Consider the following 40,878-nt stretch of genomic DNA (forward strand, 5'->3'; position numbering starts at 1 on the left):
CGAACCTCGATCACGCCAGCCCGCCCCACCTGCAGCTCGTCGGTGGATCGAGGCTAAGACCAGCGCTTCTGCTCCGGCGTGGATCGTGGCCTTCATCCATTCCATCCGGGAGGCTGGTTCTCTGTCCCGGCTGCTGCTCGTCGTGAAAACAGCCCTCGCGGTCGGTGCGGCGTGGGTGATTGCACCGCACATGCCGGGTGTCACCGATGACTACCCCTACTACGCACCACTCGGTGCGCTCATCAGCATGTACCCGACGCTGGTGCACTCCGCGCGGTCGGGTCTGCAGACGCTGTTTGGCGCAGCCACCGGCGCCGCACTCGCGACACTGGTGGTTGTCACGGTCGGTCCGAACTGGTGGACCATCCCCGCGGTCGTCGGCCTCGGTGTGCTGCTGTCCGGGACGGGCTGGTTCGGAGTCGGACGCGAGTATGTGCCGATCGCTGCGCTGTTCGTCCTCATCATCGGCGGGCAGGATGCTGACGCATACTCTCTCGGTTACCTCACGCAGATGGGCGTCGGCGTCATGGTTGGGCTCGCTGTCAACCTTCTGATTCCTCCCGCGACGTTCAACGCCTATGCAGTGGGGCGCGTGGATGCCTTTCAACAGCAACTTGCTGCGCATCTGAACGACATCGGGCAGGCGGTCGCCGAATCGTTGCCGCCCACGAACGAGAAGTGGGCACGCGACGCGGAATCGCTTGCTGACACAGCCCGGGCGGTGCGGCTTGCTCTCGGCGACGCGGATGAAAGCAATCGTGGAAACCCGCGCGCATGGTGGGGCCGCCGAAACACCCAAGAGGTTCATGAGCGACTCGATGAACTCGACATGATCGCGCACCACATCCGGGACATTTCGGGGTGTCTCGCAGACACGACCTGGGAGCGCTCCGCGGGGCTGGCTCTCGATCCTGCCCCTGGTCGCACCCCTGTCTACGGCGTGCCAAGCCGTAGCGAAAGTGATCGAGCATCCCGAAACCCGCGCGGGTGACGAGCGCCGTGTGCGTGGAGAAGCGATCCGGGCGGTGCGGATGCTGCTGGAAGCAGTCGATGCCCGCACGCTAGAAGCTCGCAGCGCGATGGGTCCAGGCGTGTTGAGCACGATGCATCTGCGTCGCATCCTCATGCTGGCGTTGGGCGACTCCGCCAGTTAGAGGCACATCGTGCTTTTGTGAGGAGAGCGCCCTCGACGCGCGCACCAGACCCATCCGTCAGCGGGCTCCCGAAGATCAGCCGGTCCCTTCAGCCCCAGTGATCGTCATCCCTTGCATCGCTGCGCAGATGAGCAACCCTACGATCGTCAGGGCGACCATCGCGATGAAGAACCCGGCCATCAGCTGCAGTCGTCGTCGACCCTGCGGCACCGTGAAGCGCATGATGACCACCAGAACATAGAGCACGACGGTCACGATCGCGGTGACAACCGCTGCCGGAAAAGCTGCGCCCCGCTCAAAGACGAGCAAAGCGCTCAGCGGGTAGGCAGAGATCAGGACGAACACGGCTCCCATGACGATCCAGATTGTTCCCGACGACGTCGTGAGGGCCGGTTGGTTGGCCATCCGGGTGGGGTCGCGCCGCTTCTCCGGCAACGACCGCGGATCCGTCATGATTTGCTCCTTCGTCGATCCCACACCCACTATCGGGCGGATCTCGCTGCGGCAAAAGGGGGTGGACTGCGCCGTGCGTCGGGCCTAGCATCCGCCCGCTTCGTGAACGTTCTCGTGGGTGGCAGCACAGGATGCTGACGATCCTGAGCCCTGCCGTACGGATGCCGTTTGCGCAACCCCCGTTTGCGATCGGCGATGGCGCCGTATCGTGAGCGGCATTAGCCACCGCGCATGCATTCCGCACGGTGTGGCAACCTGCCGAGCTCGCGCCCGCCTACGTGTTCCTTGCTTCGGCGGAATCCAGCTATGTGGCGAGCGAAACACTGAACGTCAACGGTGGGATACCCACCCCTTGATATCTCGAGGAAGGAAAACTCCATGAACAGCACCCCTGAACAAGACCCTGCACAGGCCGAATGGGATCGCACCACCGCACTTGACGCCGGTGTCGACCCCGATGATCTGGACCCCGCGACAGCGAGTGCGGGCGATTCGACGCCGGTTCCCGTCGACGATGACGAGATCCCTGCGGCCGATCTGCCGCCTGCAGACGCGCAACCCGAGACGGAAGGGCATACACCTGTCGTCGCGGAACTCGGCGAAGACGGCGAGGGAGATCTCGCTCCCGAAGACATATAGGTCCGTCGGCAGATCCGGCGTGAAGATCGGCATCCGCAAGCGATCTCGACACCGGCGAATGCCGTGACCTCACTTCGTGAACGTGAAGGCCCGGCGCAAGTCCTGGACGCCGAACCACAATCTGGCAGATCATGAAAGTATGCCGTTGCGTCTGACACCTCTTGCCGATTCCCGATTCGACGAGTGGCTCGCAGCCACGCGTAACCGGCTCATCCGGCTCGGTCAGGATTCGGGGATGCGCCCGGGCGAGGATGCGGTGCAGCACGCCGATGCCTTCCTCGCTGAGCTCCTGCCCGCCGGCCTGGCGACGGCATCCGCTCGCATCCTGACCATCGACGACGGCGGAACCGAGATCGGCGTCCTGTGGCTGGGCCTCGGCCACACGCGGCTGTTCGTCGTCAACCTGTCCTTCTCGGTCGAGCCGACCGATGCGCAGCTGCAAGACCTCTTCGACCAGGTTCGCGACATCGCCCGTGCCGAGAATGCAGCCGCGCTGACCGTCTCGCTGTTCTGGCAGGATGCTGCCGGCTGGGGGTTTGTCGCGGGTCACGGGTTCGAGCCGTCGTCTATTCAGATGGTCTTGGATCCGCTGCCCGATCGCCACGACCCAAGCCCGCTCACACTGGAGCCGATGAGCGAAGAGCGCTTCGCGCGATTCATCGCAGCATCCGAGGCCGACTTCGCGCAAGAGCTCGCCGCATCCGGCCGGATGTCTCTCGAAGACGCGACGACGGAATCGCGCCGACTGGTGGCCAAAGAACTGCCGGACGGACTCGCGACAGCCGATCAGCTGCTCTATGTCGCACTGGTGGATGGTGCCGAGGTCGGCATCCTCTGGATCGCGATCCGGCGGCGTGGTGGACGAGACCACGCATTCATCTTGAACGTCGAAGTGGATGCTGCGCATCACCGAAAGGGATACGGACGCGCGATCATGCATGCCGCCGAGGAGGCCATGCGCAAGCTCGAGGTCTCGTCGATCGGGCTGCATGTCTTCGGCGCGAACCACGGCGCCGTCGCCCTGTACGAACAACTCGGGTACCGCCGCCTGGAAGAACTCCTCGTCCTCCCGCTGTGAGCAGGGGAGCACACGAGCGTTCTCATTAGGGTTGAGGCGTATCCGCAGTCAATGGGCACCGATAACAGGGAGATTTCATGAATGATTCGACCGCATCAAACAGCCGGTCAGCAGAGACTTTCTTGAGCCATGTGCATGTGCGCGTCGAAAACGGCGATGGACGAATGAAGCTCGTGCAATTGCCGCTTCAAGACGAACCGGTGCCCATGGGGGTCCGCGACGAAGTGGCCGCGCACTACCGGTTGGCCGACGGCGACTACATTCCTGCGACCACAACGCTCGACTACCTTGTCGGCGCAATCGCGGGGTGTCTGGCCGGAACCTTCGGCGGCCGTCTCGCAGCGCTCGGGCAGAGCGCTTCTGATGGCGCGCTGGTCACCGAGGCCACCGGCGAACTGGTGGTCGCAGATGGCGTGATCCGGGTGCGCTCGGTCGATCTGCGATACGAGCTGAAGATCGCTGATGGAATCGACGCCGCGAAAGTGCGGCGCGCTCACGAGACGCACGCGCGCTTCTGCCCAGTGGCGCAAAGCGTCAAGGACAGCATCGAGATCAACACCCACCTCGAGATCGTGACACCGAAGGCGTGACCACCAGTTGCCGACGCATCCGACCCGCGGGAATACTCTGCCATCCGGCGGGTTGCCACGAATATGACAACTATCGGAATCATCGGCGCAGGTCACATCGGCAGTCAGATCGCGCGGGCCGCGATCACAGCGGGTTACGACGTGGTGATCGCGAACTCCCGCGATCCCGAAACCCTCAGTGACCTCGTCGCAGAACTCGGCGAGAACGCCCGTGCGGCGACGGCAGCGGATGCCGGTGCCGCCGGCGATGTCGTCGTCGTGACCGTGCCCCTGAATGCGCTCGACCAGATTCCGGTCGAGCCGCTCGCCGGAAAGATCGTCCTCGACACGAACAACTACTACTTCGAGCGCGACGGACACATCGAGGCGCTCGACAAGGGCGAGACCACGACATCGCAGATGCTGCAGGAGCACCTGCCGACGTCACGCGTCGCAAAGGCGTTCAACCACATCCGCTCGGAGCAGATCACCACAGACGGCACTCCTGCCGGCACCCCGGACCGCCGCGCGCTGGCAACAGCGAGCGACCACGCGGATGCGGTCGAGTTCGTCACTCATCTCTATGACGAGCTCGGTTTCGACACGGTCAACGTCGGTCCGCTGAGTGAGTCGTGGCGCGTCGAGCGCGACCGCCCCGCCTACGTCGTGCGACAGAACGCGGAAGAGCTGACGGCGAACCTCGCCATTGCCAACAGGATCGCCTGACCGCACAGGTCAGATCTTGTCTGGATGTGACATCGATTCCAAGGCGCCATGGTGAATGTCGGTCCTGGATGGTTGAATCCGAATATGGTGTTCGAGCGGGTGGCCGAGCTGGAGTCGGAGCGGGTAGCCAATGTGCTGCGCGATGACATCATGCTGGGTCACCGAGAACCCGGTTCACGGCTGATCGAACGAGACATCGCCGCCGAACTCAACGTCTCCCGGCTGCCCGTGCGAGAAGCCATCAAGGTGCTGGTTTCAGAGGGCATCGTCGTGGCACGACCACGTACCTGGGCGGTCGTGCGGGAGTTCTCGATCCGTGACCTGCAGGATTTCGCCGAGGTGCGGCAGGCGATGGAGACCCTGGCTTTCGTGCTGGCCACGAAACGGCTCGATGACGCCGGCATCGAGCGTCTGGAAGAGCTCGTCCGCGCAGAGGATGCTGCGGCTGCAGCCGGAGACGCCGTCGGAGCCCGCATCGCGTCATCGACATTCCATATGACGGCTGTGATGCTGGCAGGAAACGCCATGCTCACCGAACTCGCCGAATCGCTCATCACCCGGCTGCGCTGGCTGTTCGGCCAGCATGAAGAGCTGCGTGTCATGGCCGGCGAACACCGTGAGATCGTCGATGCGATGAAGGCAGGAGATGTCGAGAAGCTGCAGCAGCTGATTCCGACCCATCTTGCGCGCGGGCATGACGCGGCGGAGCGTCGTCTGCTCGCGCGTCAGAAAGGCGCAGACTGACCCCTGCGCCAGGTCGGTCGCTGCCGGTACGCTCGGTGTGGGAGGTTCTCGTGGGACGAACAGCGGATGCGATCGCCGAAGGCGTGGCGATTGCCACGGCGGCCGCTCGACTGACCGTGAAGAACCAGATCCTGGTGGGCACGATCGCCCGCGGAGGTGTCTTCGAGATCGAGCATTACGCCGATGTGGCACGCAAGGCTCTGCTCGCGATGGCGCAAGAGTCCGAAGACGCGGCCGAGCTGTTGACGCGCTTGCGCAAGCGCGCCCGGGGGCGTCACTCCGACCCGCACGGCACCCACGACTACCGCGACCGCGACGTGCGCAACCTTCGACGCAGGGTGAAGCAGTCCACGGGCGTTGCACACGACCTTCGCAAGATGACAGAAGACGCCGACGCGCTGCATGCTCTTGTCGAGGAGGCCCGCGCCGCAGCCTGGGGTGATGTGCGCAGCAACCTCGATCGGCGGCTGCAGGTCGAGGGGATGCGCCCCGACCAAGACCCCGATTACGACCGCATGCGCGAAGCGCGGATGCAGGCGCTCAAGCTCGTTGACCTGCAAGCCCTCTCGTCCGAACAGCGGGCGCGAAAGAAGCGCGAGAAGGCCGCTGAGAAAGAAGCTGGGAAGGCGCTCGGAAAAGAGTCTGCGAAGCGTGAGCGCGCGCCAAAGCGTGACGCTCGGAGCGTCAAGGGCTGACGGTGCGTGGCGCTGAATCACCGATTTCGCGCGCCGGTAGATCGTGTTGTAGGCTGTTCCCTGGCCCGCTGAGCGGGTGCTGCGCCACTAGCTCAACGGATAGAGCATCTGACTACGGATCAGAAGGTTGGGGGTTCGAATCCCTCGTGGCGCACAGATGTGCGAAACCCTCGTCGCGAAAGCGGTGGGGGTTTTCTCGTACCCGGAGGCTTCATCTCTGACCCCGCGGGGCGAACCAGCGCCGTGTGAGTCCTTTGTGAGCGGACCCTGCTTGCCTCGAACGACGGCACCTTTCGTAGTGCCCCGAAAACGTGAAAGGCAACCTCCTCTATGCGTGCAGTCAAACGGACAGGTCTCGCCGTCCTGGCATCCGCCGCCCTCGGCTTGGGGGCGCTGGTCGCGACTCCGGCTTACGCGGCGACGGTCGACGACGTCATCGACGGGATCATCTACGAAGCGGACGACGCAGACGTCGCTGCCGGCGCGACGGTGACGGGCTTCGATGGCACCCTCACAACCGTGAACATCCCCGACACCGTCGCGATCGAAGGCACAGAGTACGACGTCGTCGCGATCGGAAACTCCGCTTTCGTGACGTACCGTTCCGGCGGAGTGATCACACAGGGGGACATCACCGAAGTGGTGATCGGCGACAATGTCCGAACGATTGGGCTGCAGGCCTTCATGAGCAACCGCATTGACAGCCTCACCCTGGGGTCATCGGTGACGTCGATCAAGGGGTCCGCTTTCATGGGCAACTCGCTGACTCACATCACGATTCCTTCCGCGGTGACGAGCATCGGGGGAGCCGCATTCGCCGAGAATGACGACCTCGTCTCGGTCGTGTTCACCGGTCCAGCTCCGACGGTCAGAGAAGCTGATGCCGGCTATTCCAGCGCCTCGTTCAGCACCAGGGATACAGAGTTCGTGCTCCGCTTCCCTGAGCAGTACAGCGCCGATAATGTCGCGGGCGGTTACACGACACCGTTGTGGTTCGGCTACACCACCGAGGCGATCGGCGATGATGAGCCCGATGCTTCTCTGAGCATTACCAAGACGGTCGATGCGTCATTCGTGCGGGTCTACGACTGGGACTTCGAGAAGACCGGAACAGTCGGCGCGATCACAGTGGATGGTGACGAGGCATCAGCAGACGTTGATTTCACTGTCACCGCCACGCCGAACGGCTACGTCGATTCTTACTACGTGCTCGAGGGCACGATTACGGTCTTGAATGAAGGAACTGAAGCACAGACCGTCGACGTCGTCGACGTGCCGGATGTCGCTGCCAGTGCTTCATGCAGCGTCTACGATTCGAGCTTCCAGCCGGCCGAAGGCGTAGAGATCGCGGCATCCGAATCGGCGGAGTTCGAGTACTCCTGCTACTTCGACGGCACGCCCGAAGACGGCACCAACACCGCGACGGTCACCTGGGGCGACGACCAATCGGCGAGCGCAACCGCCGACGTCGTCTTCACCCAGCGCGACACGAGCTTCCAGACCATCACCATCGGCGACGACCACGCCGACCCGGATGGTCCGTTCGAAGAGCTCGGCACCGCTGAATGGAACAGCGACCACCTGCCGATCGAGTTCACCTACACCCTGACGGCAGACGGGCTCACGGTCGGCGAATGCACCACGCTGACGAACACCGCCGCGATCTACGAGATGGAGCGCGCAACGCAGGCCTCAGTCGAGATCTGCCCCGAGCCAGCCGTCGTGATCCCCGACCCCGAGCCGACACCCGACCCCGAGCCCACGCCGGACCCGGAGCCCTCGCCCGCACCCGTCGTTGACCCCGAGCCCGCCGGACTCGCAACGACAGGCACAGATTTCGACGGTGGCCCACTCGCCATCGCCGGGATTCTGCTGCTCGTCGGAGTCGCGCTGCTGAGTATTGGACGCAGATACCGACCGAACGGTCTGCTGCGGCCATAGGCTGGAGGGGTGACTGCGTACGTCTCGGCATTTGACCTCTTCTCCATCGGTGTGGGGCCATCGAGCTCCCACACCGTGGGCCCGATGCGTGCGGGCGTCGATTTCGCTGCCCGCCTGACCGCGGAAGGGCTGCTTGACCGGGTGGCGCGCGTGACCTGCGAACTGTTTGGTTCGCTGGGCGCCACCGGTCTCGGCCACGGCACACCGGATGCTGTGGTCGCAGGGCTCCAGGGCCTCCGCCCGGAGTCCTGCGACCCCAGCGAGGTGCGCGCGGCCTGGGTGGAGTGGCCCGATGGCGGGCACCTGAACCTGGCGGGCAATCATCCCGTCGCTTTCGCAAAAGATGATGTCGCCTTCGTTCCCCGCACGCGGCTGCCAGGGCATCCGAACGCCATGACGCTGCACGCGTGGGATGCTGACGGCTCAGCCGTTCTGGAAGAGACCTATTACTCGGTCGGCGGCGGCTTCATCCGTCGCGATGGCGAGGAAGCCCGAGTGACCAGCGCCGAGCAGCCCTACCCGTACAGCAACGCCGCCGAACTGCTGGAGCTCTGCGACGAGAACGGCCTGACGATCGCCGAGGTCGCGCGCGCCAATGAGATGGCATACCGGAGTGAAGAGGATGTCGCTGCGGGCCTCGACGCCATCTGGGACGCCATGTTCGCCTGTGTCGATGCTGGCCTGCACACGGGCGGCACGCTGCCCGGCATCCTCAAGGTCAAGCGTCGGGCCTCCGATATCCGTGAGCAGCTGGACGCCTCCGAATCGGACGGGCACCGCGAACAGCCCGGGGAGTGGCTGGGAGCTTTCGCGCTCGCCGTCAACGAAGAGAATGCGGCCGGCGGTCGCGTCGTCACCGCTCCGACGAACGGGGCTGCCGGCATCCTGCCCGCCGTCGCCATGTACTGGTGGCGCTTCCTCGCCGACTCGGGCCTCGGTGCCGGCAATGCCGTCACCCCGTACGGGGAGCTCGTCGGCAGCGCGCTGCTCGGATTCAACTCCGACAGCAGCTCCACCACGTGCTCGACGAACGACGGTCTCGATGAGGTGCAGATCACGGAGGCGAATCGGCGCCGCGGCATCCGCCGATTCCTGCTCACCGCCACAGCCCTCGGGTCGCTGTTCAAAGCGAACGCGTCGATCTCGGGGGCCGAGGGCGGATGCCAGGCAGAAGTCGGCTCGGCGTGCGCGATGGCAGCGGGCGGCCTCACTGCCGTGATGGGCGGCACGGTCCGTCAGGTTGAGAACGCCGCCGAGATCGCGATGGAGCATCACCTCGGACTCACCTGCGATCCGATCGGCGGTCTGGTGCAGATCCCCTGCATCGAGCGCAACGCGATCGCGGCCTCGACCGCCGTCACCGCCGCGCGTCTCGCCCTGCGCGGCGACGGCCACCATTACGTCTCGCTGGATGCCGTCGTCGAGACGATGCGGCAGACGGGCCTCGACATGTCGACGAAGTACAAGGAGACCAGCGAGGGCGGCCTCGCGGTCAACGTGATCGAGTGCTGAGTATCCTGTCTCGCCAGGAGGGCCTGTCTGGAAGGACGATCAATATCGGCTCTGTCCCGCCGCGGGGCGATCGCTAAGCTGAAACAATGAGCCTGCCCGTGAAAGCGACGTTGCTGTCGGGAATCCCGTTGCTGATCATGACCGCGATCGGTATCGCGCTCATCGCTCAGGGAAAGTCCGCAGACGGACGCTCGACCCTCGCGGTCGGAGTGATCATCGCTGCCGTTGCTGGCTCGTCCGTGATCTACCAGATCGGCGGATGGGATCTGCGGAGACAATCCCTCGCGCACTTCGCGATCATGCTGGTGACGGTTCTGCCCGCGTTGCTGCTCAGCGGATGGTTTCCCCTCGACAGCATCTCGGGCTATTTTGTGGTCATCGCCGCGTTTCTCGCTGCCGGTCTCGTCCTGTGGATCAGCTTCTATCTCATCTTCACCAAAGTCGTCCCTCGCAAGGCTGATTCCTCAGACGCCGTCCGGATGCCATAAGCGCGCGGCACGGTTCTTCGTATGGCGCGTGGGAGCCGCCTGCCAGGGATCTTCGGGCCACGGATGCTTCGGATACCGCCCGCGCATCTCGGCACGCACCTCCGCGTAAGGCCCCGACCAGAATGACGCGAGATCGTCGGTGACCGCCAATGGGTGACCGGCCGGAGAGAGCAGGTGAAACAGCACCGGCACCCGACCGCTCGCCAGCCGCGGCGTCTCTGCCCAGCCGAAGCACTCCTGCAGCTTCACCGCGACGACCGGCCGAGCACCCGGGTCATCCACAGGCGGATACGTGATGCGCACGCGACTGCCGCTCGGCACCTCCAACCGCTCGGGTGCCAACTTGTCAAAACCCGCCGCGGCAGGCCACGGCAGCAGTCGTCGCAGAGCGGATGCCAGGTCCAGCCGCCCCGCGGGAGTGCCGGATGCCAGAGCATCGATCTCCGGTGCGAGCCAGCCATCGAGATCGGCGAGCAGTGCAGCATCCGACACGTCCGGCCATGGCGCTCCCAGCTCGCGGTGCAGCAGGGCGAGCCGACGATGCAGGTCGACGGCAGCATCCGACCAGGTGAAGACATCCAGCCCCTGCGCGAGCAGCGCGCGTCGCACGGCACCGCGGCCCTCCTCCGACGTCGCGCGCGTCGGTGCCGACGACAGCACGATGGCTCCGAGTCGACGCTCGCGACGTGCGGTCACTCGGCCACCGACGAACTCGGCTTCGACCCGGTCGGCCAGCAGATGGTCGCCCGCGCGCGCGGCCTGGCTCTCAGTGATGGCTGCGGCTGCCCGGATCACCGCGCCGGATCCTGCCGCCGCTCGTCCGGATGCCCGCGCGACATCGGCGACGGCAAGCCATTCCGCACCCGTCAGAGAACCGCGCACGGCGGCACGGGTTCCGGATGCGAGTAGGAAGGTTGCGCCGTCCGCGGAGCGATCCACGCGCCGCGCAATCCGCTCGGGGAACGCGAGTGCGATCACCAGCCCGACGTCGTCGAGGCTCGTGCGCGTGCGGGTCTGGTCAGGGGTGAAGCGCAGCATCCGATCGACTTCACGCGCCCAACGGGAGGCATCCGGGCCACGCCGGTTCCGGAGCCCGGCGACCGCGGCGGCCACGTCCGCGTCGCCGACGCGCAAATCGCCGCCGATGAGCGCGACGACCTCAGCGGCGAGTCGCGAACCGACCAGCGGGGCCCCATCGACGAGCGCTCTCGCGAGTCGCGGGTCAGTGGGAATGCGCGCGAGCGCACGGCCCTCAGGCGTCGCTCGGCCATCGTCGTCGATGGCACCGATGCTGCGCAGCACCTCCAGCGCATCGGTCAGACTGTCGGCGGGCAGCGGATCGATCAAGCGCAGGCCGGCGCCGCCGGGCGCTCCCCAGCAGGCGAGCAGCAGGGCGGCATCGGCGAGGTCGGTTGTGGCGACCTCGGGCGTCGGCCTCGCCGGGGCCGCCGCGTACGTGCGCTCGTCGACGCAGCGGATGACGGTGCCCGCGCCTTGACGGGTGGCACGACCGGCGCGCTGGATCGCCGACGACCGTGGTGTGCTCGTGGTGACGAGTCCGGTCATGCCGCGGGACGCATCGCGCTGCGGGTGGCGAGACAGGCAGCTGTCGACGACCAGGCGCACGCCGGGAACGGTCAGCGACGACTCGGCCAGCGACGTGGTGACGATGATGCGCGGCGGATCGTCCGCTCGACGACCGCGGATGACAGCATCCTGCCCTGCCGGGGGGATCTGCCCGTGCAGCTCGCGCACGTCGAACCCGCCCGCAGCATCCCGCACGCGGCGCGCGATCTCCGAGACCTCGCGTGCTCCGGGGGCGAAGACGAGCACATCGGCCGCAGGATCGTCGTGGTGCAGGTCTTGCGCGGCGGATGCTGTGACCCGCGCGACATGGTCGAGGAAGGCCCAGGTGACACCGCGCTCGTCGAGCCTGGGTTGAGTGCTGGGCGCCCAGCGCTCGGTGAGTGGGAACGCTGGAACGGTGTGATCGACGATGGGTGCGGGGTCGGCCTCTGTGCCGATGACTGTCGCGAGGGCGTCGGCGTCGAGCGTGGCGGACATGGCGATGAGCACCAGGTCGTCGCGCAGCTGACGCACCTCGCCGAGCAACCCGATCAGCAAGTCTGTCTCGAGTGCGCGCTCGTGCACTTCGTCGATGATGACCGCGTCCACCCCGTCGAGGCCGGGGTCGCTCAGCAGCCGCCGCAGCAGCACTCCCGCCGTCACGAACTCGACGCGGGTCTGCGGGCTGACGGAGCGCTCGCCGCGGACGGTGAAGCCGACGCGGTGACCGACCGGTGAGCCGTCGAGTTGGGCAAGCCTGGGGGCGGCGGCGCGGGCGGCGACGCGGCGCGGCTGGGTGACGATGATTCGTCCCGAGGTGCGCGATGCGAGCAACGGCGGCACGAGCGTGGTCTTGCCGGTTCCCGGCGGGGCCGAGACGATGGCGGAGGTGCTCGAATCAAGCGCAGTTGCGAGTTCGTCGAGGGCGTCGGCGAAGCTCAGACCGTCACCGATCCGTGCCAGGTCGAAAGCCGCTCGCGTCACCCCTCCAGTCTGCCGTGCCGGCGGCCCTACAGTATGGGGGCCGACACGCCAGATGTCGGACCGACCCGTTGAAAGGGACCGACACGTGGCGTGTCGGCCCCCAAAGTGTGGGTTGCCGTGACGGGCGACGGCGGATGCACAAGGAGCCGCCCCGAACGGGACGGCTCCTTGTGATCACGCGGTGGTTAGTCCGCTGCGGGAGGTGTCACCGGCGGAGGCGTGGTCGGCTGCGGCTGGCGCTTCGCAGGGGCTTCGGGCGCAGCATCCGTCGCCTGTGCGGTACCGGCACCGAACCCGCGGCCGACGGCCTGCCCCTGAATGATCGCCGCGAGGTCGAGGCCCGTGGCTGCGCTGACGCTGTCGAACACCGAGCGCATGGCCTTGGCGTTGTCGCCGCCGACGACGCTGGAGGCGCCGTCTTCGCCGGAGCCGCCGATGATCGAGACATTGCCGATGGCGGAGTAGCCCTTGGCGAACTCGGCCATGATCGACGGCAGCACGTCGAGCACGCGCTGCGAGAGGAATGCCTCCTGGTTGGACGCGATGGCTTTGGCCTCCGCCTCGACGGCGGCTGCACGCGCCTCACCTTCGGCGCGGATCGCGTCGGCTTCGGCATTGGCGCGCAGGCGACGAGCCTGTGCTTCTGCGTCGGCCTGCGCACGCAGGGCGTTGGCCTCACCAGCGGCTTTGGCCTCGGCCGCGGCAGCCTCACCGCCGGCACGGGCCTTGTCTGCCTCTGCCTGCTGCTCGGCGATGCGGGTGCGTGCCTCGGCCTGCTTGACCTGCTCGATGGCGGCAGCTTCTGCGGCCTTCTCGCGGGTGAAGAGCTCTGCCTGGGCGCGGGTCTCCGCTTCGTAGCGCTGCGCGTCGGCGACGCGCTTGACGTCGGCATCCAGCTGGGCCTGACGGTTTTCGGCCTGCTGCTGCAGCACGGCCTGCTCGGCCTGGGCGCGAGCGAGGTGCTCGGCCTGCTCGGCCTCGGCGCGGGCGCGACCGATGCCGGCGTTGGCGTTCGCCGTGTTCGTGTCGAGGGCGGTCTGCTCAACCAGGTTCGATTCCTGGTTGGCGATGACCTTCTGGTTGATGGCACGGTCGGCGTTGGTCTGCGAGATCTCGGCAGACTGGCGCTTCGACTGGATCTCGGGGGCACCGAGCGACTGGATGTATCCGACGGCGTCGGTGATGCCCTTGATCTGGAAGGAGTCGAGGATCAAACCCTGATCGGCCAGCTCGTTCGACACGTCAGCGGCGATCTGGTCGGAGAACTTCTTGCGCTCGCGCATGAGCTCGGTGACCGAAAGCGTCGCGACGATGCCGCGCAGCGCACCCTCGAGCTGCTCGGTAGTGAACTGCTCGATGGCCTTGTCCTGCGAGGCGAAGCGCTCAGCCGCACGGCGCACGTACAGCGGGTCGGAGCCGATCTTCACGATGGCGACGCCATCGACGTTCAGCGTCACGCTGTCGAGCGACTGCGCCTCGGCGTTCAGCAGCACCTGACGCGAGCGCAGCGAGATGATCTCGTGGCGCTGGGTGATCGGGTTGACGAGCGACTTGCCATTGACGATCACCGTCACCGGCGATTCGGCCATCTCTGAACTCGAGGTGCCATCAGCGTTGAGGACTGCCCGCTGCACCTTCTGTTTGCGACCCGAGATGACGAGCGCCTCGTCGGCCCGTGCGACCTTGATCCAGCTGCGTGCGAACAGCAGCAGGATCAGCCCGACGATGACGACCGCGACGACCGCGATTCCGATGATGACAAGGATGCCGATTGCTCCGGCGATCTCCATAACGAACTCCCTAACTTCCCCCCGGGGGGTCTCACGTATACCCTGCCAGATTCCCCGACATGCGTTGGATCAATGCGAGCGCAGTTTCTCCGTCAATGCGTGCAGTGCGCGCAGCTCGTCGTCGTCGAGGCGCGACATCCGCTCGGCGATCGACCGGCCGTGCACCGTGGCGATTCTGCGAAAAGCGCTGGCTCCGGCATCCGTCGCGGTGATCACGGCACCGCGACCATCTTCGGGATCAACCGCCTTGGTCACGAGCCCTCGTGCGACCATCCGGTCGATGAGGCGGGAGACGCTCGGCTGGCTGATGAGCATGTTCGTGGTGATCTCACGCAGGCGCGTCGACATCTCGGGGGCGCGGACGACGGTGAGCAGCACGTCGTACTCGGCCTGTGTGATCGCGGCGTCTTCGAAGTCGGCCGACATCTCGGCGAAGAGCTCGTGCTGAGCGCGAAAGAGGCTCTCCCATGCGCGCAGGGCGAGCTGGCGATCTGTCATGGTGCTCAGCGTAGCGGGGGAGTGCGACGAGCGGCCTGGCGCGCAGTAAGGGCCGGTCGGAGAGGCTTCCGACCGGCCCTTGTCCCTTGCACCAAGAGTGTCCTGCAATCACATGCGGTGTATGCCACAGCAAACATTCACCGTGTGATGAGCATATAACGGCCGGGTAACGAATGTAAAGGTTTGGTTACGGAAACTTGCTTTGGATGGTTTGTTGTCCTGTCTCACTCGAGTTGGCTAAATCTCATTCGAGTTGACAGTCGTCTCATTCGACCTGGCACATCTCACTCGAGTTGGCACGACGCGGCGTGTCTACAGCGGACGGCATCTCACGCAGGCGTAGCTTTCCTTGCAAGTCGGGACCGCTCCACGGAACCCCCGCGGAACACCGGGCCCCGGTTGGGAGCTCCGCCGTGACTCTGACCACTGATTGGCTTGCCGCCCTCGACGGCACGAACGCCCTTGACGGCGCGATCAAGTATTCGTTGCACGGATTCGAACACGAGGTCGACTCTTCGGATGCCGCGGGAATCTCTTTCGAGGATGCGGATCAGGTGCGAGCGTTTGTCTCGTACCCGCAAAAGCGGAATTTCGAGGGCAGGTTCTGGCTTTCCTCGACCGAAGAGCATGTCCCGTTCGAGTCGTTTTGGGAGCGCGCCTTCTTGGCCACTCTGGATCGGACGGGCACTGCGCGAAGCGTGACTGCCCAACCGATGTGGATCGATTGGCGTAACCCACGACGATCCCACGCCCCGGACTACTTCGTACGTCGCGACGACGGAAGTGCTCTCTTGGTTGACGTGCGGGAACAATCGAGGATTAAACCGCCGGATGCCGCCAAATTCGAGCTCACTCGTCGGTTGGCGGCGGCGCTCGGGTGGGACTACCTCGTGTTCGACTCCCTCCCGGGCGCCACGCAGGACAACCTTCGATTCCTCCTCCGCTACCGGGACCCGATCTGGATGGATGGCATAGACCTCACGACATTGCCGTCGAGCGGTTCGATGTCTCTCGCTGCACTCGTCAGGACACTCGGCGACGCCACCCATTCGGCCAGGGGCGCCGCATATGCGCTTATCTGGCTCAACCGCGCCAGAGCGGACCTGAGCCGCCCTCTGTCCATGGTTTCGACCGTGCACTTCGGGTCTGAGCGATGATTGTCCACCCCGGGGATCTCCTCCGATGGCGCGGTGAGGATCACCACGTGGTGCTCGTGAGGCCGTCATACCTGACCCTTCGCCCAGTGGACGGCGACGAAGACGTCGAGGTTCTCGCCGCCGACCTGCAAGTCGAGGCAGAGCCGGCGACAGCACGATCAGTCGCCGAGGTCTTGGACCTTCGCATTCTTGATGAACTTGACCCACCCGACCGCAAAGTCGTCGACGTCTGGCTCGACGAGCTTGATCGGTATGCCGACCTTATAGACAAGGGCACTCTGCAGGCTGACGCCGCGAAGATCATCATCGAGAACGTCAACCGCCGACTTGGCACCGACTATTCGCCTCGCAAGGTTCAACGTCAACGCGCGGCGCTGGAAGCCTCCGGGGTTGGCGGCCTACTCGATGGGCGACGCTTCGGGCTCGCTAACACGCCGCCCCGTGCCTACGATGCTCGCCTCGTAGAAGCGTTCGCACATGTAGTCAGTGACCAAACTCGAAAATCCACCGGCACCGGAACACGGGTGATCTGGCTGGCACTGCGGGAACTCGAACAACGCCACGGCCCCGGTATCGTCCCAGTGCCAAGCCGAGCCACACTCTTTCGACTCTTGGGAGAGATAGAGGGAGGCAGACACACCTTCGGGAGCGCGCGAACCCGACGCACCAAAGCGAACCAACCGTCGCATATGTTCGGGAACCGAGTCGGAGTCAGGCCAGGCGAGCAGGTACTGATCGACACCACGCCAATGGAAATCATGGTCGAATGTGACGGCCAGTCTGTGCGCCCTGACCTGACGATCCTCCTCGACGAGGCGTCCCGCAGCGTGCTATCGGCCATCGTGACTGTCGGCACCCGAAGCATCGACCTGGTGGTCGTGCTCGCTCGTGCCCTCGTTCCCTACGCATTCCGCCCCGAGGGAGTCCGCGCAAACCGCCGCGCCACGTCGGAGGCCTGGATAGGAGACGACGAGCTCCTAGCTCAACGGTTCGAACACGCCAGGGACGCGCAGGCGTATATATTCCCGGAAACCATTACAACCGACCACGGATCCGCCTATGTCTCACGCCACTTCACTGACGCCTGCCAATCCCTCGGCATCTCTCTCACGTTGGCCGCAAAGTACACGCCGACGCACAAGGCGAAGGTCGAGAAGATGTTCGACACGATCAAGGTCCTATTCACTCAATACGCCATCAGCTTCCTCGGCGAAAGCCCCGACATGCGAGGGGACGAGTCGATCTCGACCGGTGAACTTCTCACCCTGGAACAGTTGCAGGAACTACTCGAAGACTGGATCGCAGTCGCTTGGCAAAACCGTCCTCACAGTGCGCTTCGAGACCCGCGGAACCCGAGACTGAAGTTAACCCCCAACCAGATGGTTGACGCTTTTCGAGAAATCGCGCCTGAGTTCCACGTACCTCTGGACGCAGACCGCTACCTGGCCTTGCTGCCCACGAGGTGGCGCACAGTGCTGCCATACGGTATCAACCTCGATCTCCGGATCTACGACTCCGAGGCCCTCAGCGCAATCCGCAACGTACGCTCTCGACACCGCAACCACGGCGGCAAGTGGCCGATCCACGTTGACCCTTACAACCCCATGACAGTTTGGATAGAAATCGGAGACTCCTTCGTTCCGCTCACCTGGCGTTCGCCGCACAACGGTGCGCCCATGGCAAACGAGGTCTGGCGCGTGGCCCGGGCGCAGGCGGCCGCCCGGGGCGAGGAACCGAGTCAGGACGACCTCAATGAAGTCATGCGTCGCTTCATGAACACCGGCAACAAGCCGCTCACCGCACGCGAAAAGAAGCGCGAGAAATCAAACGCGTCCGACCTGCTCGGGATCACAAACCAGATCGCGAAAACCAACTTTCAAGAGGCGACCGTTGAGGACGCGACCTCCGCAGATAGCGGTATCGCCCCGACGGCTGTCCACGACGACAAGAAGCCCATCTGGCCTGTGGCCCCGCCCTTCGGCTTCACTCGACAAACAGAAGGCGGATAGCCATGTTTGAGGACCTGCTGAGCGACTTCGACTTCGATGCCCCCACCGTCAACTTCGAATACACGACGAAGGAGGGTTGGCGAGAGTTCGTTGAGTTCGAGGCGGATCAACCGGTTCCTTGCAGCACGCGAGAGTACGAGGCGATGGCCTCGTCTGACCGCGCGCTCTACAACATCGCCCGGGAAAGATTCATGTCCGTCGGCGCGCGAATCTCCACCCCCTCGCTACGTAGCTTCGCTGCCGCAGCTCGTAACGCCATGGCCGACAACCGTTCACCGGACGCCAGCAAGTCCGGAGTGATTATCTCTGGTCGCCCCAGCATGGGCAAGACCACCGCGGTCCAGGAGTTCGGCCGCGCATTCGAGCGGGCACGCCGCGCCAGAAGTACCCAAAAGAAGCGAGATCTGATTCCCGTCGCCTTCGCCCAGGTGCCGACCCACGCGACAGAGAAGACAATGATGAAGAAGCTCGCTGACTTCTATGCACTTCCCTACTCGCAGACGGCCTCCTACGAGACTCTGCTGGCTCGCGTCTGCAACGTGATGCGGGAATGCGCGACGGAGATCGTCATCATCGATGACATCCATCGACTCGATCTGCGGTATCACGCGAACGAGGGAGCGGCCGACGCCCTGAAGGAGTTGTCTGAACGGTTCCCTGGCACGATGATCTATGCCGGAGTAGACGTCGCACGCAACGGGCTGTTCTGGGGTTCACGCGGAGAACAGATCATGGCGCGATTCGAGACCGTGCAGTTCGACGAGTACGACATTGCGACCAACGAAGGCGCCGCCGTGTGGGGCAGGATCCTCACTGAACTGGAAACGTCACTCTGCCTCATCGATCAACCCGAGGGCGACATCTTGCGGATCGCGGCCGAACTCCGCGACATCTCACGCGGATCGCTGGGGCGCATGGCCAAAGCAATCCGCCGCTGCGCCCGGGATGCGATACACGACGGATCAGAACGACTGGATCTGGACAACCTCCTGGTTGTGCTCGCGACCATCCGAAAACTAGAAGACCGCGCCGCCGACGAGGCCGGAACAGGGGTGAAACGCCGCAGAGGTCGGCGGGAAAGAGTCCGGCAATGAGGGCACTGCCCGCGCCCGTGCGAGCATTCCGGGGCGAAACAGTCGCGAGCATCTATGCCCGTCTTGTCACCCGCAACGCACTGACACCCGGAGAACTCTGGACCGCCATCCGGAAGTCGCAGCAGGGGCTTCCGTTGCGGACAACACCGGAGGCCGTGCCTCGAGTGGTCGCACAGCTCGCCGGATTGCCCGCGAACTGGTTCGACGAGGACGACACCCGGAGCCGACTTTTCACTCGTTGCATGCACAGCGGATGGGCGCACTCGCAATGCGCAACCTGTGCTGCGCTCCCCAAGCCGCTCACGATGTGTCGACGCTGCGCGGGTGGCGCGCACGTCGAAGTCCAGTCCCGGGCTGGCGCCTTCTGCGCACGCCACGGACGTTGGCACTATGACGGACGCGACGACGGCATTGGGACCCGAGCCGCATATGAACGCGCGGAAAGATGCCTGACAGGAACTCTATGGGCGCGCGGGATCGGCCTCGACACGGGTGAGCTCGAGCTCGCTTGCCAACTCATCTCGACCTACCGCGGACTCGTCGACCGCGATAGCTTCGACCGCAGCGCAGACCAGCGCCTGCGCGACTTCTATCCTGACGCCATCGAACTGACCGCATTCCTCACGGCGCCATGGGCACAGGCGTTCCTTCGCAACAGACAGATCGGGCACCTGCCCGTCGCCGCAATGGTCGAGGCAAGTGCGGCGGCAGTCGCGTCAAGATCTCGAAGCAGACTCAGTTCCGTGCGTGAGACGTTCCTGGCGTCCGGTCGCGAACTGCGACTGGGGGAATCAGCGACGAGGCCCCTGCGGCACGGCCGTTCCGTTGAAATGGGGTCGCTTGGCATCCTGGTCCGTGACAGTGTTCCGCGCATTCGAGCTGTCTTTCTGCGCCATGACGACGCCCGTCGTCCACTGACGACGCGGCGCGGCCGACCTCCACGCCGTCAATAGATGCGATGCGCACCCTGCCGATCTACGTCGAACCGGTGCCCGCCGAGACCATCAGCGGGTATATCGGACGCCTCGCCGAGAGCCATTGTCTGGAAGTCGGCGAAATCCGTCGCGCGCTGATCCGGGAGGCGGGACGGTCAACGTGGAGCGACATTGATCCACGTGTCGCGGTCGCGCTAGCCCGGCTCTGCGGCTTGCCGGATGATGCCTTCGAGGTGTCGTTCGAAGAGCACGGGATGTGGACTCGCTGCGGTCATCCGCGCTGGCTGCCACAGAAGTGCTTGCGGTGCCGCACGCTTGCCGAACCACACGCTGCTTGCCCAGAATGCGCCGGCGGATTCACAACCACTACCAGAGCGAGAACCGGACCTCTCTGCCTGATGCACAGTCGCTGGACCCTACGGGGACTGGCCGTCAAGCTCCCCGTCGGGACGTACGTGAGTCAGGCGGAACGGACCCTGCGTGGACCCCTGTGGGAACGTGGCATCGCAATACATACCGGCGAGTTCAACCTCGCGGCCGCAGCGTTACTCGCATGGGCCCAAGGAAACGATGGTGGCACGTTCCTCGAGGAGCGCGCCCAACGGCTCGGCCTGTCTTGCCCCGCCAGCTTCGAGGAAGTGATGCTGTGCGGCTATCCCGAAGTAGTGAGAATCGTCGAGGTCGCCATGAGCCCACGGATACTTCGCGGCGTCCTCCAGGTGTCGCGATCGGCGCTGCCACAGATCGACGGCTTCGCAAATGTCATCGCAAACACGCTGGGTGCAACCGTAAACGAGAGTCTTCACGACTGGGCTGGCGCGGTCATCGGTCACGCCCACCGTGCGGTTCTCTACGCTGCTGGGCTCAGACGAACCAAGAGCGCCAAGAACGCGCTATGCCCGCAAGATCGCGCGCTGATCGTTGCGTCGGGCACGAAACGGGCATGCCTGCTGCGGCACGTCTCGCCACGAATACTGGACGGACTCAGGCGAGGCCATACTGAGGGCACGTCTCGACTGAGCGTGACCCGAAGATTTCCTCTGGAACCAGATGAGTTGGCGCTGCAGTGACTTAGCGGCTTCGAAGATCGGGTGCGTCTCCCGGAACCAGATCCGCCAGTGAAATCTCAAGCACCTGCGAGAGAGCGAGGACGGTGCGAAGCGTCGGATTCGCCGGAGATCCGGGGCGAGACTCGCCCTTTTCGTACTTCTGGTACGTGTAGCGCGTGAGGCCCGCGCGGTAAGCGACATCCTCTTGACTCAGTCCGGCGCGCTGGCGCGCGGAACGAAGCGATGTCGCGAAGCGTTGCGAATATACGCTCCACTCCGCTTCAATCTTGTCGTTCCGTCGAGGCACCTACCCAGCGTCGCGAGTAGGAGCAAGTGGTATGGCCTAATCGGTATGGCATAATTTGGAAGGCCATACGAAACAATCTCGTCCTCGTCGGATCGCTCCGCCATTCCCTGCACGTGTGCCGCCCATCCCGATAAAAAGCGGTCGCATCCCGGGGTGGGCCCGTGCATGCGACCGCGAATGCGATGGTTGAGATGGGCGAGTCCTATCCAGTCTGGTGGCAGGGCACAACCGCGCCTCCACCCGCCGAATGGGTTTACGTTTTCGAGGAATTCACCGGTCAAGACACCGCCGAACAATGGGCGCTTGCAGCCGCGATCTTCGTCGCTCAGACGCGCCGGCGTACTGCTGCTGGCCCAACTTACGCGGAGCTATTCACACATCTGCTCCCAGACACTGCCGGTCTCCCTGGCCCGTTGCCGCGGAACCTTGATTTCATCGAGCGTAGGCGAGCAGTCGCGGGGTTCCGTGGCCACGCCGCGATCGAATGGCGGCGACGAGGAATGATCAGCTTCGACAAGGGAGTCATGCGCAGCCTTCGTGTCGGGCGTGAGTTTCGCGAACGATCTCGGCGACGGCAGCAGACTCGCGCGGGGGCGATCGCGGGAAACAAGATTGACGCATCCCCAATGTCGGTGCTCACCGATATTGATGAAGGTGTGAGATGAAGGGAGAGGCGAGATGCTCGGATATTCAGCGACCGTGTACCAAATAGCACCAGACGTTGCTGATGCGAATTTCGATCGTATACGCGAGGTTCCGTATCGGCAGGTGACGACATACTTTCAGACGCTGGTCGCCGGGACGCTCGCCGACGTCCCCTATCGAACGTGGGTCGATCATCTCCTCAAAGCTTCCGAGGAAGGACGAGCGAGAATGCTGCACGGCGGCGGATATCCGTTCCTCTTCCACGCGCAGGGGCGAGACATCAAGAATGACTTCGCGGCCTCGGGCGTCGAAGCCATCGCCGACCTCTATGACGAAAAGTGGTATCTCGTCGAGGCGTGGGATCAGAGCTGACATGGAGGAGAACTACCCGCCAGAGATCCGACGGATCGTCGCTCGCATCGAGCTCAGCTGGCTCGCAGCCGTTGACGTAGGCCCGGGCTGGTACCCACTCCTTGGACGTCTCGATGAGCGGCTGTCGTCGATCGCGCCGGCGTACGTCGTGCAGCAGGTCAAGTCGAAGTTCGGGTCGCTGAGCTTCTACGCCAGAGCTTCTGAGGACCCGTACGACTACAACGAAGAGTTTCACGAGGCGATCCGAGCCGCGGAATGGGAGAGCATCGAGACTTGCGAAGAATGCGGCGCGCCAGCACGGACCTACACAATCCGAATGTGGGTGTGGACTCTTTGTGCCGATCACGCCAGGGAGAGGACCGCCTCGCAGGCGTGATCTTCGACAGTGCTGAGCGCAACGTCAGGATCGGTGCTCCAGATGTTCGTCTAGGAAGTGCTGGATGCCGTCGATATCGGCGATCGTGAGTCCGACGAACTTGTCAGGCACCACAAGGAATGACGGAACTTCCGTCATTCTGGTCAGTCGGCTCGCCGCATCGCCTGGCGCCCGATCGTCAGCCCATGCGACCGCGCCGGTGTTTGCCCTTCGGACGTAGGAGATCAGGCTTTGCATCCGCCATCCCTCGTGAGGCCAGTTTTGCCACGGTACGTACGCGCCGTCGAGTTTGCCCCGCAACGGTCCTTGGATCAGCCACTTGACCTGATCGTGCGGCCAGGTCGTCAACCAGGCGATCTGAACGCCGGGGCGCCGGGTGAGCGCCTCCAGAGCATCGATGACCTCATCGCTGACCGACATCCACGAGTGCCAACCAGGTGCGGTGCGGTGGGCCTTTTGCTCGTGTTCGTGGTAGATCCGTGCGATCGTGCCGTCGACATCCAGGACGATGAGGGCTTCCTGCGCTGCGTCGGAGGCTTGCAACATAGAGGGTGCTTCCAATCGCCGCGACGGACTAGACCTACGTTGAAGATACCGGCCTGGTACGCGGGGTGTGCCCGAAGTGAGTTTCACGGGCGCCGTACCGGCCATGGCCCACCTTCGCCGAATTCTTCACATACCTAGGCGGGTCTGTCAATGTCCCGCGCTCGAGCCCCGTCGGTCTGCCTTCCACTGTGGAGCTCACGCATGAGTGCGAGCTGCAGTCGATTCATCTCCATCAGCTCCTCGAGTTCCTGTTTCGTGGCGATGTTCGTTTCGAAGTCGTGCTGTGCGAGCGCGGCAGAGATGCCATCCTGACGCTTCGCTGAGATGAGCAGGATTGCCCCCTGCAGCCCAGCCAGCATGCTGAGGAACAGGTTCAGAAGAATGAATGGGTACGGATCCCAGGCAAACGACATCGCGTTCATGGCGGCCCAGACGACCATGAATAGCAGGAAGCCGCCAATGAACAACCACGAACCCATCCAGTTGCGCAACCGGTCCGCAGCACGCTGCCCTGGTGTCAGGGTCTCGTGGTGCTTCGAATGCCAGTTTGTCAGGGGGTGAGCAGCGCGGTCGGACTTCGCGGCGGCGGTATCGGGGCGGACCGCCCGCGGATCATTCAGCGAGATCGAAGACATGCTGCCTTCTTCACGTGCTCCGCCCTCGCCTCCGGCGGCTTCGGTCAGAAGCCGGGCGGTTGGGGGCGTCATTCGCGCGACGTCGCCAAGGTGAAGATTCGACCGCTGACTAGCTTCGGCGTGAGCCTCACCCAACGATCCTTTTCCTCGGGAGCCCAAGGACGGAGTTCGAGCTTGTCGAGTGCTTCGATTTGAGCGGCGTTGGTGACTTCCTCCGCGTAACCCTTAGCGATCACGCTGAAAGCTACGTGCTCGTCGTACCCGTCAATTTGGAAAACGATCGATCTGTGAATTGTGAGCTCAATGAGTTTCGTACCGGGAGCGGTGCGGAAGACGATGCATCCATTGTCGATCGCATGGTTGACCGGGAAGATATCGATCTCCTCGGCGGCCCTCGCCGCGATCCGGCCGTAGGGTGCGTTGGCAATGCGTTCCCAACATTCGGTTTCGGACATCGAACGCGACGGTGGCCGATCTTCCCAGGACGAATCAGCGGTGCTCGGGTACATGGCATCAACCTTTCTGCCTCGCTTCAGGCGAGGGACGGGTGCGCGCCGGCTGGCGATCACGAGAGCCGGGCGACGCCTAACAAGAACGCTATGCTGACGCCCTTAGTAGTCCAAAGGACTTACGTCCCACGATCCGTAGCCAACCGGGCAGATCGGGCGGAGTAGCCACACGCCGGGACCTTCGGCCCTAACAGGACGTGCGCTCACGCCAGATGGTGGGAGTATCCGCCGAGGCATTTCGTCTGCGGCACTACGTGAAGGATTCCCATGACTGCTCTGCAGACACCACTGTCGCGCTCGACGGAGTTAGCGAAAGCCGCGAAGGGTGATGAGACGCGCATAGTGACCATTGCCAGCGGGCGGCGCTGGCTCGCCATCATGAGACTAGCGATCGGCTTTATCTTTTTTTGGGCCTTCCTGGACAAGACGTTCGGCCTCGGCTATTCGACGCCGCTGGAACGAGCATGGATCTCCGGCGGTACACCGAGCCAGGGGTTTCTCAACAGTGACTCGGTCATCGGTCCCTTGAAGCCGTTCTTTGCCGCGATCGCCAGCCCAGTGAGCGATGTGCTCTTCATGGTCGCGATGCTCGCGATCGGACTGGCAGTGCTACTTGGCGTGGGGCTTCGCGTCAGCGCCGTCGTTGGGACGATCCTCATGCTCGCGATGTACCTCGCTGAGTGGCCTTTCGGCGCCAACGCGGCCTCGACCAATCCGTTGGTCGATTACCACATCATCTACGCCCTTGCCCTCATCGTCACGGCCGCTCTCGCGGCCGGGGACACCTGGGGTTTCGGCCGGCAATGGAAGGCGCTCCCTCTCGTTCGGCGCAACCGCTGGCTCGTCTGACGAAATGGGAGGGCCGCGAGGCTACAGGGGAAGGCCGTGCGATATGAAGACCATAGTCGTGGGTTTCGATGGGACCAATGCGTCCCTCGTGGCCGTGGACTGGGCGGCTGAACGAGCCATCCATGGCGGGACTCGGATTGAGATCGTGACGATCGGAGGCACGATCCTCTCGGACGAGAGTCAGACCGGCGCATCTCTCCGCGCGGCCGAACTCCGTGTGCTCGACAGCGCACCGGAATGCGAAGTTACCTCTCGGCGTGTGTCAGGCACGATGCCGGGGGCGCTGTTCGAGCAGGCCACTGCAGCGGATCTGTTGGTTGTTGGTGCACACCGCGACGGGGCGGCGAGTTCGATGATGTCCGGTCGGTTCCTGCGACTCGCCACGGGGTCTGCCGTCCCGATCGTCGTGGTGCCGGCTCACTGGTCGCCTTCCGATGCCGCGGTCGTTGTCGGCTTCTCCGGACACGAAGCGAACTCGCGAGCCGTCGAGGTGGCCGCGAGCGAAGCGGACGCCGCCGGCGCATCGCTCGTGATCGTGCACGCCTGGCAGATGCCCGTTCCGCGCGTCGAAGGGGCGATCTCTCTCCGGGCGTCACCAATCCAGGTGAGAGCCGAGCACTCGAGAGTGCTGCGCAGCGCCGCCCTGCGAACGAGCGCTGCGCGTCCCAACCTGGCTGTGGAGCAAATCTTGTCCCACGGAGACACGGCAGGAGTGCTCCTTGAGCGTGCACGGGATGCCTCCCTGTTGGTTATAGGGATGTCGCATCGGCGCTTCCTCCCTGACGCGCTGCTTGGATCGGTCGCTCGCGAGCTGCTCACTCAATCTGTGGTTCCTGTGTGCATCGCGCCGAACACCACCCTGGACATGTGATCGCTCGATAGACTCGCCGCGACGGGAGGCAGCGATGTCCGAACGTTCAAGGCTGCCCGATGAGGCGGCAAACGCAGCACTTGCGCAGCGCAGGCTCCGAGACCTGCTCGAGGCGAACGCTTCCATAGTCGAGCGTCTGGATCTCGAGGTGGTGCTTCGACGAATCGTCGAGGCGGCGATGAGGTTGGTCGATGCCCCTTATGGTGCTCTCGGAGTCACTACACGCGATGGTCATATGGAGCGATTCATCCACGTCGGTATGGACGCTGTCACCGTCGAGCAGATCGGCCAACCACCCACGGGGAAGGGGCTGCTCGGGGCCGTGATCACCGATCGCATGCCAATTCGGATCCCGCGCCTTGCGTCCGACCCACGATCGGCTGGCTTTCCGGAGCATCATCCACCGATGGATGCTTTTCTTGGTGTCCCGGTGAGAGTCGGCGACCGCATCTATGGCAACCTCTATCTGACATCGGGAGACAAGGGTCCGTTCACTGATGAGGACGAGAAGCTGGTCATCGCTCTAGCAGCCACGGCAGGAATCGCGATCGAGAACGCGCACTTGTACGACGTTGCGAAGACACGCGAGATCTGGAGCGACACGACCGCTGACGTGATGGCCGCGATGCTCGAGGTCGCTGACGAGAGCGTGCTGGATGTCATCGCGGAGCACGTCGGTGCCTTGATCGACGTCGATCTGGTTGTGGTAGCTGTGCCGCACGGCGACGACGATTTCCGAGTCACTACGGTCCATGGTCACGATGCGGCTTCACTGCGGGGTCGCATCTTCCCCGCAGCCGGAACACTGGCGGCCCGCGCACTGGCCACGCAGCGGGCGGCGAGCGTCGTCGGTGATGCCGACGCGGACCAGGCGCCGGTCGACTGGCAGCCGGGGTCGGGACCCACAGTCGCCATTCCGCTCTACAGCGGTACCGAGCCGCTGGGTGTTCTCACGCTCGCACGGCGTCTGGGAGCTTCTGCATTCACCGACGAGGACCTGGATCTCGCATTCACATTCGCCGCTCAGGCGAGCGTCGCCATCGAAGTGGTCCGAGCTAGCGAGGACCGACGACGCCTCGAAACGAATCGCGATCGTGCTCGGATCGCGCGCGACCTGCATGACCACGTCATCCAACGCCTTTTCGGCGCCGGACTGTCACTGCAGGCGGTGTCGGGGACGGTCGATGCCGCGACATCCGCGGTGCTCGAGTCACAAGTGGACGCGATAGACGCCGCGATCAAGGACATCAGAACGGTCGTATTCGCGCTCGGTGCGGGCGAGCGCGGAAAGCAGAAGCGGACTCGCGATCGCCTGTTGGATACCATCTCCGAGGTCTTCGCCGGGCTCTCGTCCACACCCCGCATCACCTTCTCGGGGCCACTTGACTCTCTCATTCACGCGCCGCTCGCAACGGAACTCGTCGCGGTGTTGCGCGAGTGCCTGACCAACGCAGTCAAACATGCACATGCCCGTCGCATCGAAGTCGCCGTCGAGATCACAGGCGGAGCGGTCGTTCTCACGGTATTCGACGACGGCCGCGGCATCCCGGACGGAGCGCGCTTGAGCGGCCTGGCAAATATCACCGAACGTGCCCTGCTTCATAGTGGCCTATGCACGATCACCTCTGACTCGGCATCGGGAACGCGCATCGAATGGTCAGCGCCAGTAACGAACAGTAGCCAATCAGGAGAATCATGACCCGCGTCTTTCTGGTGGACGATCACGAGATCGTGCGGCGTGGGATCGCACAGCTGATCGACGCGGAGGCCGACCTCTCCGTGATCGGTGAAGCAGGCACGTTTCGCGAGGCAGTCCGGCGGATCGATGCCACGCTGCCCGACGTCGCCGTCCTCGACGTCCGCCTCCCTGACGGTGACGGGGTCAGCCTGTGCCGCGACATCCGATCCGCGCACCCGGAGATCGCCTGCCTCATCCTCACGGCCTACGACGACGACGACGCCCTGCGTTCAGCGATTCTGGCCGGCGCCAACGGGTACGTCCTCAAAGACATCCGCAGTGGGGCACTCATCGACGCAATTCGACGCGCCGCTGCAGGAAGTTCAATTCAGTCCACCGACGTGCTGCGTCGTGGGGCGACCGCGATCCGCCCCAACCCGCAGAACCTCGACGAACCCGCCGACCTCGACCTCTCGATGCGCGAGAACCAAGTCCTCGACCTGATCACCGGCGGTCTGACCAATCGTGAGATTGGAGAGAGACTTGGTCTCGCCGAGAAGACTGTGAAGAACTACGTGAGCGGGCTGCTCGCCAAGCTCGGCATGGAACGTCGCACTCAGGCGGCGGTCTACGGGGCTGAGCGGAAACACAAAGGAGACTGAGCCGCTCCGGCGAGTCACGGATTCACGGTGTGCGCAAAGTCGGAGCTGCGATGGTGGGAATCGCAGGTCCCGCGGTGGCAAGGCGACGACGGAGAATGAGGATGTAGGGGATCATCACGATCGCGATGATCCCGACCGCGATCGTGTCGCCAACAGCGGAGTGCGCCGAGAGCGTTCCGCTGAGGTTGAACAGCGCATGGAAGACAACACCAAGCAGGATACTTCCGGTCAGCACCACGCAATACGCCAGCGCGATACCGATCAGGATTGCCCCAGCCAGCTGCAGAGCTTGATCGGTCAGGGAGTAGCCGCGTAACAGATTCACGATGTGCCCTACGCCGAAGGTGACGCCGGAGATGACTATCGCGCGAGTGAGATTGCCGCGCGTCCGCAGTGCTTGGAGCAGGAATCCGCGGAAGAGAAGCTCCTCGATGAACCCGACAGCGGCGACAAGGATGATCGCGAAAATCACTGTCTGCCAGTTGAGGTTCGCGGCGAATCCCTTGCCGTACTGGAGAAACGCGATCGCGAACAACGGAATGTAGAAAACAGTCAGCGGGAGAGTTTTCGGCTGCACTGGCCGAATGCCGTAAAAAGCGAGCCGTCGACCGGCCCGCAGGTAGACGAGTAGGGCGATCGAAAGCCCGACGAGGACAACACTCGTCATCCCGGGAAATCCCAGTATCTCGCCCACGTAATCCCCGACGTTGACGGCAACGATGTAGATCACGATCCACACCAGTGCATGCCAAATGGGTTTGGTCTCCTGCAGCTGTCTCATGTGTCGATGCTCGCCCACGCTGCCAGACAGGCGTAAGGCCAAAGGTCCTCCCGTTCACGCCTCGCGAGTCTCCCCGCACAGATTGCATTGACATACCGCCGAGGGACCTTTGGCCCTGTGGCCGATCTCGCGCATCACCCAGACTTTTCGTACGGCAACGGGAAGCAGGGAGCACTCATCGCCCGTCGCCGTCAACCACGTGGCGTAACCGCCCACGGAAGTCGTAGACATCGAGCATGAGCGAAACGAGTAACGAATGAGCGCCAGCGAACCAACGGCATCCATCCCTGATCGCGGAACGGCAGCATTCTCCTATCGTGAAAATCACAGACTCGGGGACGAGACGCTCGCCCAACTCGATGCCTGGTGGCGTGCAGCAAACTACCTCTCTGTCGGGCAGATCTACCTGCTCGACAATCCGCTTCTTCGCGAGCCTCTCACGCGAGAGCACATCAAACCGCGGCTCCTCGGCCACTGGGGTACGACGCCCGGGCTGAACTTCCTCTACGCACACCTGAACCGGGTGATCCGGGAGCGAGAGATCAGCACCATCTACATCACCGGTCCTGGCCATGGCGGGCCCGGCATGGTCGCCAACGCCTACCTGGATGGCACCTACTCCGAGCTTTACTCAGATATTGGCCAGAATGCGGACGGCTTGCAGAAGCTGTGCCGCCAGTTCTCCTTCCCTGGCGGGATCCCCAGCCATGCTTCGGCTGACACGCCCGGTTCGATCCATGAGGGTGGTGAGCTCGGCTATGCGCTTTCCCACGCGTACGGTGCCGCGTTCGACAACCCGGACCTGCTGGTCGCCGCGGTGATCGGGGATGGTGAGGCGGAGACGGGGCCGCTTGCGACGAGCTGGCATTCCAACAAGTTCCTCAACCCGCTGACCGATGGGGTGGTGCTGCCAATCCTGCACTTGAACGGGTACAAGATCGCTAATCCCACGGTGCTGGCGCGGATTCCGGAGGAAGAACTCCTGAGCCTTATGCGCGGCTACGGCCACACGCCCTACCTCGTGTCGGGCGGCTTCGACGGCGAAGACCCGGCGGCCGTGCACCGGCGGCTGGCCGAGACACTCGACACGGTTCTGAATCAGATCGCAGAGATCAAAGCGTCGGCCGCGGCGGGAACATTGCAGAATCGGCCTGCGTGGCCGATGATCATCCTGCGGACGCCGAAGGGTTGGACGTGCCCGAAAGAGATCGACGGCCTGCCCGCTGAGAACAACTGGCGCTCTCACCAGGTGCCGCTCGCCAGCGCCCGCGACACCCCGGAACATCTCGACGTCCTCGACGGGTGGCTCCGGTCCTACCGGCCAGAGGAGCTGTTCGACAACTCGGGCACACCGATACCCCTCATCACAGACCTCGCGCCGAAGGGAGCGCTGCGGATGAGCGCGAACCCCGTCGCGAACGGCGGGGTGCTTAGACGCGATCTGGTGCTTCCCGATTTCCGCGACTATGCGGTGGGCGTCCCGGCCCCCGGGGCGACGGTGAATGAGGCTACCCGTGTGCTGGGCGAGTGGCTCAGGGATGTCATCCGGGCGAACCCCGACAACTTCCGCATCTTCGGCCCAGACGAGACTGTGTCGAACCGTCTTGGCGCCGTGCTTGAGGTCACTGACAAGCAGTGGAACGCGGCCTATCTACCCTCCGACGAACACCTGGCCCCTACCGGCCGCGTCGTCGAGATGCTCAGCGAGCACCAGTGCGAAGGCTGGCTGGAAGGCTATCTGTTGACCGGTCGGCATGGGCTGTTCAACACCTACGAGGCATTCGTGCACATCGTCGACTCGATGTTCAATCAGCACGCCAAATGGTTGAAGACGAGCAAGGAGATCCCGTGGCGCCGCCCGATCGCCTCGCTCAACTATTTGCTGTCGTCTCACGTGTGGCGTCAGGATCACAACGGCTCCTCCCACCAGGACCCCGGTTTCATTGACCACGTGGTGAACAAGAAGGCCGACGTGGTGCGTGTGTACCTTCCGTTTGACGCCAATACGTTGCTGTCCGCGTATGACCACTGCCTGCGCAGTGTCGACTACGTCAATGTCGTGGTGGCGGGCAAGCAGCCCACATTCAACTGGCTCAGCATGGACCGGGCGATCGAACACATGACCCGTGGCGTCGGTATCTTCGAGTGGGCGGGGACCGAAGTGGAGGGGGAGCAGCCGGATGTGGTGCTCGGCTGCGCCGGCGATGTGCCAACGCTCGAAGTTCTGGCGGCGGCATCCCTCCTACGCGAAGCGGTCCCCGAGCTCAAGGTCAGGGTCGTCAATGTCGTCGATCTGATGCGTCTCGTCAGCGAGGGCGAACATCCGCACGGCATGAGCGACCGCGAGTACGACGCTATTTTCACAACCGACCGCCCAGTCATCTTCGCGTACCACGGGTACCCGTGGCTGATCCACCGGCTAACGTACCGGCGCGCGGGACACGCTGATCTGCACGTCCGCGGATATAAGGAGGAGGGCACGACGACAACGCCTTTCGACATGGTCATGCTCAACGACATCGACCGCTATCGTCTCGTCATTGACGTTCTCGACCGCGTTCCGGGGCTCGGCGAGCGATATGCGGGTCTTCGCCAGCGGATGCAGGATGCGCGAGTGCGCGCCCGCGCCTACACCCGGGAACACGGCGAGGACATCCCCGAGGTCGCCGACTGGACCTGGACGGAGGGACCTGAGTCGCAAGCGCGCGAGGTAAACACCGGCGTCGGAAGCTCGAACGTCGGCGGCACGGAAAGCCGCGAAGGGTGAGTAGCAGCACGCTTCACGCTGAGTCGAAGAAGCGGTTCTCCTCGATGCCCCGTTGGACCTCGCGCACTGGGGTGCGTGCGTCGCACTTGCTTCTGTCGTGCTCTGGTATGTCGAAGTTCGGAAGCCCGTGCTGCGGGCATCCGAAAAGTGCCGGAGATAGGCGCTCCACCCGTAGCCACTCTGCCCGCGGCCTGGGTTCCGCGGGTCGACGTCCGTCTTTAGCGCGGAGGAAAGTGCGGGATCCGCAGAGGACGAAGTGCTCTGTTCGAGTTGCGGCGCGAGCGCATTACAGTGTCGTCGACGGACCGCGTCGGCTCCTGAGCGCCCAAAGGATGCTTGACGATCGCGTTTCGCTGGGCGGCTGATATCCCACTAGATCTGTCAAAGAATCGACGTCCCGAGACCGAAGAGGTCTCAATGCAGACGTAGTTGTACTTTGCGGTGGGACTCGAGGAGACCAAGCGTTTCACGCCCGAATCGTGGATCTCCTGGTCAGTTGAGAGACGACGCATGGCGCCTCGCACAACGACACTCCAGTGGAAGCCTGCGTCTTTGCCGTCGATCTCCAACGCGGCGACCGGATGGGTAACTATCGCCGCGAGCTTCGATCCCGGCGCAGACCGGAAATAGATTGATCCGCCATGGACTTTGTAGTTCAGCGGGTAGATATCTGGCGCACCATCTCGGCCAGTGATGGCGAGGCGGCCAAGTGACCCCGCTCTGATAAGCCGCCAGCACTCCTTCATCGTCAAGGTTTCCACGCCACTGGCCTCTGCACCTTTGATCGTGCGCGAGCGTGCCCCGAAACCATCGGTCGCGCTCGTGTCCAATTGGACGTTGCCTCGTGGTGAGTTCATGAATTGCCCCTTTATGTTCCTCTCATTGGACAACTTCCGCTGAGGAACCGACAGGGCCGAAGGTCCCTCGGAACTGGATGGACGACGGCACACAAGCTGCCCTTAATGGCGCGCTCGGTTGCCAACGACACCCGCCAATTTACGGTCGGTCGTGACAAGCCCGGTGGGAGGACCACCGAGCGCTCGGAGGGCGTACAGGATTGTCGCGAGGTCTACGACCTCTTGGATGAGAGCGCCGGCGACCGCTGGGATAAATCCCGTCATCGCGACGACCATAAGCCCGACGCTCAGCCCAATCCCGATCCAGATCGCGGTAAGTGCGACGCGAAGCGTGTGTCGCCCGATCGAGACCGCATCGACGACCTTCGCCAACGAGTCAACGAGGATGACGACGTCAGCAGCGTCGCCCGCCGCAGTCGCGCCTCTCGCGCCCATCGCAACACCGATATCGGCCGCCGCGAGTACGGGGGCGTCGTTGACTCCGTCGCCGACCATCATCATCGGTCTCGGATGAAGCTCGGCAGCGAGTTGAACCTTTTCGGACGGCAGGAGCTCTGCGTGGACATCGTCAATACCGACCGCATGCCCGATGGACTCCGCTGTCGATCGAGCATCACCAGTGAGCATCGTGAGACGCCCGACGCCGTTGGCGCGCAGCCACGAGGTGACTCCTGCCGCTTCAAGTCGCGGCGCGTCGGCGAGGACGAGGACACCTCCGAACCGACCGTCGATCGCCACATAGGCCGCGGCTTCGCCAATTCCGAGAGTTGCGCGCACCGTGTCAGGGGCGAGTGAGGTGACGAAGGCAGGCTTACCCACGACGACAGTCCGGCTGTCGATGACCGCCACGACCCCGTTGGTCGCGACCTCACTCGCATCGTCAGATGCGCGAAGAATGAGGCGGCGTTCGGTAGCGGCACGGCGGATTCCCTCGGCAAGCACGTGCGAAGAGTATTGCTCGGCGGACGCTGCGAGCATCAGGAGCTCGTCCGCGTCGACGCCCGCAACGGGGCGTACATCGACAAGATTCGGTCTACCCTGAGTGAGCGTTCCCGTCTTATCGAAGGCCGCCGAGCGCACCCGAGCCAACTGCTCGATCACCGCGCCACCCTTCATGATCACTCCCGTCTTTGCGGCACGGGAAAGCCCGCCCAGGAACGCAACGGGAGCGGCGATGAGGAGTGGGCACGGGGTTGCCAGCACGAGCACTTCAGCGAATCGGGTCGAGTCTCCCGAGATCGCCCACGCCGTGCCAGCGATCACGAGAGCGACAGCTGTGAACGGAATTGCGAAGCGATCGGCAAGACGCACGACCGGCGCGTGCGATTCTTCGGCGGCGTGAACGAGCGCCACGATCTGCTGATACTGACTGTCGGCGCTGGTGCGTACCGCTTGGATTCGAACAGCCCGCGCCCCGTTAATCGCCCCGGAGAGCACTTCGCCTCCGGCATCGAGGGTCACCGGCATGCTCTCCCCGGTGAGTGACGATTCGTCGAAAGTCCCGGATTCCGTGAGCAGGATGCCGTCAACTGGCACGATTTCCGCCGGTCGCACGAGTAGCGTGTCGCCAATCGAGACGTCGTCGACGGCAATCTCCTGCACCTCATCGGAGTCCGAAACGTGTGGACGGGTGAGAACGTGTGCGATGCGCGGCGACCGATCCAGTAACGCCGACAGATCCCGTTTTGCTCGGCGGCCTGCGAAATCTTCGAGTGCTTCGCCGCCTGAGAGCATCAAGACGATGATGAGCGCCGCGAGATACTCCCCGACGGCAAGCGTCGCGACCATCGCCACCACCGCGAGGATGTCGAGCCCAACATGCCCGCGAAGCACATCCCGCACCATCCCGATGAGCGTCCAGACTACGAATGCCCCGACATAGGCAGTGGCGATCCACCGTCCAACCGAATTCTTATCGAGGGCGTGGAGGGTGAGCACTCCTGCGAGGACTATGGCCGTGAAGACGATCACGGGATACTGCCGGAAGAAACGCATGACCTCAGCCTTTCGCGTGCCTGTCCGTGGCACCAGGGGTTGCGCTCCGCGCGACAGAAGGACGTTATCCGACAGAACCCGTCCGGATCGGGCCCGGCGATCGCCGTGTGACTTTGGTCCCTTACCTCGTGACGCGAATGCCCGCACAGTGGAGGGATGAGAACTGATCAGAAGCTTCGACCGACAGCGACGATTGTCTTCGAGTCGATGTTCGGGAATACGCGCCGAGTTGCCGAAGCGATCGCCGCGGGGATGGGCGACCGCGTTGCCGTCGTTCTAAGTTCCGTTGCCGATGTGCCTACGCAGTCACCATCCGATCTCCTCGTAGTTGGTGCCCCTACACACGCCCACTCACTGAGCCGGCCGGAGTCGCGCGCCGAGGCTGCACGATGGGCCCGCGATTCGGGATCGCGCTTGACGCTTGAGGGCGAGGGGGCTGCCACAGGGGTTCGCGAGTTGCTTGAGGTCGACCTCGCGGCAAGGCTCGGATACGTGGCTTACGACACCCGCGTTGATATGCCGAAGATCTTCACGGGGTCGGCAGCGACCACCATCGCGAAGCGACTGCGAAAGATGGGGCTGAGCGAGCTCGCTGGATCGAAGAGCTTCCTTGTAGACAAAGACAGCCGTCTCCTCGCTGGAGAACTCGAGCGCGCAGAGCAATGGGGCAACGAACTCGCCGATGTCGTAGTGGTTCTGCACGATGCTGAAAGGCAGGAATCGTGACACCTATCTGGGCTCGTCGCGCTGAAGTGGACGCAACGAGGCGGTCCATTCGCCAGCGAATCCGTTACGACGTCAAGAAAGGACGATGGTCATGAAAAATACCATCCTCGTCGGGGTCACTGACACCTCTGCTTCGCGTCGGGCCGTCGACTGGGCATCCGAACGAGCAGAAGCACATCACAGCAGAGTCGAACTCATCTCGGTCATCGGCGGAGCAGTGGGCGCCATCGGTGAGGGAGACGTGGTTAAAGATGCCATCGCTTTAACACAAGCAATGCTGGACGCAGTGGCAGTACGGGTTCGTGAGCGAGGGGTGACCGTTGGCACGCGTCTCACTCGAGGCAACCCCGTCGAGGAACTCAACGACGCTTCGAGGGCGTTCGATCTGCTTGTGATCGGAAGCGACTACCGCGGTCCGAACTCGGGGCCACAGCGCGGGCCGCACGGCATCCGAATCGTAGCGGGCTCCCATTGCCCTGTTGCTGTGGTTCCCGATATCGAACTCACCGACCGTCGCGGAGTGGTTGTCGGCGTCGACGGATCCCCAACCTCGGAACACGCGATCGAATATGCCGCTGCGGAGGCGGACCGTACCGGGGAGCCGCTTACAGCAGTCAACGCCTGGGTCACAATTCCGCTACCGAGGATCATGCATTCCTACCCAGCTGACTACCTCACAAACATGCAGCAACGCGGTGAGGAAACACTCGCGATCTCGCTCGCAGGGATCGCACAGAAGTATCCCGATCTGGACTTGCGTCGAGTCGTAGAACGAGGCTACCCGGAGGTCATCATCAATCGTCTCGCAACCGAGGCCCGCCTCACCGTCATCGGATCTCATGGACGTGGAGCGATCGGTCGCTTCCTCCTCGGATCCACAAGCCAAGAGGTCGTCTCCCGTCTGGTGAGTGCCACGGTGGTCTTACGGTAGTCACCGTTTAGGAGTACGGCAGCGATCGTCTTGGGCGCGTAGGCGCTTTCGCTAGACCCGGTACCCGAACTTGTCCTCGCCTTCCACCCGGAGATCTTCCTCGAATTCTGAGGAGTCGATGGTGTGCACCTCCAAGAAGATGATTCTGGACTTCCGTGGGATGCGACTGTACTGCCGCTCGGCGGCGTTCCTTGTCCGGTGTTCCTGGTGGCTTCCGCCGTCGAGTTCGTGCGCCACGATCCTGATCTCGCCGCGCTGGGAGTCCGCTCGAAGGAGTTCCACCGCTGTGTCGTCCCGACACGGGTGCTTCGGGCGCTCGATCAGTAGTTGTAGAAGCCCTCACCGGTGGCGGTGCCGAGCTTGCCTTTGTCGATGTAGTTGGCTTTGAGGTAGCCCGCCCACGCTTGGGATCCAGGTTCCGGACTCGCCACCGCGACGTTGTACGCCGTTTTCAATCCTATGACGTCGTAGATCTGGAAGGGGCCAGCCGGCGCCCCGGTGGCGATCCGCCAGGTCTTGTCGATGGTCTCCGGGTCGGCGACGCCTTCAAGAAGCAGTTCCGCGGCGGCGTTGAGGAGGGGAACAAGCAACGAATTCAGGACGTAACCTGCCTTCTCCTTCTTCAGTTCGATCGGAACGAGGCCACTGCGGCGGGCGAAGTTCACCACTGCCTGGTAAACGACCGGATCCGTGTCCGTGGTCCCCATGACCTCGGCTGTGTTCTGCCGCCACACGTTGTTGGCATAGTGCAGTGCAAGGAAGCGGTCAGGTCGTCCGGTGAAATTCTTGAGATCGCTGGGAAGGAGCGTTGACGAGTTCGTCGCGAAGATCGTGCCAGCCGGGGCCAGAGTGGCCAGCTTCTCGTAGAGTGCTCGCTTGATCTCAAGACTCTCCGGCACCGCCTCGACGACAAGGTCAGCGCGGGACACAGCATCTGCGAGATCTGTGGAGTAGCGGACGTTGTCGAGGGCGGCTGCCGTTGTCTTGTCCGTCGCACCGGCAACCTCGTCCGCGACATAGACGGTGGCAAGCTTCGCCATGCGCGCTCGAGCACCATCAATAGCATCGTTCGTGAGATCGTACGCAACAACATCGAAGCCGTGGAACGCTGCCTGATACGCGATCTGGGAGCCGAGGACACCCGTTCCGAGAACCGTGAGCTTTTGAATGTCATGCATGAGTGCAACTTTCTGAACGGGTAGTAGTGCTCGAGATGTCGTTAAGCGGTCGTGTCGGGACCTGCGGCCGCATCTGGGGTTATCGACGACGCTAGGCAAACCTCGCGGTGATTTGCAGGGCCAAAGGTCCCGGTGTGCATTGCTGCGCCAAGTACGCGGGGGGACCTTCGGCCCTACACCTTCAGAGAAGCGCGCGCGAGCATCAGAGGTATGAGGAAGCAGCAGGAAGCCAAACACGTCTGGCGTGAACTGCTGCGCGCCGCGGTGGCTCGTACGCTGTGTACGCCGTGAGGGGCTGGGCCCGCAACGTATTGCTTGGGCTTCTCTACTTCGGCGCAATCTCCGCCTTCGCGGGAGGGGTCCTCGGCGTCGCAGCGAATGGCGCCGGCGTTCCATTGGCGTATCTCGATGGGACGCCGTTCACCTCTTACGTAATCCCAGGCCTGATCCTCGGCTTGGTCGTCGGCGGCACGCAGGGGGTGGCTGCTATCGCCACTCACCGTCGACACCCGGGTGGTCTGCTCACTGCAGCCGTCGCCGGGTTTGGAATCACGATCTGGATTTTCGTGGAGATTGCCATCATCGGCTACTCCTGGCTGCAGTCCATCTACCTCACCCTCGGCATAGGCGAAGTGGCTCTAGTCCTGGTGTTGCTCGGGATCCTCCATCCTTCACACACTCGGTCCGACGCTCACCCGGCCGACCATGCCATAAGAAAGGTGCCCCAATGAATTCCCTGCCACGCACTGTCCGCTATATGTCCGCCGCTCTTGCCGTCGGCTTCCTGGTTCTCAGCTCAGGTGCGGTAGCGTCCGCCTCGACCTCAGCTCCGTCACCCGCTGCCCCCTTCTCCGTTACAGACGCTCGTGAGGGACCACAGTTCTATGCCGATGCGATCGTCAATGTGTCGGGGGATATCGACGGCGATGTGTATGCGGCGGGCCAGTCGGTAACCGTCAGCGGAAACGTGACCGGCGACGTCATCGCGGCTGCGCAGACGATCACAATCACTGGCACTGTGGATGGCAACGTGCGCCTGTCCGCGCAGTCCATCACAATCAACGGGAAAGTCACTCACAGCGGCACAATCTTCGCCGCAGACATCAACATCGCCGAAACTGCGTCATTGGGTGATGACCTGGTTGGGGCGGCGAGCACCGTCGCCATCGCTGGCGAAGTGGGCCGTGACGTTCTCGTTAGTGTCGACCGCCTTACCATCGGGGGGTCAGTCGGTGGTGACGTCTCATACGTCAGCGACAGCAAGGCTCACATCGCGGACGGGGCAGTTGATGGCTCCGTCGAGCGTGTGGCGACCCCACAGTCACCCAAGGTCGAGGTGTCACCGTGGGCGGCGATCGTCGCTTGGTTTGTCGGTTTGCTGTATGCGCTGGTCGCGTTCAGTTTGGTGACGTTGCTTGCTGGGCTGCTTATTCCCCGCTGGCTGCAGCGAGTGACGGATCAGCTTGTTCCGTCCCCCTGGAAAGCGCTGCTGGTCGGGTTCGTTGGATCTTTCGCTATCCCGATCGGGCTGCTGGTCCTTCTAGTTACCGTCGTCGGCGCGCCGTTGGCGTTTGCAGGACTGCTGGTGTGGGTCGTGCTCACGCTGTCCACGTTCGTGTTCGCGTCCTTTTACATTGGTCGACTACTGCTGCGGGGCGGTCAGCATCCGGTGGTCAAGTCGCTGGTCGGCGGTCTGATCCTCATCGTCGCACTCCAGATCCCGTGGCTGAACATCCTGGTGTGGTGCGCGATGGTGTTCATCGGTCTCGGCGCTCAGCTACTGAAATTCCATGGCGAGCGACCCTGGCGGTATCGCTCCGGCACGGAATCCGCGCCCTCGCCGCTCCCTGCGGGAATGGTCAACGAGCAGGCACCTCCGGCGCTATGAGCCGCGCTACGGATGCAAAGAAGCAATCACCTCAGCCCGCCTCCGGCGCTCATCCGGACGAACCGCACCGTGGTGACCTCGCAGGGCGTCTGAACTGGCTCCGCGCGGGCGTGTTGGGGGCGAATGACGGCATTGTCTCGGTGGCATCACTGGTCGTGGGTGTGGCCGGTGCCACGAGCGAGTCGGCCCCTTTGCTGGCCGCTGGCGTAGCCGGACTTGTCGGAGGGGCGATCTCGATGGCGCTCGGCGAGTATGTGTCGGTGAGTAGTCAGCGAGACAGCCAACGGGCTCTCATCATCAAGGAACGGCGGGAGTTGGCCGATGAACCCGTAGCGGAACTCGACGAGCTCGCCGGGATCTACGAAGCGAAAGGTCTAAGGCCCGTGACCGCGCGTCAGGTGGCGGAGGAGTTGACGGCTCATGATCCGCTCACCGCGCACCTCGAGGCCGAACTCGGCATCACCGAGGCTGCCGTCGTTAGCCCCTGGGCTGCTGCTGGAGCGTCGGCGCTGGCGTTCACGCTCGGAGCGCTCCTCCCGCTGCTCGCCATCTTGCTTCCCCCGCAGGCGATCCGCGTACCGATCACCTTCACCGTTGTCCTCATAGCACTCGCTGTCACCGGGTTCACCAGTGCGAGGATCGGAGGAAACTCGGCTACCAGACCGACGATCCGGGTCGTGCTCGGCGGAGCGCTCGCACTCGCGGCGACTTTCGCACTCGGCTCCGCCCTCGGGACGACCGGAGTTGTCTGATGGCGACATTCGCTGTCCCCCGAAGATGTCGGTAAGGCCGCTAGGGTGTGTCTGACAAAGACTGGGAATGGGGACATTCGTACAGGGCGCCGTGAGAATGTCCGCTTGATCTGAGACCAGTGGGATGCCCGGGCTGGAGACCATCTGGCCGGCTGGCTCTTCTAGCGCGAGACTGTGTCCATGGATATTGAGCGGTGGTGGCCGAGGCTGAGCGTGGGAACGCGCGAGTGGCTGACGGCGAACAATGGCGAGGTAGTTCCGGCTTCTGTTGTGAGCGAGATCACCGATGCGGGTGGGGGTCCGGCCGCTGGTGCATGGTGGGTTGGAGAGTCCGGGGCCGACGGGAATTTCCTCTCTGACGCGGCGATCGATTGGATCGAGGAAGCAGCGAACGGTGAGCACTGAGCGTCCCTCGGCCTAGGTGTTCTTCCCACGGAGGTTGTGAGCAGCGTGGCGTGATGGGATAGGCGAG

General features: G+C 63.7%; 40 protein-coding genes, 1 tRNA gene and 1 pseudogene. 30 read left to right on the forward strand and 12 right to left on the reverse strand.

All coding sequences use genetic code 11. The features are described from left to right. On the forward strand, window positions 1-991 hold a 991-nt coding region (locus tag FM104_RS09125), incomplete at its 5' end, for an FUSC family protein (protein WP_256971593.1). 238 nt (window positions 992-1,229) lie between these two features. On the opposite strand, the gene FM104_RS09130 is transcribed toward FM104_RS09125, so the two are convergent. Next, window positions 1,230-1,607 carry a hypothetical protein gene (locus tag FM104_RS09130; protein ID WP_143738311.1) on the reverse strand — a complete coding sequence of 126 codons (378 nt, stop codon included), beginning with the start codon at window positions 1,605-1,607 and terminating at the stop codon, window positions 1,230-1,232. Window positions 1,608-1,858: 251 nt separating this feature from the next. Here FM104_RS09130 and FM104_RS16270 point away from each other — a divergent pair. The 11 genes and pseudogenes from FM104_RS16270 to FM104_RS09185 all read left to right on the forward strand — a co-directional run. Beyond that, window positions 1,859-1,963 (forward strand): annotated as a pseudogene (locus tag FM104_RS16270) (NAD(P)-dependent dehydrogenase); the annotation flags it as partial. A gap of 22 nt (window positions 1,964-1,985) precedes the next feature. Beyond that, window positions 1,986-2,246: a hypothetical protein gene (locus FM104_RS09140; protein WP_087131636.1), complete on the forward strand. Its 261-nt coding sequence runs from the start codon at window positions 1,986-1,988 to the stop codon at window positions 2,244-2,246. A gap of 139 nt (window positions 2,247-2,385) precedes the next feature. Next, window positions 2,386-3,324, forward strand: coding sequence for a GNAT family N-acetyltransferase (locus tag FM104_RS09145; protein WP_087131638.1), 939 nt, complete (start codon window positions 2,386-2,388; stop codon window positions 3,322-3,324). 77 nt (window positions 3,325-3,401) lie between these two features. Then, a complete protein-coding gene (locus FM104_RS09150; protein WP_087131640.1) occupies window positions 3,402-3,914 on the forward strand; it encodes an OsmC family protein in 513 nt (170 codons plus the stop codon). 63 nt (window positions 3,915-3,977) lie between these two features. Further along, entirely contained in the window at window positions 3,978-4,619 is a 642-nt protein-coding gene (locus tag FM104_RS09155; RefSeq protein ID WP_087131643.1) for an NADPH-dependent F420 reductase, read from the forward strand. Window positions 4,620-4,703: 84 nt separating this feature from the next. Then, complete coding sequence (locus tag FM104_RS09160) at window positions 4,704-5,363, forward strand: GntR family transcriptional regulator (RefSeq protein ID WP_087131646.1); 660 nt, start codon at window positions 4,704-4,706, stop codon at window positions 5,361-5,363. 50 nt (window positions 5,364-5,413) lie between these two features. After that, entirely contained in the window at window positions 5,414-6,058 is a 645-nt protein-coding gene (locus FM104_RS09165; protein ID WP_256971594.1) for an asparagine synthase, read from the forward strand. A gap of 81 nt (window positions 6,059-6,139) precedes the next feature. Further along, window positions 6,140-6,212: transfer RNA gene (locus FM104_RS09170), tRNA-Arg, on the forward strand. A 176-nt stretch (window positions 6,213-6,388) separates the two neighbouring features. Continuing rightward, complete coding sequence (locus FM104_RS09175; RefSeq protein WP_087131649.1) at window positions 6,389-7,999, forward strand: leucine-rich repeat domain-containing protein; 1,611 nt, start codon at window positions 6,389-6,391, stop codon at window positions 7,997-7,999. Between the two features lie 9 nt (window positions 8,000-8,008). Beyond that, complete coding sequence (locus FM104_RS09180) at window positions 8,009-9,511, forward strand: L-serine ammonia-lyase, iron-sulfur-dependent, subunit alpha (RefSeq protein WP_087131652.1); 1,503 nt, start codon at window positions 8,009-8,011, stop codon at window positions 9,509-9,511. Window positions 9,512-9,597: 86 nt separating this feature from the next. Beyond that, a complete protein-coding gene (locus tag FM104_RS09185) occupies window positions 9,598-9,999 on the forward strand; it encodes a DUF3021 family protein (protein ID WP_179206742.1) in 402 nt (133 codons plus the stop codon). Here FM104_RS09185 and hrpB read toward each other — a convergent pair. From hrpB to FM104_RS09200, 3 genes are all read right to left on the reverse strand, one after another. Beyond that, on the reverse strand, window positions 9,976-12,549 hold the full coding sequence (gene hrpB, locus FM104_RS09190; protein ID WP_087131654.1) for an ATP-dependent helicase HrpB: 2,574 nt from the start codon (window positions 12,547-12,549) through the stop codon (window positions 9,976-9,978). The two genes, FM104_RS09185 and hrpB, sit on opposite strands and share 24 nt — an antisense overlap. A 185-nt stretch (window positions 12,550-12,734) precedes the next feature. Beyond that, complete coding sequence (locus tag FM104_RS09195; protein ID WP_087131656.1) at window positions 12,735-14,339, reverse strand: SPFH domain-containing protein; 1,605 nt, start codon at window positions 14,337-14,339, stop codon at window positions 12,735-12,737. Window positions 14,340-14,408: 69 nt separating this feature from the next. Further along, on the reverse strand, window positions 14,409-14,837 hold the full coding sequence (locus tag FM104_RS09200; protein ID WP_087131659.1) for a MarR family winged helix-turn-helix transcriptional regulator: 429 nt from the start codon (window positions 14,835-14,837) through the stop codon (window positions 14,409-14,411). Window positions 14,838-15,250: 413 nt separating this feature from the next. Here FM104_RS09200 and FM104_RS09205 point away from each other — a divergent pair, with 413 nt between their 5' ends. From FM104_RS09205 to FM104_RS09225, 4 genes are all read left to right on the forward strand, one after another. Then, window positions 15,251-15,994: a TnsA-like heteromeric transposase endonuclease subunit gene (locus FM104_RS09205; protein ID WP_176387138.1), complete on the forward strand. Its 744-nt coding sequence runs from the start codon at window positions 15,251-15,253 to the stop codon at window positions 15,992-15,994. 86 nt (window positions 15,995-16,080) lie between these two features. Continuing rightward, complete coding sequence (locus FM104_RS09210) at window positions 16,081-18,003, forward strand: DDE-type integrase/transposase/recombinase (protein ID WP_179206743.1); 1,923 nt, start codon at window positions 16,081-16,083, stop codon at window positions 18,001-18,003. Between the two features lie 2 nt (window positions 18,004-18,005). Further along, the gene (locus FM104_RS09215; RefSeq protein ID WP_087131662.1) at window positions 18,006-19,097 is read left to right on the forward strand and encodes a TniB family NTP-binding protein; all 1,092 of its coding nucleotides are present in this window, start codon (window positions 18,006-18,008) and stop codon (window positions 19,095-19,097) included. Between the two features lie 958 nt (window positions 19,098-20,055). Then, entirely contained in the window at window positions 20,056-21,102 is a 1,047-nt protein-coding gene (locus tag FM104_RS09225; RefSeq protein ID WP_087013746.1) for a TniQ family protein, read from the forward strand. A gap of 1 nt (window position 21,103) precedes the next feature. Here the strand turns inward: FM104_RS09225 and FM104_RS09230 are convergent, their stop codons facing one another. Continuing rightward, window positions 21,104-21,388: a helix-turn-helix transcriptional regulator gene (locus FM104_RS09230; protein ID WP_254908934.1), complete on the reverse strand. Its 285-nt coding sequence runs from the start codon at window positions 21,386-21,388 to the stop codon at window positions 21,104-21,106. Between the two features lie 768 nt (window positions 21,389-22,156). Between FM104_RS09230 and FM104_RS09235 the strand changes: the two genes are divergently transcribed. Both FM104_RS09235 and FM104_RS09240 read left to right on the forward strand, forming a co-directional pair. Next, window positions 22,157-22,405, forward strand: coding sequence for a hypothetical protein (locus FM104_RS09235; protein WP_143738314.1), 249 nt, complete (start codon window positions 22,157-22,159; stop codon window positions 22,403-22,405). 1 nt (window position 22,406) lies between these two features. Then, window positions 22,407-22,781 carry a hypothetical protein gene (locus FM104_RS09240; RefSeq protein ID WP_087013737.1) on the forward strand — a complete coding sequence of 125 codons (375 nt, stop codon included), beginning with the start codon at window positions 22,407-22,409 and terminating at the stop codon, window positions 22,779-22,781. Window positions 22,782-22,805: 24 nt separating this feature from the next. Here FM104_RS09240 and FM104_RS09245 read toward each other — a convergent pair whose 3' ends face one another. The 3 genes from FM104_RS09245 to FM104_RS09255 form a co-directional block, all read right to left on the reverse strand. Beyond that, window positions 22,806-23,327 carry an HAD domain-containing protein gene (locus FM104_RS09245; protein WP_087131670.1) on the reverse strand — a complete coding sequence of 174 codons (522 nt, stop codon included), beginning with the start codon at window positions 23,325-23,327 and terminating at the stop codon, window positions 22,806-22,808. 134 nt (window positions 23,328-23,461) lie between these two features. Beyond that, window positions 23,462-23,962: a DUF1003 domain-containing protein gene (locus FM104_RS09250; protein WP_306298520.1), complete on the reverse strand. Its 501-nt coding sequence runs from the start codon at window positions 23,960-23,962 to the stop codon at window positions 23,462-23,464. 68 nt (window positions 23,963-24,030) lie between these two features. Then, window positions 24,031-24,471, reverse strand: a complete 441-nt coding sequence (locus tag FM104_RS09255) for a pyridoxamine 5'-phosphate oxidase family protein (RefSeq protein ID WP_087131673.1) — start codon at window positions 24,469-24,471, stop codon at window positions 24,031-24,033. A gap of 267 nt (window positions 24,472-24,738) precedes the next feature. Here FM104_RS09255 and FM104_RS09260 point away from each other — a divergent pair, with 267 nt between their 5' ends. The 4 genes from FM104_RS09260 (at window position 24,739) to FM104_RS09275 (ending at window position 28,531) form a co-directional block, all read left to right on the forward strand. Then, window positions 24,739-25,320, forward strand: coding sequence for a DoxX family protein (locus FM104_RS09260; protein ID WP_256971595.1), 582 nt, complete (start codon window positions 24,739-24,741; stop codon window positions 25,318-25,320). Between the two features lie 43 nt (window positions 25,321-25,363). Beyond that, window positions 25,364-26,191: a universal stress protein gene (locus FM104_RS09265; protein ID WP_179206744.1), complete on the forward strand. Its 828-nt coding sequence runs from the start codon at window positions 25,364-25,366 to the stop codon at window positions 26,189-26,191. Window positions 26,192-26,369: 178 nt separating this feature from the next. Further along, a complete protein-coding gene (locus FM104_RS09270; protein ID WP_256971596.1) occupies window positions 26,370-27,890 on the forward strand; it encodes a sensor histidine kinase in 1,521 nt (506 codons plus the stop codon). Then, window positions 27,887-28,531, forward strand: coding sequence for a response regulator (locus FM104_RS09275; protein ID WP_087131680.1), 645 nt, complete (start codon window positions 27,887-27,889; stop codon window positions 28,529-28,531). The genes FM104_RS09270 and FM104_RS09275 overlap by 4 nt, the downstream gene beginning before the upstream one ends. Before the next feature lie 22 nt (window positions 28,532-28,553). Here the strand turns inward: FM104_RS09275 and FM104_RS09280 are convergent, their stop codons facing one another. Next, the gene (locus FM104_RS09280) at window positions 28,554-29,270 is read right to left on the reverse strand and encodes a CPBP family intramembrane glutamic endopeptidase (protein ID WP_179206745.1); all 717 of its coding nucleotides are present in this window, start codon (window positions 29,268-29,270) and stop codon (window positions 28,554-28,556) included. 325 nt (window positions 29,271-29,595) lie between these two features. Here FM104_RS09280 and FM104_RS09285 point away from each other — a divergent pair, with 325 nt between their 5' ends. Beyond that, window positions 29,596-32,079 carry a phosphoketolase family protein gene (locus FM104_RS09285; RefSeq protein WP_373407843.1) on the forward strand — a complete coding sequence of 828 codons (2,484 nt, stop codon included), beginning with the start codon at window positions 29,596-29,598 and terminating at the stop codon, window positions 32,077-32,079. Between the two features lie 218 nt (window positions 32,080-32,297). On the opposite strand, the gene FM104_RS09290 is transcribed toward FM104_RS09285, so the two are convergent. Next, window positions 32,298-32,936, reverse strand: coding sequence for a pyridoxamine 5'-phosphate oxidase family protein (locus FM104_RS09290; RefSeq protein ID WP_087131688.1), 639 nt, complete (start codon window positions 32,934-32,936; stop codon window positions 32,298-32,300). A 102-nt stretch (window positions 32,937-33,038) separates the two neighbouring features. After that, window positions 33,039-34,931 carry a heavy metal translocating P-type ATPase gene (locus FM104_RS09295; RefSeq protein ID WP_087131691.1) on the reverse strand — a complete coding sequence of 631 codons (1,893 nt, stop codon included), beginning with the start codon at window positions 34,929-34,931 and terminating at the stop codon, window positions 33,039-33,041. Window positions 34,932-35,087: 156 nt separating this feature from the next. Between FM104_RS09295 and FM104_RS09300 the strand changes: the two genes are divergently transcribed. The 3 genes from FM104_RS09300 to FM104_RS16275 all read left to right on the forward strand — a co-directional run bounded on the left by FM104_RS09300 (window position 35,088) and on the right by FM104_RS16275 (window position 36,915). Continuing rightward, on the forward strand, window positions 35,088-35,657 hold the full coding sequence (locus FM104_RS09300) for a flavodoxin family protein (protein ID WP_087131694.1): 570 nt from the start codon (window positions 35,088-35,090) through the stop codon (window positions 35,655-35,657). Between the two features lie 91 nt (window positions 35,658-35,748). Beyond that, complete coding sequence (locus tag FM104_RS09305; protein ID WP_087131711.1) at window positions 35,749-36,588, forward strand: universal stress protein; 840 nt, start codon at window positions 35,749-35,751, stop codon at window positions 36,586-36,588. A 123-nt stretch (window positions 36,589-36,711) separates the two neighbouring features. Further along, the gene (locus FM104_RS16275) at window positions 36,712-36,915 is read left to right on the forward strand and encodes a hypothetical protein (protein WP_143738320.1); all 204 of its coding nucleotides are present in this window, start codon (window positions 36,712-36,714) and stop codon (window positions 36,913-36,915) included. On the opposite strand, the gene FM104_RS09315 is transcribed toward FM104_RS16275, so the two are convergent. Beyond that, the gene (locus FM104_RS09315) at window positions 36,909-37,766 is read right to left on the reverse strand and encodes a 3-hydroxyacyl-CoA dehydrogenase (protein ID WP_087131700.1); all 858 of its coding nucleotides are present in this window, start codon (window positions 37,764-37,766) and stop codon (window positions 36,909-36,911) included. The two genes, FM104_RS16275 and FM104_RS09315, sit on opposite strands and share 7 nt — an antisense overlap. Window positions 37,767-38,044: 278 nt before the next feature. Between FM104_RS09315 and FM104_RS09320 the strand changes: the two genes are divergently transcribed. The 4 genes from FM104_RS09320 (at window position 38,045) to FM104_RS09335 (ending at window position 40,811) form a co-directional block, all read left to right on the forward strand. Further along, window positions 38,045-38,497, forward strand: a complete 453-nt coding sequence (locus FM104_RS09320; protein WP_179206746.1) for a hypothetical protein — start codon at window positions 38,045-38,047, stop codon at window positions 38,495-38,497. Next, window positions 38,494-39,654, forward strand: a complete 1,161-nt coding sequence (locus FM104_RS09325) for a bactofilin family protein (RefSeq protein ID WP_087013727.1) — start codon at window positions 38,494-38,496, stop codon at window positions 39,652-39,654. Before FM104_RS09320 ends, FM104_RS09325 begins: the two co-directional genes overlap by 4 nt. After that, window positions 39,651-40,406: a VIT1/CCC1 transporter family protein gene (locus FM104_RS09330; protein WP_087013724.1), complete on the forward strand. Its 756-nt coding sequence runs from the start codon at window positions 39,651-39,653 to the stop codon at window positions 40,404-40,406. Before FM104_RS09325 ends, FM104_RS09330 begins: the two co-directional genes overlap by 4 nt. 180 nt (window positions 40,407-40,586) lie before the next feature. Next, window positions 40,587-40,811: a hypothetical protein gene (locus tag FM104_RS09335; RefSeq protein ID WP_087013721.1), complete on the forward strand. Its 225-nt coding sequence runs from the start codon at window positions 40,587-40,589 to the stop codon at window positions 40,809-40,811. Window positions 40,812-40,878 lie beyond the last annotated feature (67 nt).

The organism is Microbacterium esteraromaticum, assembly GCF_900163815.1.
Lineage (GTDB): Bacteria > Actinomycetota > Actinomycetes > Actinomycetales > Microbacteriaceae > Microbacterium > Microbacterium esteraromaticum_B.

Coding starts and splice junctions, on each gene's coding strand:
- FM104_RS09130 (WP_143738311.1), bottom strand. CDS start 1,607: ATGACGGATCCGCGGTCGTTGCCGGAGAAGCGGCGCGACCCCACCCGG.
- FM104_RS09140 (WP_087131636.1), top strand. CDS start 1,986: ATGAACAGCACCCCTGAACAAGACCCTGCACAGGCCGAATGGGATCGC.
- FM104_RS09145 (WP_087131638.1), top strand. CDS start 2,386: ATGCCGTTGCGTCTGACACCTCTTGCCGATTCCCGATTCGACGAGTGG.
- FM104_RS09150 (WP_087131640.1), top strand. CDS start 3,402: ATGAATGATTCGACCGCATCAAACAGCCGGTCAGCAGAGACTTTCTTG.
- FM104_RS09155 (WP_087131643.1), top strand. CDS start 3,978: ATGACAACTATCGGAATCATCGGCGCAGGTCACATCGGCAGTCAGATC.
- FM104_RS09160 (WP_087131646.1), top strand. CDS start 4,704: ATGGTGTTCGAGCGGGTGGCCGAGCTGGAGTCGGAGCGGGTAGCCAAT.
- FM104_RS09175 (WP_087131649.1), top strand. CDS start 6,389: ATGCGTGCAGTCAAACGGACAGGTCTCGCCGTCCTGGCATCCGCCGCC.
- FM104_RS09185 (WP_179206742.1), top strand. CDS start 9,598: ATGAGCCTGCCCGTGAAAGCGACGTTGCTGTCGGGAATCCCGTTGCTG.
- FM104_RS09195 (WP_087131656.1), bottom strand. CDS start 14,339: ATGGAGATCGCCGGAGCAATCGGCATCCTTGTCATCATCGGAATCGCG.
- FM104_RS09200 (WP_087131659.1), bottom strand. CDS start 14,837: ATGACAGATCGCCAGCTCGCCCTGCGCGCATGGGAGAGCCTCTTTCGC.
- FM104_RS09215 (WP_087131662.1), top strand. CDS start 18,006: ATGTTTGAGGACCTGCTGAGCGACTTCGACTTCGATGCCCCCACCGTC.
- FM104_RS09225 (WP_087013746.1), top strand. CDS start 20,056: ATGCGCACCCTGCCGATCTACGTCGAACCGGTGCCCGCCGAGACCATC.
- FM104_RS09240 (WP_087013737.1), top strand. CDS start 22,407: ATGGAGGAGAACTACCCGCCAGAGATCCGACGGATCGTCGCTCGCATC.
- FM104_RS09245 (WP_087131670.1), bottom strand. CDS start 23,327: ATGTTGCAAGCCTCCGACGCAGCGCAGGAAGCCCTCATCGTCCTGGAT.
- FM104_RS09250 (WP_306298520.1), bottom strand. CDS start 23,962: ATGTCTTCGATCTCGCTGAATGATCCGCGGGCGGTCCGCCCCGATACC.
- FM104_RS09255 (WP_087131673.1), bottom strand. CDS start 24,471: ATGTACCCGAGCACCGCTGATTCGTCCTGGGAAGATCGGCCACCGTCG.
- FM104_RS09260 (WP_256971595.1), top strand. CDS start 24,739: ATGACTGCTCTGCAGACACCACTGTCGCGCTCGACGGAGTTAGCGAAA.
- FM104_RS09265 (WP_179206744.1), top strand. CDS start 25,364: ATGAAGACCATAGTCGTGGGTTTCGATGGGACCAATGCGTCCCTCGTG.
- FM104_RS09270 (WP_256971596.1), top strand. CDS start 26,370: ATGAGGTTGGTCGATGCCCCTTATGGTGCTCTCGGAGTCACTACACGC.
- FM104_RS09275 (WP_087131680.1), top strand. CDS start 27,887: ATGACCCGCGTCTTTCTGGTGGACGATCACGAGATCGTGCGGCGTGGG.
- FM104_RS09290 (WP_087131688.1), bottom strand. CDS start 32,936: ATGAACTCACCACGAGGCAACGTCCAATTGGACACGAGCGCGACCGAT.
- FM104_RS09295 (WP_087131691.1), bottom strand. CDS start 34,931: ATGCGTTTCTTCCGGCAGTATCCCGTGATCGTCTTCACGGCCATAGTC.
- FM104_RS09300 (WP_087131694.1), top strand. CDS start 35,088: ATGAGAACTGATCAGAAGCTTCGACCGACAGCGACGATTGTCTTCGAG.
- FM104_RS09305 (WP_087131711.1), top strand. CDS start 35,749: ATGAAAAATACCATCCTCGTCGGGGTCACTGACACCTCTGCTTCGCGT.
- FM104_RS09315 (WP_087131700.1), bottom strand. CDS start 37,766: ATGCATGACATTCAAAAGCTCACGGTTCTCGGAACGGGTGTCCTCGGC.
- FM104_RS09325 (WP_087013727.1), top strand. CDS start 38,494: ATGAATTCCCTGCCACGCACTGTCCGCTATATGTCCGCCGCTCTTGCC.
- FM104_RS09330 (WP_087013724.1), top strand. CDS start 39,651: ATGAGCCGCGCTACGGATGCAAAGAAGCAATCACCTCAGCCCGCCTCC.
- FM104_RS09335 (WP_087013721.1), top strand. CDS start 40,587: ATGGATATTGAGCGGTGGTGGCCGAGGCTGAGCGTGGGAACGCGCGAG.